Source organism: Stenotrophomonas sp. YJH_SMC_119 (genome assembly GCF_059368315.1).
Genome location: NZ_JCAFRP010000001.1, coordinates 507,854 through 562,119 on the forward strand (window position 1 = coordinate 507,854; position 54,266 = coordinate 562,119).

General features: G+C 64.6%; 57 protein-coding genes (2 of these 57 running past the window's edge). 39 read left to right on the forward strand and 18 right to left on the reverse strand.

All coding sequences use genetic code 11. The features are described from left to right. From AC5P6S_RS02310 to AC5P6S_RS02370, 13 genes are all read left to right on the forward strand, one after another. On the forward strand, positions 1-99 hold the 3' portion of the coding sequence (locus AC5P6S_RS02310) for a DNA topoisomerase III (RefSeq protein ID WP_320524264.1). The gene continues 1,917 nt to the left of window position 1, outside the view; the window shows 99 of its 2,016 coding nt (coding positions 1,918-2,016); its start codon lies off the left edge, out of view; the stop codon is at positions 97-99. Positions 100-875: 776 nt separating this feature from the next. After that, on the forward strand, positions 876-1,112 hold the full coding sequence (locus tag AC5P6S_RS02315) for a hypothetical protein (protein ID WP_033955549.1): 237 nt from the start codon (positions 876-878) through the stop codon (positions 1,110-1,112). Between the two features lie 25 nt (positions 1,113-1,137). Further along, entirely contained in the window at positions 1,138-1,530 is a 393-nt protein-coding gene (locus AC5P6S_RS02320; protein ID WP_003141051.1) for a hypothetical protein, read from the forward strand. Between the two features lie 250 nt (positions 1,531-1,780). Next, a complete protein-coding gene (locus AC5P6S_RS02325) occupies positions 1,781-2,497 on the forward strand; it encodes a DUF5983 family protein (RefSeq protein ID WP_495204450.1) in 717 nt (238 codons plus the stop codon). 290 nt (positions 2,498-2,787) lie between these two features. Further along, entirely contained in the window at positions 2,788-3,585 is a 798-nt protein-coding gene (locus AC5P6S_RS02330) for a GTPase (RefSeq protein ID WP_257671748.1), read from the forward strand. A gap of 65 nt (positions 3,586-3,650) precedes the next feature. Beyond that, positions 3,651-4,016 carry a DUF3085 domain-containing protein gene (locus AC5P6S_RS02335; protein WP_034021446.1) on the forward strand — a complete coding sequence of 122 codons (366 nt, stop codon included), beginning with the start codon at positions 3,651-3,653 and terminating at the stop codon, positions 4,014-4,016. A gap of 344 nt (positions 4,017-4,360) precedes the next feature. Continuing rightward, positions 4,361-4,912, forward strand: a complete 552-nt coding sequence (locus AC5P6S_RS02340) for an STY4534 family ICE replication protein (RefSeq protein ID WP_020308043.1) — start codon at positions 4,361-4,363, stop codon at positions 4,910-4,912. A gap of 55 nt (positions 4,913-4,967) precedes the next feature. Further along, on the forward strand, positions 4,968-5,579 hold the full coding sequence (locus AC5P6S_RS02345; RefSeq protein WP_020308044.1) for a DUF3275 family protein: 612 nt from the start codon (positions 4,968-4,970) through the stop codon (positions 5,577-5,579). An 89-nt stretch (positions 5,580-5,668) separates the two neighbouring features. Continuing rightward, positions 5,669-6,034: a hypothetical protein gene (locus tag AC5P6S_RS02350; protein WP_020308045.1), complete on the forward strand. Its 366-nt coding sequence runs from the start codon at positions 5,669-5,671 to the stop codon at positions 6,032-6,034. A gap of 84 nt (positions 6,035-6,118) precedes the next feature. Beyond that, positions 6,119-6,769, forward strand: a complete 651-nt coding sequence (locus AC5P6S_RS02355; protein WP_058875873.1) for a hypothetical protein — start codon at positions 6,119-6,121, stop codon at positions 6,767-6,769. Positions 6,770-6,834: 65 nt separating this feature from the next. Continuing rightward, positions 6,835-7,944, forward strand: coding sequence for a DUF6094 domain-containing protein (locus AC5P6S_RS02360; RefSeq protein ID WP_320524262.1), 1,110 nt, complete (start codon positions 6,835-6,837; stop codon positions 7,942-7,944). A 102-nt stretch (positions 7,945-8,046) separates the two neighbouring features. After that, the gene (locus AC5P6S_RS02365; RefSeq protein ID WP_019486119.1) at positions 8,047-8,352 is read left to right on the forward strand and encodes a hypothetical protein; all 306 of its coding nucleotides are present in this window, start codon (positions 8,047-8,049) and stop codon (positions 8,350-8,352) included. 99 nt (positions 8,353-8,451) lie between these two features. After that, complete coding sequence (locus tag AC5P6S_RS02370; protein ID WP_176392681.1) at positions 8,452-10,722, forward strand: helicase-related protein; 2,271 nt, start codon at positions 8,452-8,454, stop codon at positions 10,720-10,722. A gap of 93 nt (positions 10,723-10,815) precedes the next feature. On the opposite strand, the gene panE is transcribed toward AC5P6S_RS02370, so the two are convergent. Beyond that, the gene (gene panE, locus AC5P6S_RS02375) at positions 10,816-11,742 is read right to left on the reverse strand and encodes a 2-dehydropantoate 2-reductase (protein WP_257671747.1); all 927 of its coding nucleotides are present in this window, start codon (positions 11,740-11,742) and stop codon (positions 10,816-10,818) included. A 111-nt stretch (positions 11,743-11,853) separates the two neighbouring features. On the opposite strand from panE, the gene AC5P6S_RS02380 reads away from it, so the two are divergent. The 8 genes from AC5P6S_RS02380 to AC5P6S_RS02415 all read left to right on the forward strand — a co-directional run bounded on the left by AC5P6S_RS02380 (position 11,854) and on the right by AC5P6S_RS02415 (position 18,646). Continuing rightward, on the forward strand, positions 11,854-12,450 hold the full coding sequence (locus AC5P6S_RS02380) for a helix-turn-helix domain-containing protein (protein WP_279832196.1): 597 nt from the start codon (positions 11,854-11,856) through the stop codon (positions 12,448-12,450). A gap of 179 nt (positions 12,451-12,629) precedes the next feature. Beyond that, complete coding sequence (gene pilL2 / locus AC5P6S_RS02385) at positions 12,630-13,214, forward strand: PFGI-1 class ICE element type IV pilus protein PilL2 (RefSeq protein WP_320524261.1); 585 nt, start codon at positions 12,630-12,632, stop codon at positions 13,212-13,214. Next, the gene (locus AC5P6S_RS02390; protein WP_279870453.1) at positions 13,211-13,858 is read left to right on the forward strand and encodes a hypothetical protein; all 648 of its coding nucleotides are present in this window, start codon (positions 13,211-13,213) and stop codon (positions 13,856-13,858) included. The genes pilL2 and AC5P6S_RS02390 overlap by 4 nt, the downstream gene beginning before the upstream one ends. Before the next feature lie 71 nt (positions 13,859-13,929). Then, positions 13,930-14,619, forward strand: a complete 690-nt coding sequence (locus AC5P6S_RS02395; RefSeq protein WP_407722247.1) for a TIGR03759 family integrating conjugative element protein — start codon at positions 13,930-13,932, stop codon at positions 14,617-14,619. Further along, positions 14,604-15,182: a lysozyme family protein gene (locus tag AC5P6S_RS02400; protein WP_495204451.1), complete on the forward strand. Its 579-nt coding sequence runs from the start codon at positions 14,604-14,606 to the stop codon at positions 15,180-15,182. Before AC5P6S_RS02395 ends, AC5P6S_RS02400 begins: the two co-directional genes overlap by 16 nt. Beyond that, a complete protein-coding gene (locus AC5P6S_RS02405) occupies positions 15,179-15,730 on the forward strand; it encodes an integrating conjugative element protein (RefSeq protein ID WP_279870451.1) in 552 nt (183 codons plus the stop codon). Before AC5P6S_RS02400 ends, AC5P6S_RS02405 begins: the two co-directional genes overlap by 4 nt. Before the next feature lie 10 nt (positions 15,731-15,740). Then, positions 15,741-17,900 carry a type IV conjugative transfer system coupling protein TraD gene (gene traD, locus AC5P6S_RS02410; protein ID WP_320524260.1) on the forward strand — a complete coding sequence of 720 codons (2,160 nt, stop codon included), beginning with the start codon at positions 15,741-15,743 and terminating at the stop codon, positions 17,898-17,900. After that, positions 17,897-18,646 (forward strand): TIGR03747 family integrating conjugative element membrane protein, encoded by a 750-nt coding sequence (locus tag AC5P6S_RS02415; RefSeq protein WP_320524259.1) that lies wholly within the window; start codon positions 17,897-17,899, stop codon positions 18,644-18,646. The genes traD and AC5P6S_RS02415 overlap by 4 nt, the downstream gene beginning before the upstream one ends. Before the next feature lie 54 nt (positions 18,647-18,700). Here the strand turns inward: AC5P6S_RS02415 and AC5P6S_RS02420 are convergent, their stop codons facing one another. Genes AC5P6S_RS02420 through mads1 form a run of 8 tightly spaced genes read right to left on the reverse strand, consistent with a single transcriptional unit; the run spans position 18,701 to position 33,722 of the window. Then, positions 18,701-20,464 carry an ATP-binding protein gene (locus AC5P6S_RS02420; protein WP_320524258.1) on the reverse strand — a complete coding sequence of 588 codons (1,764 nt, stop codon included), beginning with the start codon at positions 20,462-20,464 and terminating at the stop codon, positions 18,701-18,703. Between the two features lie 35 nt (positions 20,465-20,499). Further along, on the reverse strand, positions 20,500-23,235 hold the full coding sequence (locus AC5P6S_RS02425) for a DEAD/DEAH box helicase (RefSeq protein ID WP_320524257.1): 2,736 nt from the start codon (positions 23,233-23,235) through the stop codon (positions 20,500-20,502). Then, positions 23,235-24,935 carry a site-specific DNA-methyltransferase gene (locus tag AC5P6S_RS02430; RefSeq protein ID WP_222821572.1) on the reverse strand — a complete coding sequence of 567 codons (1,701 nt, stop codon included), beginning with the start codon at positions 24,933-24,935 and terminating at the stop codon, positions 23,235-23,237. The genes AC5P6S_RS02425 and AC5P6S_RS02430 overlap by 1 nt, the downstream gene beginning before the upstream one ends. After that, on the reverse strand, positions 24,916-25,686 hold the full coding sequence (locus AC5P6S_RS02435; RefSeq protein ID WP_222821571.1) for a hypothetical protein: 771 nt from the start codon (positions 25,684-25,686) through the stop codon (positions 24,916-24,918). The genes AC5P6S_RS02430 and AC5P6S_RS02435 overlap by 20 nt, the downstream gene beginning before the upstream one ends. 15 nt (positions 25,687-25,701) lie before the next feature. Beyond that, positions 25,702-27,477, reverse strand: a complete 1,776-nt coding sequence (locus tag AC5P6S_RS02440) for an AIPR family protein (RefSeq protein ID WP_226302232.1) — start codon at positions 27,475-27,477, stop codon at positions 25,702-25,704. 25 nt (positions 27,478-27,502) lie between these two features. Beyond that, a complete protein-coding gene (locus AC5P6S_RS02445; RefSeq protein WP_495204452.1) occupies positions 27,503-30,589 on the reverse strand; it encodes a TrlF family AAA-like ATPase in 3,087 nt (1,028 codons plus the stop codon). Then, positions 30,586-33,468 carry an SNF2-related protein gene (locus AC5P6S_RS02450; RefSeq protein ID WP_320524254.1) on the reverse strand — a complete coding sequence of 961 codons (2,883 nt, stop codon included), beginning with the start codon at positions 33,466-33,468 and terminating at the stop codon, positions 30,586-30,588. Before AC5P6S_RS02450 ends, AC5P6S_RS02445 begins: the two co-directional genes overlap by 4 nt. 53 nt (positions 33,469-33,521) lie before the next feature. Continuing rightward, the gene (mads1, locus tag AC5P6S_RS02455) at positions 33,522-33,722 is read right to left on the reverse strand and encodes a methylation-associated defense system helix-turn-helix domain-containing protein MAD1 (protein WP_009463360.1); all 201 of its coding nucleotides are present in this window, start codon (positions 33,720-33,722) and stop codon (positions 33,522-33,524) included. A gap of 219 nt (positions 33,723-33,941) precedes the next feature. Here mads1 and AC5P6S_RS02460 point away from each other — a divergent pair, with 219 nt between their 5' ends. The 10 genes from AC5P6S_RS02460 to AC5P6S_RS02505 are packed head-to-tail and all read left to right on the forward strand — an operon-like array spanning position 33,942 to position 42,380. Further along, on the forward strand, positions 33,942-34,292 hold the full coding sequence (locus AC5P6S_RS02460) for an integrative conjugative element protein, RAQPRD family (protein ID WP_021446996.1): 351 nt from the start codon (positions 33,942-33,944) through the stop codon (positions 34,290-34,292). After that, positions 34,289-34,522 (forward strand): TIGR03758 family integrating conjugative element protein, encoded by a 234-nt coding sequence (locus AC5P6S_RS02465; RefSeq protein ID WP_009463356.1) that lies wholly within the window; start codon positions 34,289-34,291, stop codon positions 34,520-34,522. Before AC5P6S_RS02460 ends, AC5P6S_RS02465 begins: the two co-directional genes overlap by 4 nt. A gap of 23 nt (positions 34,523-34,545) precedes the next feature. Beyond that, entirely contained in the window at positions 34,546-34,905 is a 360-nt protein-coding gene (locus AC5P6S_RS02470) for a TIGR03745 family integrating conjugative element membrane protein (protein WP_096219574.1), read from the forward strand. Positions 34,906-34,911: 6 nt separating this feature from the next. Beyond that, positions 34,912-35,322, forward strand: a complete 411-nt coding sequence (locus AC5P6S_RS02475) for a TIGR03750 family conjugal transfer protein (protein WP_009463352.1) — start codon at positions 34,912-34,914, stop codon at positions 35,320-35,322. Then, the gene (locus tag AC5P6S_RS02480; RefSeq protein ID WP_320524253.1) at positions 35,319-36,008 is read left to right on the forward strand and encodes a PFL_4703 family integrating conjugative element protein; all 690 of its coding nucleotides are present in this window, start codon (positions 35,319-35,321) and stop codon (positions 36,006-36,008) included. Before AC5P6S_RS02475 ends, AC5P6S_RS02480 begins: the two co-directional genes overlap by 4 nt. Further along, positions 36,005-36,892, forward strand: a complete 888-nt coding sequence (locus AC5P6S_RS02485) for a TIGR03749 family integrating conjugative element protein (protein WP_320524252.1) — start codon at positions 36,005-36,007, stop codon at positions 36,890-36,892. The genes AC5P6S_RS02480 and AC5P6S_RS02485 overlap by 4 nt, the downstream gene beginning before the upstream one ends. Then, positions 36,882-38,300 (forward strand): TIGR03752 family integrating conjugative element protein, encoded by a 1,419-nt coding sequence (locus tag AC5P6S_RS02490; RefSeq protein WP_227364608.1) that lies wholly within the window; start codon positions 36,882-36,884, stop codon positions 38,298-38,300. The genes AC5P6S_RS02485 and AC5P6S_RS02490 overlap by 11 nt, the downstream gene beginning before the upstream one ends. After that, entirely contained in the window at positions 38,281-38,712 is a 432-nt protein-coding gene (locus AC5P6S_RS02495; RefSeq protein WP_104727348.1) for a TIGR03751 family conjugal transfer lipoprotein, read from the forward strand. The genes AC5P6S_RS02490 and AC5P6S_RS02495 overlap by 20 nt, the downstream gene beginning before the upstream one ends. Next, positions 38,712-41,591 (forward strand): conjugative transfer ATPase, encoded by a 2,880-nt coding sequence (locus AC5P6S_RS02500; RefSeq protein WP_282490290.1) that lies wholly within the window; start codon positions 38,712-38,714, stop codon positions 41,589-41,591. Before AC5P6S_RS02495 ends, AC5P6S_RS02500 begins: the two co-directional genes overlap by 1 nt. 12 nt (positions 41,592-41,603) lie before the next feature. Beyond that, on the forward strand, positions 41,604-42,380 hold the full coding sequence (locus tag AC5P6S_RS02505) for a thioredoxin domain-containing protein (RefSeq protein WP_282490289.1): 777 nt from the start codon (positions 41,604-41,606) through the stop codon (positions 42,378-42,380). Between the two features lie 39 nt (positions 42,381-42,419). On the opposite strand, the gene AC5P6S_RS02510 is transcribed toward AC5P6S_RS02505, so the two are convergent. From AC5P6S_RS02510 to AC5P6S_RS02525, 4 genes are all read right to left on the reverse strand, one after another. Beyond that, positions 42,420-42,836 (reverse strand): nuclear transport factor 2 family protein, encoded by a 417-nt coding sequence (locus AC5P6S_RS02510; protein ID WP_320524249.1) that lies wholly within the window; start codon positions 42,834-42,836, stop codon positions 42,420-42,422. A gap of 31 nt (positions 42,837-42,867) precedes the next feature. Beyond that, a complete protein-coding gene (locus tag AC5P6S_RS02515) occupies positions 42,868-43,461 on the reverse strand; it encodes a biotin transporter BioY (protein WP_217980118.1) in 594 nt (197 codons plus the stop codon). A 64-nt stretch (positions 43,462-43,525) separates the two neighbouring features. Beyond that, entirely contained in the window at positions 43,526-43,984 is a 459-nt protein-coding gene (locus AC5P6S_RS02520) for a PaaI family thioesterase (protein ID WP_024889590.1), read from the reverse strand. A 4-nt stretch (positions 43,985-43,988) separates the two neighbouring features. Next, entirely contained in the window at positions 43,989-44,783 is a 795-nt protein-coding gene (locus tag AC5P6S_RS02525) for an enoyl-CoA hydratase/isomerase family protein (protein ID WP_495204453.1), read from the reverse strand. 249 nt (positions 44,784-45,032) lie between these two features. On the opposite strand from AC5P6S_RS02525, the gene AC5P6S_RS02530 reads away from it, so the two are divergent. The 6 genes from AC5P6S_RS02530 to AC5P6S_RS02555 all read left to right on the forward strand — a co-directional run bounded on the left by AC5P6S_RS02530 (position 45,033) and on the right by AC5P6S_RS02555 (position 48,241). Further along, on the forward strand, positions 45,033-45,608 hold the full coding sequence (locus AC5P6S_RS02530; protein WP_495204454.1) for a LysE family translocator: 576 nt from the start codon (positions 45,033-45,035) through the stop codon (positions 45,606-45,608). 4 nt (positions 45,609-45,612) lie between these two features. After that, positions 45,613-46,005: a nuclear transport factor 2 family protein gene (locus tag AC5P6S_RS02535; RefSeq protein ID WP_026353018.1), complete on the forward strand. Its 393-nt coding sequence runs from the start codon at positions 45,613-45,615 to the stop codon at positions 46,003-46,005. Further along, entirely contained in the window at positions 46,002-46,403 is a 402-nt protein-coding gene (locus tag AC5P6S_RS02540; RefSeq protein ID WP_495204455.1) for a cupin domain-containing protein, read from the forward strand. The genes AC5P6S_RS02535 and AC5P6S_RS02540 overlap by 4 nt, the downstream gene beginning before the upstream one ends. Next, positions 46,400-46,699, forward strand: coding sequence for a DUF1330 domain-containing protein (locus AC5P6S_RS02545; RefSeq protein WP_020649401.1), 300 nt, complete (start codon positions 46,400-46,402; stop codon positions 46,697-46,699). Before AC5P6S_RS02540 ends, AC5P6S_RS02545 begins: the two co-directional genes overlap by 4 nt. After that, on the forward strand, positions 46,692-47,654 hold the full coding sequence (locus tag AC5P6S_RS02550; protein WP_495204456.1) for an alpha/beta hydrolase family protein: 963 nt from the start codon (positions 46,692-46,694) through the stop codon (positions 47,652-47,654). Before AC5P6S_RS02545 ends, AC5P6S_RS02550 begins: the two co-directional genes overlap by 8 nt. Positions 47,655-47,845: 191 nt before the next feature. Further along, the gene (locus AC5P6S_RS02555) at positions 47,846-48,241 is read left to right on the forward strand and encodes a VOC family protein (protein ID WP_495204457.1); all 396 of its coding nucleotides are present in this window, start codon (positions 47,846-47,848) and stop codon (positions 48,239-48,241) included. Here the strand turns inward: AC5P6S_RS02555 and AC5P6S_RS02560 are convergent. The 4 genes from AC5P6S_RS02560 to AC5P6S_RS02575 are packed head-to-tail and all read right to left on the reverse strand — an operon-like array spanning position 48,193 to position 50,910. Further along, positions 48,193-48,900: an AraC family transcriptional regulator gene (locus AC5P6S_RS02560; protein ID WP_495204458.1), complete on the reverse strand. Its 708-nt coding sequence runs from the start codon at positions 48,898-48,900 to the stop codon at positions 48,193-48,195. The two genes, AC5P6S_RS02555 and AC5P6S_RS02560, sit on opposite strands and share 49 nt — an antisense overlap. After that, positions 48,897-49,481, reverse strand: coding sequence for a peroxiredoxin (locus tag AC5P6S_RS02565; protein ID WP_495204459.1), 585 nt, complete (start codon positions 49,479-49,481; stop codon positions 48,897-48,899). Before AC5P6S_RS02565 ends, AC5P6S_RS02560 begins: the two co-directional genes overlap by 4 nt. Positions 49,482-49,485: 4 nt before the next feature. Continuing rightward, on the reverse strand, positions 49,486-49,989 hold the full coding sequence (locus AC5P6S_RS02570; protein WP_495204460.1) for a GNAT family N-acetyltransferase: 504 nt from the start codon (positions 49,987-49,989) through the stop codon (positions 49,486-49,488). A gap of 6 nt (positions 49,990-49,995) precedes the next feature. Continuing rightward, a complete protein-coding gene (locus AC5P6S_RS02575) occupies positions 49,996-50,910 on the reverse strand; it encodes a LysR substrate-binding domain-containing protein (RefSeq protein WP_029578117.1) in 915 nt (304 codons plus the stop codon). A gap of 181 nt (positions 50,911-51,091) precedes the next feature. Here AC5P6S_RS02575 and AC5P6S_RS02580 point away from each other — a divergent pair, with 181 nt between their 5' ends. Then, a complete protein-coding gene (locus AC5P6S_RS02580; protein ID WP_282490279.1) occupies positions 51,092-52,069 on the forward strand; it encodes a branched-chain amino acid transaminase in 978 nt (325 codons plus the stop codon). A 65-nt stretch (positions 52,070-52,134) separates the two neighbouring features. Here the strand turns inward: AC5P6S_RS02580 and ptsJ are convergent, their stop codons facing one another. Further along, entirely contained in the window at positions 52,135-53,436 is a 1,302-nt protein-coding gene (ptsJ, locus tag AC5P6S_RS02585; protein ID WP_029578116.1) for a MocR-like B6 salvage transcription factor PtsJ, read from the reverse strand. Positions 53,437-53,506: 70 nt separating this feature from the next. On the opposite strand from ptsJ, the gene AC5P6S_RS02590 reads away from it, so the two are divergent. Then, a protein-coding gene (locus AC5P6S_RS02590; protein ID WP_320524242.1) for a YggS family pyridoxal phosphate-dependent enzyme crosses the window boundary here: on the forward strand, positions 53,507-54,266 show its 5' portion. It continues 44 nt past the right edge of the window; the window shows 760 of its 804 coding nt (coding positions 1-760); the start codon lies at positions 53,507-53,509; the stop codon falls past the right edge of the window.

Genomic DNA, 54,266 nt, shown 5'->3' on the forward strand with positions numbered 1-54,266 from the left:
TCGCGCTACCCGGACTGCAAGGGCACGTTGCCGATCGAGTCCCCGACGGGCCGGCGCAGCGCACCGCGCAAGCGGCGCGCTGCCTCCAAGGTGTCCTGATCCTCGCTTCCCCCTGCCGCGCCGGCCACTTCACTGGCGGCGAGGCAAACGTCCCGCACCGCGCGGGACTCCAAAGCGCGCGTCTCCTTCTGCAACGGTGTGCGCGCCCCGTCTGCCCGCCATCGGGCGACGGGCGAGAAGGTCATTGCTCCACGAATCGCGCCCGCCGCCATTCCCTTGATCGGTGTGCCTTGCCTCCGTCATGAGGGGCTTCCTGACGCCTTGCCGCCGCGCGAGCCGTGAGGAGGCCCCTTGGGCTGAGGGTATTCCGTGCCGGTGCCCGCCGGCGGAACAACGGGCTCCCTTTGTGCGCGTATGCGTGCCAAAGGTTTCCGGCCCCAGCCACGAAACGGGCCGGGTGCGATTGCTGACGCAGCGAACGGCTTTGACGACGGCCCGCGCTGACGCAGCCCACAGGTGGTTTTCCTTCCTCTCCAGCCGAAGGTCCGCGTGGCCTTCGGCGCCCTGGTCCTTGCCTTGTCCCGTGACGCGGGCCTGCCTAAAGCGGGCCGTCCGCGATTCGGTTTTCCCTGCGACGACAGCCATGCTGCGCGCCCATCCTCACGCCATGCGTTGCTGACAGTCGTCAGCGGCATGCCCTGGCAGTCCCGGTCTTCAAGACTGCAACGCGGTTCGCCGCGTTGACCGATCCAGTCCGCCTCGCATCGCCCACCGCGGACGCTCGCCGGCCTGGCGACGATGCACTTTTCTCAACCACCCGAGGGGAACCCATCCCCTGCGGGATGCGTGCTCCCCGACCCACCAAGGAGCACGGCATGTCTGAACCTTCCGCATCTTCCTCTGCAACCGCAGTGCGCAGTGGTGCGCTAGCGCTGGCCTGGACCCGCAAGCGTTTGCCGCTACAGGTGCTGCGCAGCGCGGCCGGCCACTACATCGGCACGCAAGACGACGAAGGCCCGGTATCGCGGGAGTCCGTCGAGTATTTCCCGAACCACCTCGCAGCACAGCGCGCCCTGGATACCCATGCCTGGACACAGCGCGCTCACCCCTGATTCCCACCCTTCAAGGAGTTCTCTCATGAATCTGTCTTTACCCGAAGACGTGCTCGATCAGATGGCGCTGGAACAGGCGCACTTCGACGCTGCACCGCAGGCCTTCTTCGAGGCCTGGAAGCGCGGCGCGCAGATCGCCGGCCACGAGTGGTTCGGCGACGGCACACGCGAAGGTCTGCAGCGTGCCACCACCAAGTGGGACCTGCGGCCCAACATGCTGATGCTCAACGACGCCCTGGGCGTGCTGAGCAGCGGTCAACGCATGTTCCTGTCCGCGATGGTGAGCTTCTACAACTCCCGCGAGGGCGGCGCGATGCTCAAGCGTTGCGGCTTCGAGGGGCTGTCCGACTTCGGCGGCCTCGATCTGGAACGGCGCCAGGTCATCGCTGACCTCACGCTGCACTACAACGGCTGGTGAGCCGCGCCTGGCAACCCACCGTCCATTCATCCCACCCCACGAGGGACATGCGTCCCCGTTCGGGGCCATGTCCCTCCTTCTTTTCGCAGGAGCGGCCATGTCCCGAATCACCATCTTCCACTGACCTGCACCGCCCGCCACCAGGGCGGCCCGACGCCGCGGCCGGCTGACCGGCTGCCACTTCATCCACTCGCTGGGGTTCAATCCCCGGCAGGGGATTGCCTCGGCCATCCTCTGCTGGAGGAATCCCATGTCTCATTCCAAAAACCCCTTCGTCCGAGGCTACGATGGCCTGTCCGTGCAGCGGCTGTTGGCGATTTCCTACGACGACGACTGCCCGCTGAGCTATCTGCCGCTGCACGTCTCGCAGTCGCACCTGCTGGACAGCCAGGTCGAGCGCCATGCCTGCGTCTTCTGCGACGACTTCGCGCTGATCACGGAAGGCCAGAACGTGCCGCCCGAGCTGGACGCGCAGTGTCCCAGCCACGGCATCGCCCGAAGCCTCGTCTACGCCGTCATGGCCGAAGAAGCCGGCCAACCGCTGCACGTCGGCGATACCTACTCCGAGGAAGCCGCGCGCGAGGTGGTGCGGCGCCTGCGCTTCGAGACCGGCTTCTACAGCCGTGCCTGGGAGATCAGTTCAGCGCACATCACCGAGGAGGCCGGCCGCTTCCTCGCCGAACTGGCGGACGTCGCTACGCCGAGCGGCTTTCTGTTCGTCGCCTTCCGCATTCCCTACAGCCTGGCGGTCGGCGTGAAGCTGATCGCCCCCCCCTGGACGGATGCGAACCTGCAGCATGTCGAGGGCATCACTGCCGAAGAGCTGCGGCAGGAGCACCGGGCCAAGGGCGTGCCGGAGTCCCTCGTGGAGGTGTTGCACCTGGCTGCGCGCGCCGACGTGCGGCTGCTGATCTTCGATGCCGACGCGCCCGTGCTGGACGGACTGACGCTCTACGACGACGAGTAACCCGCAACCCATTCGAGCCCCCACGTCGGGGCTCTTCTTTTTCGCGGAACGCGGTGCCGGCGCATTGCCGATTCCCAACGGACGGCCGCAGCCATGTGCCGCACGCTGGCCGCATGTTCGCTGGCGTTGCCGGCAGCATGCCCAGGCAGTCGAGACCTTCGAGACTGTGGCGCGGTTCGCCGTGCTGGTTGCTTCGTTCTCCGGGCGCCCCCGCGTCCATCCACCTCACCCTCAAGGGATCGACCTCCCTTGAGGGAGGGAGTCCCTTGGTTGCCACAAGGAGTCTCCCCATGGATACCCAAGCCATCCGCGCACAGATGCCGACGCTCGTCGTCGGTCATGTGCCTTCCAACGTCCGTTCGTTCAAGTTCAACATCTTCGACGGCCAGCCCAAGGTTTCGACGCTGGGCTTTCACATCGACCCGAAGCCTTTCGAGGGCAAGGTCATCGCCACCACCGACGAGGCCATCATAGTCAAGACGGCACGGGCCGAGTTCGCGGTGCTTGATCGCACCCTCGTGACCGAAGTGCCCGACGAGGGCGCCAAGGTGCAGGTCGAACCCTATGTCAGACGCCGCTTCGACGGTCAGCGGGCGGACACGCCCGAGGAGCAGACCGAGTTCACCGCCGACGGCCAGCCCTACACGGTGAAGCGGTTCGTGCTCGGGTCTGCACCGGCGAAGCTGCCGATTCCCGAGCCGCGCTGCCCGGAGCTGCAGGAGTTGGTCGACCAACTTGAACAGTTGCCCGCTCCCGATGGTTTCCGGCGCATCACCCACATGCTGGTGGATGCCGGTGCGCGGGACATCACCTGGGTCGATCCGCTGCCCGCCGACATCATCCGCACGCCACCGGCCATCGGCTTCACCGTCGACACGATGAAGTTCCAGGGTCGCGTCACCGTGCTGTATGAGCGTGGCCTCGACCTCTACGCGGTGGAGCTGCGCCGCGACGGCGAGCTGGTCGAACGGGTCGATGAGGTGTTCTTCGACACCCTCGGCGAGACGCTGGAACGGCTGATTGACGACGGGAGCTGGAGGCGCATCCGCGTGCAGTGCCTGTCGAGTCGCAAGGCTGTCCGGCACTGACCTCTCAGCAGCTTCCCGCCCTCGCGGCGGGAAGCTTCTTTTCCTGCCCCCTGGAGATCACACCCATGACTGTTCGATTCAAAGGCACGGAGCTGCGGCCCGTGCTCGCCGAAGCGGTGGCGAATCAATGCCGCGTCATCCTGGTCAAGGATCAGGGCGTGTACTTCCTGGCCGAGCGCGGCGAGCGCCGACCCGATGGTCGCCAGAAGACCATCGCCTATGCCGCCGGCTGCAACCCGGATGTCGATGGCTTCGACGACTGGTGGGAACTGGCGCGTGCCGAATTCGGCGGCGATGACTTTGGCGAGTTCTTCGATCCGCAGGAGGGCGTGTTTGCGCGCATCCTGCGCAGCGAGGACGACCTCGACGTGTCCGCTACCACGACACACCTGTCGCTGCAGGCGGTTCCTCCCACGCCCAGCGGTAACTGACCGCCCATCCCTGGCCCCCGCTCCGGGAGCCTCTTTCTTCCCGGCAATGTGGACAGCCGCGAGTGCCGATTGCCGCTCGCCTGCGCGCCATCCCGGCGCCACGCTTCCGGCCATGTTCCGCTGACGTCCGTCAGCGACATGCCCAGGCAGCCACGATCTTCAAGGCTGCGACGCGGTTCCGACCGCGTTGATCACCCCAGTTCGCACCGGCATCCATGCGCGAACGGCCATCGGTTCTCGATGGCGATGCCACCAAGCTGTTCCATCAACCCACGCGGGGGTTCCACACCTTCCCCGCCTTGGGTCGGGTGTGTCTCCGCCTCATTGTTCCCAGGAGATTCACCATGACCACTTCCAACGAAAAATCCTACTTCGATCTGCACATCACCGGCCTCGGGTACCTCAATCGCATCCGCGAAGTGAAGCCCAAGAAAGGCGATGCGTTCCTGGCCTGCGACATCGCAGCCCTGAACGGTCCCAGCGATGACGTCTCGTATGTGCGTTTCGACACGCGCGTATCGGGATCGGAAGCGCAGCACCTGGTGCGCCGCTGCATTCAGGCGGTCGACGCCGAGAAGAAGGTGATGATCGGCTTCCGCCTGGGCGACCTGTGGACCGACACCTTCACCTACTCCAAGGGCAAGCGTGCCGGCGAGCAGGGGGTCAGCCTCAAGGCCCGCCTGCTGTTCGTCAGTTGGATCAAGGTCGACGGCAAGCTCGTCTACAAGGCCGAACCCAAGCCGACCGAGACCGACGAGCGCGAGCCGGAAGTCCCTGTGACGTCCGACGCGCCCGCCGCGCAGCAAGCCTCGGCACCGGAGCCTTCCGAGCCCGTCGCCGATGCTGCCGACGACGCAGCCGATGCCCCCGCATTGGCCGTTGCCGAGTCGTTCTGATCCGCAAGGCCCCATCCCCGGGGCCTTGTCTTCTCTTCGTCAGCAGGAGACCTTCATGATCACCATCCCCGGCCAACTGGCCATCAAGACCATCCACGGCAGGAACGGCGACTTCAACGTCGGCCGCCTGGCGACCTCGATCGGCGAGTTCGTCGTGAAGAACGCCGAACTCGATCAGTACCGCGAGGGCAAGTACGACGGTGATTTCGTCATCGTTGAGATTCGCCCCTCCACGTACAACGCCAACGGCCGCATGGTCATCGAGATCCGCGCCCATCTGGGCGGGATGACGCTGTCCAACATCGACGCCCTGAGCCGCGACGAAGCCCGCCGGCTGAGTCCGCAGGAAGTCGATCCGATCGACGAGGAAGCGCAGGCGCCCGTGCCGGCAACGCCCCCGGCCAAGCCGAAGGCGAAGCCGCGCAGTCCGCGCGATCCCCTGGTCGATACCACGCCGTTCGGCAGCGAACCGGCTACCGTGTCCGCTGCGGCCTCGGCCGAGGCAGACGACGCGGCGCTGTTCGGTGCCTTGTGGCCCCTGGGCGAGACCGTGAAGCTCGATGCGACCGTGGATCGTCGTGTGCTGCGTCAGCAGCGCGACCGTCTCGACAAGCTGGGCTACGAGTTCGCTCCGTTGTCCCAGGACTGGCACCTCAAAGCTGCCTGATCCATCCGCCGCCTTGCGCGGCATTCCGCCACCCGCCGGGGTTCTCCCCCGACGGGGAGGGCTCCGGCCATTTCTTCAAGGAGACCTTCATGGGCTGGACCTTCGTTCGTCAGACGCGCGATCAGTTGATCCGCGAGCTGATCGCTCCGCAGGCGTCCGAACGCGCTTGCTGCGAAGTCATCGACCACACGCTGGACGGCGACGTTCTGTGGACCGTGGTTCGCGTCACCGCCAGGCAGGCGGGCGTCATGGGCCTCGCGGCCGGTGAGTCCGTCTGCTACATCGGCTGCCATCTGCTGGAAAGTTCGGGCGGCGATTGGGGCTACAAGTCCCTCGATGAGTCCGTGCATCCGTACTACTACTCGTGCCCGCTGCGCTATCTCGACATGGCGCCGGTGCAAAGCTCCGAGTGGCGCGAGCGGGTTCACCGCTTCCACGCGGGGCGCGCTGTCTAGCGGCACGCATCTTCCTTCACCCAACCGGGGCGAGCACGGCCCCGCGGGCTGTGGTTGCTCCTTCTTTTCCAAGAGGACATCACCATGCCTGCACCTTCTTCCGCGAAACCGCTGTACCGCATCGACGAATGCCCCGACCTCATGGCCGACGGTTGCGTCGGTGACGAGCAGGGCAATCTCGTCTTTCTCTCGATCTGGGCGCGCGACACCGCCGTTCAGGAGTTCCTCGCCCGCCTGACCCTCAGCCGGGATGAACAGGGGTTGGACCAGTTCCACGTCATCACCGAGCAGGGCACATCCATCCCGGTCTTCGTCGGCAACGCCGAGAACCTGGAAAAGCGCATCACCCGCGCCTATCGGCGAACGCTGTTCGGTTCGCTGACGAATGTGTGGCTGTTCGATCGTCGCTGCGTGAAGCCAGACAAGGCCAACGCCAGCGCGCTGGCGCTGCTGCCCAGGGATTCCGCTCACCGGCTCGACCGGCTGTGGACCCTGGTGCAGGACACCTGCCCGCTGCCACTGCTCGACCACTGGCGCGACACCGTGCTGGAGCTGTTGCAGACACGGCGGATGCTGACCGGTCTTCCCTTGGCCCTCGGGCCGCTGGAAGGCCATCGGCTGGCCCTCGATGTCCCGGCGCTGACGAAGGCGTTGGGCGAGCTGATCCGCAACGGCACCCTCGGCGCCACGCAGTACGAACTGGCCGCGAACGCACCGCTTCGGCGTGTGGCGTGAGCCATCCCCACGGGCATGCGCGCCGCGCGTGCCCGCCTTCCCTCATCCATCACCAGGAGAAATCCATGACACTCATGTTTCCGCGCCTGGCGCGCAATTTCATCCGTAACGGCTACTTCCCCACCGACGAACCGACGCTGGAGCGGGCCTTGTCCGCACTGGCGCCGTCTCCCGGCGCCATGTCCATCCTCGATCCCTGCGCCGGCGAAGGCGTGGCGATCGCCGAAGCCGCTCACGCCCTCGGGCGCGAGCAGGTCCAGGCCTTCGCCGTCGAGTACGACGCCGAGCGCGCCCGCCACGCACGGCAACTGGTCGATCGCTGCATCCAAGGTGACCTGATGGACACGCTGATCTCGCGCCAGTCCTTCGGGCTGCTGTGGCTGAACCCGCCGTATGGCGACCTGAGCAAGGACGTGAACGGCAACATCGGCTATCAGGGCCAGGGCCGTGCGCGGCTGGAGAAGCTCTTCTATCAGCGCGCGCTGCCGCTGCTGCAGTACGGCGGCGTGCTGATCTTCATCGTGCCGTCCTACGTGCTCGATGCCGAGCTGGTCGGATGGCTGACGCGCCACTTCGCCGACCTGCGCATCTACCGTGCGGTGGAAACGCAGTTCAAGCAGGTGGTGATCTTCGGTCGCAGGATTCGTCAACGCGACCAGGCGTCGGAGTCGGCCAAGTCCTTGCGCGGTCTGCTGCTGCAGATCGGACAGGGTGACGCCGAAGCCGAGGAACTGCCGCTCGAATGGCCGTTCCTGCCGTACACCGTCCCTGCCAGCCCGGCCGAGCCGGAGCACTTCTATCGCGTGACGATGGAGCCCGAGCAGTTCGCCGATGAAGTCGGCCGGCTGCAAGGTCTCTGGCCGGCGCTCGATACGCACCTGGGCGCCGCGCAGCAATCGCTGCGTCCGCCCGCGCGGGCCTTGTCGCACTGGCATCTCGCCTTGGCCTTGGCCACAGGCGCGATCTCCGGCGTAGTGAAGTCCAAGAGCGGGCGCGTGCTCGTCGTCAAAGGTGATACCCACAAGGAGAAGACCCTCCAGACGGAATACACCGAACGCGACGACGGCTCCGTGGCCGAGACGCGCATCCTCACCGACAAGTTCGTGCCGGTCATTCGTGCATGGGACTTGACGCTGGGCTCGCCCACGTGGGGCGAAGTGCTGACCATCCGCTGATCCCTGTTCCCTGACGGTTCGCCGTCGCTTTCATCCACCCACCGGGGTCACGTTGCCCCCGATGGGGTGCCGTGGCCCCTTCTTCCAGAAGGAGAAACCACCATGGCACTCGCAATCCTCAACCTCGCATCACAAGCACGCTTTTCGCCCGGGCAAGTGGTCATGACCGCCGGCGTCGACGAGCTGGTCCGACAGGGCCGGCTCAATCCCAGCGCGTACCTGCGCCGCCATCTTCATGGCGACTGGGGCGACCTGGACGACAGCGATCAACGGCAGAACGATGCCGCGCTGAAGTCCGGCGAGGATCGTCTGTTCTCGTCCTACCAGGTCACGCGCGACCTGAAGCTCTGGATCATCACCGAATGGGATCGCAGCGTCACCACGCTGCTGTTGCCCAGCGAATACTGATCCACATCCAGCGGCCTCGCGCCGCTTCTTTCTTCCCACCCAGGGGCATGTCACCGCCCCGTGGGGGAGGTGCATGCCCCATTGCTCTGGAGCATCACCATGTCCCTCGATCTCGAAACCGTTCCCGAAACCGCTGTGCAGCGCGACCTCCTCGAAGCGGCCGCTTCACCCCTCACGCTCAGCCTGCAGGACTTCGTGTCCGAGTTCGGCGACGAGTTGCTCGACTCGCTCAACCGCGCCAATCCTCCGGTCTACACCGGCCAAGTGCGGGTGCATCGGCAATTGATCCTCGCCGCGCTGAAGCGCAAGCTGTTCCCGGCGCAAGCCGATGTGGTCCACGCCGTCACCGAGCTGTTGGTCGACCGCGGCGAACGTGCCGCGATCGTCAATGGCGAGATGGGCTGCGGCAAGACGACGGTGGGTATTGCCACCGCAGCCGTGCTCAACGCCGAAGGCTACCGCCGTACCCTGGTGCTCTCGCCACCCCACCTGGTCTACAAGTGGCGGCGCGAGATTCAGGAGACGGTGGCCGGTGCCAAGGTCTGGGTGCTCAACGGCCCGGACACGCTGGTCAAGCTGCTGAAACTGCGCGAGCAGTTGGGCGTGCCGGCCCAGGGCCAGGAGTTCTTCGTCCTGGGCCGCGTGCGGATGCGGATGGGGTTCCACTGGAAACCTGTCTTCGTTCGGCGGCGCACGCCTCACGGCGACGTGGGGGCCTGCCCGGATTGCGGGCATGTCATCACCGACCTCGACGGCGAGCCGATCAACCCGGTCGAACTCGAAGCCGAGGAGTCCCGCCGCAAGTGCAGCCACTGCCGTGCACCGCTGTGGTCGTTGATCCGTCCCAGAGGCCTGTCCGCCAGCGACCAGTCCTCGACCGTGCTCAAGGCACTGAAGCGCATTCCTACCATAGGCGAAGTCACCGCGCAGAAGCTGATGCAGAAGTTCGGTGACGCCTTCCTCGCGTCGATGCTCGGGGACAACATCCACGAGTTCATCAACCTGATGGATGGCAACGGCGAGCTGGTCTTCTCGGACCGGCAAGCCCATCGCATGGAACGCGCGATGGCCAACATGGAGTTCGGCTTCGGCGAGGGCGGCTACCAGCCGTCCGAGTTCATCAAGAGGCAGCTTCCCCAAGGCACGTTCGACCTGCTCATCGCCGACGAGGCACACGAGTACAAGAACGGCGGCTCCGCACAGGGCCAGGCCATGGGGGTGTTGGCGGCCAAGGCGCGCAAGACGCTGCTGCTCACCGGCACACTGATGGGCGGCTACGGCGACGACCTGTTCCACCTGCTGTTCCGAGCCCTGCCGGGGCGGATGATCGAAGACGGCTACCGGCCGACGAAGAGCGGCAGCATGACGTCGGCCGCGATGGCGTTCATGCGCGATCACGGTGTCTTGAAGGACATCTACTCCGAGAGCACCGGCACGGCGCACAAGACGGCCAAAGGCACCAAGGTATCGGTGCGCACGGTCAAGGCGCCGGGTTTCGGTCCCAAGGGCGTGCTGCGTTGCGTCCTGCCGTTCACGGTCTTCCTCAAGTTGAAGGACATCGGTGGCAACGTGCTGCCGCCCTACGACGAGGAGTTCCGCGAAGTCGCGATGGACACGGCGCAAGCCGCGGCCTACCGCGATCTGGCGGGTCGCCTGACCCAGGAGCTGAAGCAGGCCCTGGCGAAGCGCGACACGACGCTGCTCGGTGTGGTCCTCAACGTGTTGCTGGCCTGGCCGGACTGCTGCTTCCGGTCGGAGACGGTGGTGCATCCGCGCACGCGCAGCACCTTGGCGTTCGTGCCGGCTCAGTTCAACGAGCTGGAGGTGATGCCTAAGGAACGCGAGCTGATCGAGATCTGCAAGCGGGAGAAGGCAGAGGGTCGCAAGACCCTGGTCTATTCGGTCTACACCGGCACGCGCGACACCACGTCGCGCTTGAGGGTGCTGCTGGAGCAGGAAGGCTTCAAGGTGGCGGTACTGCGCGCGAGCGTGGATGCTTCCCGCCGCGAGGACTGGATCGCCGAGCAGTTGGACCGTGGCATCGACGTGCTCATCACCAATCCCGAGCTGGTGAAAACCGGCCTGGACCTGCTGGAGTTCCCGACCATCGTATTCCTCCAGTCCGGCTACAACGTGTATTCGCTGCAGCAGGCCGCCCGGCGCTCATGGCGCATCGGCCAGAAGCAGCCGGTGCGCGTGATCTACCTGGGCTACGCCAACTCCTCGCAGATGACCTGCCTGGGGTTGATGGCCCGGAAGATCATGGTGTCGCAAAGCACGTCGGGCGACGTGCCGGAGTCCGGGCTTGATGTCCTGAATCAGGACGGAGACTCGGTGGAAGTCGCGCTGGCACGACAGTTGGTGTGCTGAACCTCACTGCTTCACTTCAACGGCTCCTCCGGGAGCCGTTCTTTTTTGGTCATCCAGACGGTGACATCGATCCGGGAAGCGGAAGACAGGGCCTCATCCACCGCCATGGGCCATGCGGGTCGCCTCGTAGGCCTGCATGTGTGCAAGGCTCACCCTCAGCAGCGGCGCATCCAGTCGAGCTTCATGCGCACGACGCAGCATGTCCCCAATGATGTGCTCATGCTCGGTGGGGCCACCACGTTGCAGATCGCGCAGCATCGATGCGGTGCCGGTGGACCCGCGCTCGGACAACGTTGTGAACATGCGGGCATAGGCGTCCTGCGATGGGATGTACCCTGAGGCGGCGGCGGTCGCCACGCATTCGCCAAGCATCTGGCGCACCAGCGCTTCGCCATCTTGTGCCTGCACGATTGCGCCAACGGGCGCGCGCATCAGCGTGGTCATGCCGGCATAGGTCGTGAGGAATACGAACTTCTCCCACATCTCCTGCAGGATGTCCTGGCTCAACACCGGTGCGAAGCCGCCGCGCTCCATCAATCCATGCAGCGCCTGCGCCGCGTCCTGCTGGCTGTGGGTGCGTGCGCCGAGGGCGAGGCGCTGCAGCGTATTGAGATGCTGGATTTCTCCGGCCGGGCCGAGCGCAACACCGATATGGCACAGGCCGCCCAGGACGCGCTCGGCGCCGAAGCGCGCATCCAGGTGATCCAGATGCCGCACCCCATTGAGCAGCGGAACGATGCATGTCGAGGGACCGATAGCGGGCGCGATGGCGGCCATCGCGCCCTCAAGATCGTAGGCCTTGCAGGCCAGCAGCACGGCATCGACGGAAGGCGGCGCCTCGACGACTGTTTTGACGGGAAGGGTTAGGTCGCCCAAAGGGCTCTTGATGACGAGCCCGGTCTCGGCGAGCTGTGCGGCGCGTCTCGGCCGAACCAGAAAACGCACGTCCACGCCGGCCGCGGCCAGACGCCCGCCGAAATAGCCTCCGATCCCACCTGCACCCAGCACCAGAAGACGCATAGCCATGCTCCTGTTTGAAGTTGAGAATTTCTACTATAGTAGAAATTCGTGGCGCGATCGATCTCAGCGCCATCGAGATCCCACGCATCCATCCTGACTTGATCGCGGCCCATGCCGAACTCCTCCGCTCCCCAGACCAGGCCGAAAGGTGAGCGCGCCGAAGCGCTCCCGGCCAATCTTCGACGTCTGCGCCTGGAGGCGCAGCTCACCCTCGATCGGCTCGGGGCGTTGTCGGGCGTGAGCCGCGCGATGATCTCCAAGATCGAACGTGGCGCCTCGGTGCCCACTGCCACGGTGCTGGGCAAGCTTGCCGCGGCATTGCAGGTCAGCCTGTCTCAACTCCTGGGGGGATTCCATGCGCGCCAGCCCAGGCTGCATGGCAGGGAGCGCCAGGCGGTCTATCACGACCCCGCTTCCGGCTTCGAACGCCGTTCTCTTTCGCCGCTGTTCGAGGACGGCGCGGTAGATCTGGCCTTCAACGTGTTGCCACCGGGCAAGTCCGTCGAGTTTCCCCCGCACCATGCGGGCGTGGAGGAGTTTCTCGTCGTGCATGAGGGGGCGCTTGCCGTGGTCATCGACGGAAGGCGCTTCGACGTCGCTGCCGGAGATACGTTGTTCTTTCCTTCGGATTGCGTGCATGAATTTCGCAATCAAGGCGGCGAGCCGGCTGTCTTCTATATCGTGATCAACGATCGGACGCGGCGGTAGGCGGCGAGATCGCCCCGGCACGACCATTCGCCGCGGCATGATCCCGACATGCGTCCTGGCGACTGCGCGGTTGCCGGCATTGCTTTCGGCAAATCGGGAGCCGACGGATTCGCTTTGTTTGCTGTGACAAAGGGCCGGCGCGGCGATGGTGATGGCTCGTTGTTTCAGGACACCGATCCATGCGCCCATCCCGCCAGCTCTTCCGTATTGCCGGACGCAGCCATCTGATCCGTTTGCCCGGCTTGCTCCTGGCCGCCATCGCCAGCGGCTGCGCGATGACGAACGCCGTGCCACCGACGCCCGTATCCAAAGTCACCGACATCGCGCCCGAAGCCGTGATGGAGTTCGTGCCGGTGACGCGGTATGGCCGCTACACCCTGGTCGAACTCGCGCCCACAGCGGCCCAGCACGACCTGTTGCTGCAGGTGGTGGATGTGGAGATCCCCGGCACGCTGGGCGCCACCGTCGGGGATGCCCTCCGGCACCTCGTTCTGCGTTCCGGCTACCGGCTGTGCGATGAGCAGTCCGCCGATCTGTTGGCCTTGCCGCTGCCGGCGGCTCACTACCGGCTCGGCCCGGTCCTGCTGCGCGATGCGCTCTTGACACTGGCCGGCCCCGTCTGGGATCTGCAGGTCGACGACGGTGAGCGGAAGGTGTGCTTCATCCGCAGCCTCAGGGAGGCTCATACGCCGCACGAGCCCAAGCCACCGGAAATCAACCGTTCGGCGGAGAGCCCTCCGCTGATCCGGGAGGTTTCGCCATGACCATCCGGGACTCAGCGACGGGCCAGCGCACGACGCTGCTGCGGGTCGCGGCCGCAACCTGGTTGTTGCTCGTCAGCGCGGTGGTGCTGGTGGATCACATGGCCTTGTCCGGGCTGGCTGAACAGACCCAGGCCTTCGCGCCCACCGCGCAGGTGTCCCTGCTCGAATCCCGAGTGGATGGCCTATCGCATCGGGTCGAACAACGCCATACTCAGCCCGCCGCCTTGCCGCAGGCGCGCTACGAGCAGGACACCGCGGCGTTGGACCAGCGGCTGGCGGCGATCGAGCTGGCGCAGGCCCAATACGCCGCCACCGATGCGCTGCACGCATTGGAAACCCGCGTCACGCGACTGGAAGCCCGCCCGGGCTCGCGCCAGCCCAAGCTGCCCGCACCACGGCCATCCCAACCTGTGGCGGCCCAACCCAAGCCTGTTGAGCCTTCATTCCGCCTGATCGGAGTGGAACTGCGTGCGGGAGAACACTTCGTGTCGGTGATGCCTGCCGATGGCACCGGTTTGGCCGATGTCCGCCTGCTGCGCGCCGGAGAGTCGGAGGGTGGCTGGCGACTGGACGGGATCGAGCGCGATGGCGCCGTCTTCCGGCAGGGAGACGAGATCCGCAGGCTGCCCATCCCGCCCCGATAAGGAGGCCCACACCGATGGTCCCGCGCCACTTGACCCCGACGTTGCTGGTTGCATTGCTGGCCGCCTCCGCCATGCAGGCGGCGCTCGCGCAGCCCACCGGCGCAACCACCGCGGCCAGGACGGCGCCGAGCCGTGAAGCTCCTGCGGCCATCGCTCGCAGCGACGAACAGCGGGCGCAGGACTGGGGGCTGCGCACGGATGAATGGACGCGCTATCGCGAGTTGATGCAGGGGCCGCTGGGCGTCTACTCGCCCAGCCTCGACCCGCTCACCGCCCTTGGCATCGAAGCACGTTCCGACGAGGAGCGCCGCCGCTACGCGGAATTGCAGGTTCGGGCCGAAGCCCGGCGGGTCGAGAAGACGCTGGCCTACCAGCGTGCCTACGACGCCGCCTGGCAACGGATCGCGCCGGGCATGGCGAGGGTCAACCTACCCGGGGCCAAGCCGACCGGCGCGGGCACCGCCATCGCATCAGGCACCGACCGAACCGCCATCTTCGTGAAGGACGGCTGTACCGCCTGCGACCAGGCCGTGCAGCGGCTGCAGGCGTCGGGCGTCGAGTTCGATGTCTATGTCGTCGGCAGTCGCGCCGACGACGCGCGCATCCGTGAATGGGCACGCCGGGCCCGTATCGACCCGGCGAAAGTGCGCGCCCGGTACATCACTCTCAACCATGACGGTGGCCGCTGGCTGTCCCTCGGCCTGCAGGGCGAACTGCCCGCCGTCGTGCGCCAGGTCGGCGGCCAATGGCAGCGACAGTAGGCCTCGCGCGTCTCCCGCTCCTGCTGCTGGCTTGCTGGGCACTCGGCCAGGCGAAGGCGGGGGAGGTCCCGCCGCCGGCCTACCAGTTCGCGGCACAGCGCGCGGGCATCCCGGCGGAGGTGCTTTACGCCGTGGCCTTGCAGGAGAGTGGCGCCCAGTACCACGGCCGCCTCGTGCCCTGGCCCTGGACGCTCAACGTGGCCGGGGCAACGCGTCGATTCGCCACCCGTACCGAGGCCTGCGCCGGCCTGCACCAGGCATTGCGTGACGTGCCGCGCACCCGCATCGACGCTGGCCTGGGCCAGATCAATTTGGGCTACCAGCGTCACCGCTACGACCACCCCTGCGAACTGCTCGATCCCTATCGGAACCTGGCGCTGGCCGCGCAGATCCTGCGCGAGCAGCACGCGCCTGGCCAGGACTGGCTGATCACGATCGGCCGCTACCACCGTCCCGCTGGTGGCGCACCCGCTGCGCGCTACCGCCAGAGTGTTGGCCGCCACTTGGCCCGCGTACTGGGCGAGCCAGCGCGGGGCTCGGATACCCGGAGAACCCTGCCATGAAGCCTCGAATCTTCCGTCCCGCTACGCGGTGGCTGATCGGCTTGCTGCCGCTCGTGTCCGTGCCAGCCGCTTTCGCACAATCGCCGCCCTTGATCGTCGTCGAGGATCACGGCGGTGCCTCCGCGTTGCCTTACTACCAAGCCCTAGACCTGCAACCGCGCACCGGAAGCAGGTCATCTCCCAGGATCGAGATGCCACGCCTGCCCGAAGGGCCTTCTGGCGAGGCGGCCATGCTGCCGGTGCGTTCGGCCCATTTGGCCCCTGGCGATGTGGCTCCCCGGGCGATCCAGGCGCCGGGGCTCACGCCGATGTTCCTGGTTGGTGATGACCAGCGCTCCCATGCCTGGCTGCGCCAGCGTGCCCCGGCGCTGCGCGAGCTCGGGGCCGTGGGGTTGGTGGTCCAGGTCGAGTCACCGCAGGCACTGGCAGCGCTGCGTTCCCTGGCGCCCGGGCTGATGCTGGCACCGGCGTCCGGGGACGAACTGGCCGAGCGCCTGGGGCTGCGCCACTACCCGGTGCTGGTGACCGCCACCGGCATCGAACAGTGAGAACTGCCCGATGGCCCAGCCGCACGCCGTCGAAGTCCTGCTGCGGCCAGCAGTGGAGCTATACACCGTTGCCGTATGCGCAGGCGCCGCGGTGGTGTGCGTGGTGGCACCGTGGTCGCTCGCGTTGAATCCGGTACTCGGCCTCGGCAGCGCGCTGGCCTTCCTGGCCTTCGGCGCGGTCCGCCTGCGCGACGCCTGGGCCATCCTGCGCTACCGCCGCCACATCCGTCGTCTGCCACGCTACGTGATGACGAGCCGCGACGTGCCAGTGAGCCAGTACCGCCTGTTCGTTGGGCGTGGCTTCCGCTGGGAACAACGACACACCCATCGGCTAACGCAGACCTACAAGCCCGAGTTCCGGCGCTACGCCGAACCGACGACGTTCTACCGCCTGGCGCGCCGCTTGGAGGAGCGGCTGGAGTTCGCGCCGCCGCCGCTGCCTAGGCTGGCGCGGGCATTGGCCTGGGACAACCCGCTCAACCCGGTCCGGCCTTTGCCGCCAGTGGGTGGCATGCCGCGCCTGCATGGCATCGAGCCGCACGAGACCGACGTCACCCTGCCGCTGGGCGAGCGTGTGGGCCACACCCTGGTGCTCGGTACCACGCGCGTGGGCAAGACGCGCCTGGCCGAACTGTTCATCACGCAGGACATCCGCCGCAAGGTCCATGGCGAGCACGAGGTGGTGATCGTCTTCGATCCCAAGGGCGATGCCGACCTGCTCAAGCGCATGTATGTCGAGGCCCGGCGCGCCGGACGCGAAGGCGAGATGTACGTGTTCCACCTGGGCTGGCCCGACATCTCGGCACGCTACAACGCCGTGGGCCGGTTCGGGCGCATCTCGGAAGTCGCCACCCGCATCGCGGGGCAGCTTTCCGGCGAAGGCAACAGCGCCGCGTTCCGAGAGTTCGCCTGGCGCTTCGTCAACATCATCGCGCGCGCCCTGGTGGAACTGGGGCAGCGCCCGGACTACCTGCTGATCCAGCGCCATGTCGTCAACATCGACGCGCTGTTCATCGAGTACGCCCAGCACTTCTTTGCCCGAACCGAGCCCAAGGCCTGGGAGGTGATCGTCCAGCTCGAAGGACGCCTCAACGACAAGACCATCCCGCGCCATATGGTCGGGCGAGAGAAGCGGGTGGTGGCACTGGAGCAGTACCTGTCGCAGACGCGAACCTATGACGCGGTGCTCGACGGCCTGCGCTCCGCGGTGCGCTACGACCGCACTTACTTCGACAAGATCGTCGCTTCGCTGTTGCCGCTACTGGAGAAGCTCACCACCGGCAAGATCGCGCAACTGCTCGCCCCGAACTATTCCGACCTGTCCGACCCGCGCCCGATCTTCGACTGGATGCAAATCATCAGGAAGCGGGCCGTGGTCTATGTGGGGCTGGATGCGCTGTCCGACGCCGAAGTGGCGGCGGCCGTCGGCAACAGCATGTTCAGCGACCTGGTGTCGGTAGCGGGGCACATCTACAAGCACGGCATCGACGACGGCTTGCCTGGAGCATCGGCCAATGCCAAGGTCGCCATCAATGTCCATGCGGACGAGTTCAACGAACTGATGGGCGATGAGTTCATCCCGCTCATCAACAAGGGTGGCGGTGCGGGCATGCAGGTCACGGCCTATACGCAGACGCTCTCGGACATCGAGGCGCGCATCGGCAATCGCGCCAAGGCCGGCCAGGTCATCGGCAACTTCAACAACCTGTTCATGCTGCGGGTGCGCGAGACCGCCACCGCCGAACTGCTGACGCGACAACTGCCGAAGGTGGAGGTCTACACCACCACGCTGGTCAGCGGCGCCACCGACAGTTCCGACATCCACGGCCCGACCGACTTCACGAGCAACGCGCAGGACCGCATCAGCACGTCGAGCGTGCCGCTCATCGAGCCTGCGCACGTGGTCGGCCTGCCCAAAGGGCAGTGCTTCGCCCTCATCGAAGGCGGTAACCTGTGGAAGGTCCGCATGCCGTTGCCAGCGCCCGATCCGGACGAAGCCATGCCCCGGGACCTGCAACAACTGGCCGGCTACATGCGCCAGCACTACGCCGAGGCGGGCGAATGGTGGGAGGGCAACGGGCTGCTCCGGTTGCACGACGACGACGCGTTGCCAGCGGATCTGGCCGAGGAAGTGAAAGAAGGCACGCCGGATGAAGAGGCGCCATCGTGAAAGAGCCCGCCGCGACCGCCGAGCGACAGCAGGCACGCCAACGCGGATTGGTCGCCAGCGTGGTCACGCTGCCATGGCGCCTGTTCGGCGTGCTGGTCGCCTCGCTGCTGCTGTCCATCGTCATCGAATGCGTTGGTATGCACCTGTTCTGGCCCGACCAGGGCTGGCGCCACGCGCAGGGCATGCTCGACTACGAACTGAACCAGCTCTCCACCCATTTCACCCGGAGCGCCGTCGTGCAGGAGCCGGGACGCACCGCGCGCTGGCTGGTGGAGGGCACCTACGAGTGGGTTTTCGTGAATACGGGCTTGCTGGACTGGATGCGCGACGCCTCGGCGCAGGCCAGCGCACCCAGCCGAGGCGCGCACCGAGACTTCCGCCATTACCTGGCCCAGGTCTATGTCTGGACCAAGGGCTATCTGATTGCTGCCGGCTTCACCGTTCTGACGTTCATCGTCCGCCTGCTGGTCTTGGTGCTGACACTGCCCCTGTTCCTGCTCGCGGCCTTCGTCGGCCTGGTCGACGGACTCGTTCGCCGCGACATCCGCAAGTTCGGCGCCGGGCGGGAATCGGGCTTCGTCTACCACCGGGCGAAGGCGGCCTTGATGCCGCTGGCGGTGCTGCCGTGGGTGACCTACTTGGCGTTGCCGGTGTCATTGCACCCGTTGGTGATCCTGCTGCCGAGCGCGGCGATGCTCGGGGTTGCAACCAATATTGCGGCCAGTAGTTTCAAGAAGTACCTGTGATCTGGGCGCCGCTACGATGGAATATGCTTCGTCGAGTTCATCGAGACATGGGGATCAGTTTGAACATGTCTCCGCTGTACGTAGCAGCCACTCAATCTGCCGCCGCGCGGTGGAGATGACCTGACTAAAAATCCGAGCCTCGACATTTGGCTCACGATTGTCCGTCGGAAAATCCGAAGAGCGACTGCCGCCGACGAGCAGAACCTGAATCGGGGAACCCAGATACTTCGCCAGTTCGTGCCGGTAACCAATCGCCTGCACATAATCTTCGTGCTTCAGCGCGTGGCTCGGCCGCTTAAACTCGATCAGCAGGTACTGTCCACCGAGGTTCTCGTTGAGAAGCAGATCGGGGCGTTTGTCGGCTTTGTCGCCTGTGTAGGTCTTGCCGAGGACATCTTCCACTTGTCGCCGCAACGTACTGTTTGAGCTGAATAGCGAGTATTCGGCGCCAAATACCCACAAGTTTCGCTCCAGTGCCTTGTGCAAGACGGCTTCCGTCGTGGCGGCATCACGGGCAAGGCCGTCCAGTTGATCAAGGAAGACCTGACGAGCCGTCGCTTGCTGTACGAGGAATGCCATCTCCGCCAAGCCAAATTCATCCAGGCGCTCAGCTACCCCTGCGACATCGCCCGGCGTTGCCTCCGCGATATGCTCCAGAAGAATACGGTAGTCGGAACGCTCCATCGCTTCCAACAGCACGTTTACCACCGGTTCGACTTTGCTCTCCGGCTCACCGTAATACTTGTCGAGAATCTTCTTGATCGCACGATCGGCAAATGCACGTTTGTGCTCTGGCAGAGCCGACAAGCGCGTGAGGATCGCTCTCTGCAGGCGAGCCTGCGCCAACTGAATTTCGCGCCGGTACTGCTGCTCATAGGCTTCTCGCAAGATAGGCTGGACGTAGCCTTCAACTTCTTTCAGAAGCTCGCTGTTCTCGACCGCCGCATCCCAGCCCGCCGTGATGTGGTCGCGCAGTCCATCTGCTTCGATCTCGCCGTAGAGCTTTCGCAGCAGCTTGGATGGAAAGTCATCTCGTTGATCCAGGCCGAAGAACCCAGGCCGTCCAACAGCCTTGCCATCCACACGCAAAGTGATACCTGGCTGACGCAACCCGGACTTGCCGTCGCTGATAGAGAAACGCAGCTTTACCTTGCCGGCACCTGGGAGTTCCTCTTCCTGCTCCGAGTAGCTACCGGATACATCATCGACGTCGAGCCGCTTGCCGTCGATCGTGATGGCAAAGTCATCCTGTCGCCCGTAGTCCTGCAAAAGGATCTGGCGCAGCCGATTGGCATCCGGATAAGCCAGGCCCTGATGCAGATCGCTCAGCGTAATGGTCGTGCCATGCAGTTCCGGCCTACAAGGATCGCTCTGCAGGCCAATATTCAACTGTTCAATGTCTTCGACTTGGGACAGATCGTCCAGCCGCAAGGTGATACGGCACAACCGACCACGCGCCCGGGTTTCAAGCGTCATCACCGCTGCGGCCATGAGCCCGGCGAACTTGCCGATGCCCTTACGCCCCTTGACCAAACGGTTCTTTCCGGCCGTACGCTCCCCGCGTCGGGAGCGCCGATCAGATGCGATCGACAGATAGTGGCGGCGCAGCTCTTCCTCGGTCATGCCAGTGCCGTCATCCTGGATGACAAGAGGTTCTCCACTCAGAGGCTTCGGGAGGAGGATCGTTACCTGCTCTGCGTCGGCATCCCATGCGTTGTCCACGAGTTCCTTCAACGCTCGCTCGGACGAGGGATACTCCTGACTCAACAATGTGGCGAGGCGGGAATCTACCTGGAAGCGCAGATGAGCACGACTCATATCGGAATCTCCGTGGGTGAGCGACGGTAGCTGGACTACGCCTTGACCTCGTAGCGCAGGTAATCCGCGAGCCGTTTCGACTCGCTGACTTCGTCATGGGGCACCAGCAGGCACTTCCAGGGTTTGGTGCCTACGCTCGCCGCGTGATCGGACGCGTGCTTGCACCAGCGCATGGCGGCAGCGGCCTTGGCCTGAACCTCCTGCGTGTTGATGTCGGCGCGCGCCTTCGTCTCCACCATGAAGATGGTCGCGTCCGTCTCGGCCACGAAGTCGGGGATGTACTCTGGCTGCTCGGTGCCAAGCTTGTAGTAGATCTGGAACTGCCCCTTCGCGGGCTTGAACCACTTCGTCGCGTCGCGCTCCAGGATGACGGCGAAGCGCCGTTCGGTATCCGAGTCGAACTTCTGCAGCGGGTACAGACAACGCGCAAAGCCACCGAAGAGCATTTGCTTGATGCGACTGGTCTCGGTCACGGTCTCCCGGAAGTGGTGAGCCGTTTGGCCCGCCGTAGCGGTGTAGTTGCACGGCTTGAGTTCGGTGAAGCCGCGACTGACCTGCACTTCGTACTCCGTCGCCTCCTCCCAGAAGTGGGCCATCATCTGCGCGTGGATCTCCCGTGCGATCAGGCGGCGGTCTCGATCGAGGACACTGATGGCCTCATCCTCGGACAGATAGCTGCGCAGGTGCTGCACCATCTGGCCCGCGAGGTCGTAGAGCAGGTCGGCGTGGGTGAAGTAGTCGATGTCGTCGAAGTCCACCAGCGCGTGGACGATGTAGTCCTCTGGGCGCTGCTCCTTGAGCCCGACCTCGGCGGCCAGGGTGAACTGCTCGTTGGTGCGCAGCATCTGCCCGACGATCTCGCGCTCACCCGGCTGGAGATGGAGCTGGCTCACATCCAGCTTGAAGGCGTGGAAGCCCGTTGTGACTTCGCCAGTCGGCACCACCGCGATGCGCGGGATGTCGATGGTCTGCTGCACCACGATCTCGGTGGTCTTTGCCACCACGGCGGACAAATCAAGAGCGGAGGCCGATGCATCCACGCCCGCCAGCAATTCGCCCTGCAGCGGCTTCAACCGTTCCGCCACCTCTGCGAGGATTTCCTTCTGCACTTCGGGTTTCAGCAGCGCGCTGCTGGTGGGCACCAGATCGCGCTTGACCTCGTACTTGCCGATGACGTCCATGACCACGCGCGCGGCCTGCTTCTCCGCCTCCGTGGTGAACACCGGTTGGGCCACGGAGACTTTCGCTCCACTGTCAGTGGCTGAAGCCCCCGTGACCACGACCGGGGCTTCCGTAAGACCGAGGCGCGCCGCCGCCCCGGACTGGACCTGCACGCTGACCTTCTTATCGTCGGTGCTCGGCGCATCGAGGATGACCTGCTTCAGGCGAATCGGCGAGTCGCCGCGGTTGGCCTCGTCAATGATCTCCTGGAACTTGTCGTGTGCGACGATGTTCAAGCGATCCACCGCCGCGACGCCCGTGCGCTTGCCGTAGGGCAGACGCAGGCCACGTCCGATGGATTGTTCGATCAACGTGCGGGCATTGGCGGCGCGCAGCGGCACGATGGTGTAGAGGTTGGTCACGTCCCAACCCTCTTTGAGCATGTTGACGTGAATCACGATCTCGGTCGGTTCGTCCACGCTCTCCACGGCCAACAGGCGGGTGATCATCTCTTCTTCTTCCGCGCCGGTACGGCTGGAATCGACCTGAATCACCTTGCCCTGATAGCGCCCCTCATAGAAGGCTTCCGACTCCAGCAGCGCCAAGAGTTGCCCTGCGTGCGTGGTATCGCGAGCGATGACGAGCATGAAGGGCTTGACCGGCTTGACGCCGTTCTCGCGGGCATAGGTGAGCAGCTCGACCTTGGTCGTCTCGTGCAGGCGCACACCGTCTTCCAGCTTGGTCTTCTCGATCTCCTCGGGCGTGTGCGCCTTGGCGTCGAAGTTGCGCTGGGTGACCACGGCAGGCTCTTTGACGAAGCCGTCCTCCATTGCCCGCGCCAGCGGATAGTCCATCACCACGTTCTTGAACGGCACCGGTCCTTTGCTGGACTCCACGAATGGCGTCGCCGTCACCTCCAGGCCGAACAGCGGCCTCAGCTCATTGATGGCACGCACACCCGCGCTGGCGCGGTAGCGATGCGACTCGTCCATCAGCAGCACGAGGTCGGGCAGGTTCGCGAGATGGTTGAAGTAGCTGTCGCCCAGCACTTCCTTCATCCGCTTAATGCGCGGCTCCTTGCCGCCGCGCACCTCGGAGTTGATTTTGGAGATGTTGAAGATGTTGATGCGCACGTCGTGGGCGAAGCCCTGTGGCTGATCATCCACCGCCGCGCCGGTCTGGTCGTAGTTGTCGCCGGTGATGATCAGCGGCGGTTGCTGCGCGAACTCGGCAATCCCCTTGAACACGTACTTCGGCGTGTTGCGCGTGAAGTCCGTGATGAGTTTGTTGTAGATCGTCAGGTTGGGCGCGAGCACGAAGAAGTTGTTGATGCCGTGAGCCAGATGCAGGTAGGCGATGAAGGCTCCCATGAGGCGCGTCTTTCCCACGCCTGTTGCCAGTGCAAAGCACAGTGACGGAAATTCGCGCTCGAAGTCCTCCAGCGTGGGGAATTCGGCCTTCAGCGAGGAAAGAATGGATGCAACATCTCGCTCGTGGCCCAACAGGTCGGGCGAGGCTTCGAGCGCGCGAACCAGCCGCTTAAGAGATTCCTCCTGCGGCGCGCGAAGAGAAAGACGACCGGTGACGGCGTGCAGGACGCGGCTGTTCATTATTCATTCTCCCCAAACAGACCGCCCTGTCCAGCGGGTACTTTCCTGCTCTTGGTTTTCTTGTAGACCTCGGCGGTGGCCGAAGCCGCAACGGGATCGGGCTTCGCCATCGGCAGGTTCGCCACGTTGAGGCTGTAGTCGTCATGGCCCCATTCGCAGCGCGCCAGCACCATCTTTGGAATCTTTTTCAGCGTTAGGTTCGGCCAGCGTTCCGCAGCTTGCGCTGCTGTCACCCCCCGGAAGGCGGAGCAGCACACGAGCAGGCTACGGTCGGCTCCCACTTCTTCGGACAGCGCCTGCAACTGGTCGGCGGATAGGCTCTGCGTGGTGACATAAATGAAGTCACGCTCGCTGGAGTGGCCGTGTTGCCACCACTGCACCTCGGAGGGCGCGTAAGTGAACCCCTCCAGCTTGGCGAGCGCTTCCGCCAACTGGGCAGCGTTGTATGCAGGATTGATGACCGGGTTGCCCCAGCGGTCGTTGACGATCAGGCTGGGCGCGAGGCTGTAATAGCGAAAGCCACCGCCACCTGACCATCCGACACTTTCGGAGACTCCGCCCTTGTCTTTGTCATCGATTACCTTCTTCAAGCGGGGAATGATGTGCGTGTGGCAGTGCTCGCCTAGTTCAACCATGATCCAGCGGCGGCCCATCTTGTGTGCCACTGCGCCGGTCGTACCGGAACCGGCAAAGGAGTCGAGGACAAGATCCCCAGGATCGGTTGCCAGAGTAATGATTCGGTTTAGCAGTCGCTCGGGCTTGGGCGTGGAAAAAACCATATCAGCGCCGAACAACGCAATACTCTCCTTCTTGGCTTCGTCTGTATGGCCAGCCTCGGTGTGCGGCCACCAGTTGTGGGGGGTCATTCCATCCCGGACCTCACTTAGGAAAAGCTTCAGTGCCGGAACTGAGTTTTCTCCGTGTAATCCCCACCAAAGCCTTTTTTCCTTGACGTGAATTTCGTGCGTCTCCTTTTCGTATTTCCACGCCTTTACCTTGTTTTTGACTATTTCACCTGTAAATGGATTACGAATGTCATAGACCAGGTTTTTTCGCTGAGTTACGGATGCTTGATTCAAATAATCCACAGCCTTCCACGGTCCGCGAGGGTCGTTATCTGGATTGGAGTAGCGTGCGGCTGCTTCGGTGGAACGTGGTAGGAGTCGATTGCTAAACGATGGGGACTTCCTATAAACCAGCACGTGATCCGTGATTGATGCAACCCCCTTAAAGTTGTTGCTTACGCTGTACTTTTTTTGCCAAGTAACATGACGAACGAAGTTAGACCTGCCAAAAACCTCGTCGCATAGTACTTTCAGATAATGAGCCTCGTTGTCATCAATCGTGATCCACAACGAGCCGTCATCGGACATCAAGCGTCGGATGATCTCGAGTCGATCCCGCATTAAGCCCAGCCAGATTGAGTGTTCGAGGCCATCGTCGTAGTGCTCGAACGCGCTGCCCGTGTTGTATGGCGGATCGATGAACACGCACTTCACCTTCCCCGAGAACTCTTGCTCGAGAGCCTTCAAAGCCAGCAGGTTATCCCCAAAGATCAGCCTGTTATCGAAGATGTCGTTCTCTGTCACGCGATGCTGGGCGTGGTACGACTTCTGTGGATCTTCAAGAAGAATGCGCGGCTCTAATTTTGGTCTTTGCTCCTTGCCAATCCAAGTGAGCTCAAGTTTTTGTTTTGTCATACCTGTTATCCGTAGGTTCTTTGGCTGCCAATTGCCCGATGGTATCAAGCATTTCTTTCGCATCGAGGCCGTCAGTAATGTCAAGCACCCGAAACTCGGCCTTTCCTTGCTTTAGTTCCTGGCCCGCTTCATTTCTTCCCTTCTCCTCCAGTATCCCGCTTGTTGCCCCGCCAACAAAATAGAGTTGAAGATCGCCGCTTCTGATTAACTCGGGGGCGGTTGTTCTCTGATAGCCGTTTGTCTTCTTATTCTCTTCGAAGCTGGATAGGTGAAAAATTGGCCTAAGGTAAAAAGGCTTCGCTGTTTCCGTTGAGCCTTTGGCGGAAGAAATGTATGGCCCGAGAATTTGCCACCTGCTTATCATCGCTGCCAGCGATAAATATATGCAAACCGATGACCTGATCTCAACAAGGTATTCGCGGCCTTGCGTGGATAGCTTTATGTCGTATTGGTCGTGATCCTGAAAATCGTCCGTCCTGATGTCGTCATATCTGACAACATCAATTTTGAGGCAGTGTTTTTTGAAGTACCCCTCTAGCAGGCGTGCGCAAACGATGTCGGCGAGTGTTCCGAGATAGTTTTGGCTATTCACCTCATCGATACTTCTTCGTCGTCCTGATGGAGCATCTCGATGAACCTTTTCTGCCTTTCTGGCAGACTGAGCTTGCGCAAGCGTATCAGCGTCTTTATCAAGTTCGAGCATTGCTCGAAGGATGATGTGGCCGTTTATGTCTAGCTTTTCGAACTTCATTAAGCCCCTCGGTCGCTATTGAAGTTGTGGTGCTAGGTTCGACAGGTAGTCGAAGAGGCGCTTGCGCGGATAAGCATCCGCCGCAGAATTGATATTGCGCAGAGTGGGCAGCGTCGGGTCGGCAGTCAGCGCGAAGTGCGTTTCCATCAGATCAGCCATGAACGACGCGACGCTGCCCTGATTGCGGAAGTAGGCCAGTGGCCCCTCGCCCAGTAGGCGTTGCCGCCCGAGGTCGAAGGTTTGCTGCCGCAGCTGATCAAGCGGCTGGCTGATCAAGCCGGGAATCGTTGCGGCGTCGATGACGGCGGCCGCGCTGATGCGTTGGCGCAGCCGCTTCATCATCACGCACGTGATGACGTGAATGGCGTGGCGGTAGATCAGCTTTTCCTGGCTGCGCGCCGCCGCCTTCTGCTCGTAGTCCACCACCAACGTCCGGATGGCCCGGTGGCAGAGCACCGCGTTGACCAGGGCCACGCCGGTCAGGGTGGCCGGGAACAATGCCTGGTACTCGGCGGATTCCGGATTGGCCAGTCGCGCCGGTTCGCTCTTGAGCCAGACGGCGTAGCGCGGATCGTCCTGCCGCGAGGCGAGCACGCGCAGCGCCTCGTCGAGCGAGATGGCCTGGGGGCCGGTCGCCGAGGCTTCCGGACGGTAGTGGTAGGCGAAGCCGAGGTGCGCGATCTCCTGCCGCAGCCGCTCCTGGTTTTCGTCCAGCGAGGCGAAGTTCGCCGTCTGCACCGGGTTCTGGTGGTTGCGCGCCTTGGTGACGCGCTTGCCGAACGGGCCGTCCGCCGGGGCCTTGATCAAGGTGAGCATCACCTTGGCATCGTCGATGTTGCTGCTCGGGTGCTGGGCCACGAACTCGGCGGCGGACGCGACCGTCTGCGCACCATTGATGATGGACAGACCGCGAACCTTGAACTTCCGGAACCCATTGCTCGGGTTCTTCCCCTTCAGCTCAATCTCGTCGCAGACCGCTGTCACGCCGTTGTTGAGGTAGAAGAAGCTGCCCGGGTCGTCGCGCAGGGTCGCCTTGATTGCCTTGTTGACGTCGGATCGGCTGCTGCCTAGAAAGTAGCGGATGTTGCGCTCGTACAGCGCCTTACCCTTGTCCTTGTGCAGCGCGACCAGGTCGATCAAGCGGGCGATGCCGTAGTACGTTGTGCGCGGGGTCTCCACCTTGGCGTGCTTCTGCAAGGCGATGTCGGTATGAACCGGCGGGTATGCCTGCTCCGCCAGAAGGTCGCGGGTGATGTCGGCTGCCGCGTAGTAGTCGACCTGCTTGTCGAGCCGCTCCTCGTCGAGGTCATCGTCGTCCAGCAGCACTTGCAGCGCATCGATGGCCGATTGCGACACGCCGTCCCCGGTGTAGGGCACGACCAGTTTGATGCGGCTGCACGCATCGAGCGCGCCTTCAATCTCGGTCTTGCGGTTCTGGACGTTCCCATTGAACCCGTTGAAATCCTGCTTCAGCAGCAGCCGGATGCCGGTGCAGAACGATTGGGCTTCATCCTGCTTGAACTGCTCGGATTCCTTTAGCTTGGTTTGCAGGAGGTAGAGCGTTTCCGTGGGGGCGTGGTAGTGGATTGCATCCAGCCCCTTGTCGTTGAAATCGTCCACTACGGAGGCAGCAGCGTCCTTCGGCGTAATGTTGAGTAGCTTGTGCAGCGCAAAAGCGCTGAAGGCGCGCGAGAGCTGCTTGGCCGCCTGATCCTCCGGCTTCGCCGCGCCCAAAAGGGGCGGAAGGAACGGAACGAAGCGTTCCGCCAGAACCTTCTTCAGGATGGTCATGTACTGAGGTTCGAGTGCCGACATGTCAATGGTATTTCCCGTATCGGTTCTCGAACGCGGGCTTCGTACCTTCCAGTATGGTCACGACGACTTCGTTCAACCCTGTGTTCTCGATGGCTCCCGATTCATAGCTGATGGTGGAGTCCAACGCTCGGTCGAACCTCGCATGGATGATTTGCTCTGCATCGCAAACAACCGCCAGGTTGGGGTTGTGCGTAACCATGATGATCTGCCTCTGCTTTTTGGCTTCGGAGAGAACGGGAACGAGCAGACGGAACACCGTCTCGTTGTCAAGATTCTCTTCCGGCTGATCGAGAATGATGGGGGTCTTTCCCTTGTCCACCAGCAAGTAGAAGATCAGCAGAAGCGCGCCACGTTGGCCAGGAGACAGTTGCTCGATCTGTGTGTCCTGGAAGAGCAGCGAGTACCGAGGCTCAAGGAAGTTCAAGCCAAAAATGAGGTCATAGACTGCCGTGGCAGGCTGCCCCTTCTTCAGCAAGCTGAATATTCCGGCATCTGAACCGGATGCCTTCGCAGCGGCCAACACCTTTTCGTGCAAGGAAGCAATGAAGCCTAGCGCCCCGTCCTTGGTGTTCAGGTCATGGCCATCGAACAGTCTTCTGATGGTCGCCAGCGCGTCGTCCTGCCCGCGAAAGTCACCCGAGGTTTGCTTGATCAGCGCAAACAATTGGTCGGCGATAGCATCAGCGGATGCCGCCAGCGTTGCCTGAAACTGCAGCCTGTAGTCCTCGCGTATCAGGACGTTCTTCTGAATCAGGTCCTGCACCGGCTTGAACAATTCCGCGCGCGCACGCCGCTGTGCATCAAGAGTGTCGAAGATTTCCCCGGACAGCTGCAAACGCCTCGCTTCCAAATCCTTCAGCTGCTGCGGAAGTTCCTTGATCTGCTCGATCCTGGTTTCCAATCCGACCTTGGTCTCAGGCTCGGTGATTGAGCCGATGAGTTCGTCGCGCTTTGCGTTCCATTCCGCAAGCTGGCGCTGATAGGCCTCATACTGCTGTTGCGGAGCGTTCAACTTTGCTGTGAGACCTTGCTGAGTTGCGGTGACGGCATTGAGGGCTTCCGCCAGCTTTTCGGCCTCGTTTTTTATCTCGCTTTGCTTCGTTGCCAAATCGGTCGATTTCTGGTCCAGAACGGCGGTCTTGATTTCGATGGCAGCGAGGTCGGTCCAGGCGAAGCCGAGAAGTTTGATATCGTCGGAGACGGCCTTTTCGGCTTGATCGAAAGATCGTTGAAGCAACCTCAACTGCTCGCGAATATTCCCTATGGCCTTTTGGCGTTTGGCCAGTTCCGTGGTCTCGCCAGCAATCTCTTGGCTGCGCTTTCTGGCGGCTTCGGCCTGTTGAGTTGCTGCAGCCAAGCCTTCAGCCGCTTGCTTTTGCGCGGGGCTCATTGCTTCGGTCGGCGCCGCGACCTCCGCAGGCTTCAGCTTGTCGTGTTCCTCGATCTGTTTCCCCTTCAGCAAGAGCAGATCGGTGAGTTTCTTCAACTCAATGGGTTGAAGCTGCTCCTCGATGCGAACGATGTCTGCGTTGGTCGATGCCAGCTCCTTACGGTACTCACCCAATCGATTCCTGAGCGATTGCTCCTGTTGTTCGGTCAACTGATCAAAGTCGAGTGCGCCAAGCCGCATTTCTTCACTCGCATGGGAGAAGATCACTGACCTCAGCTCCTTCTCAAATGCGTTCGACTTGCCCGATACGTGCTCATTGCAAAGCTCTTCGAAGTAGCCCTGCGGGATGTAGCGAACAAGCTCCGCCTTCTCCTCTGATGGCGACTCATTCAACGGCCTGGACTCGGTGCTTTCGTCTCGCCAGGTCAGCGTTCCGGTGAAGTGCCGCGCGGGCTCGCCGGTCTTGCCCCAAAAGCGATCCTTCTTCAAAAAGCTGAAGTGCTTGGATTGTTTGGAGTTGCCGAGCGTCGCGATGACATCCGCCAAAGCGCTCTTGCCGCTTCCCTTGTTCCCAATGACGGCGACAAGATCGGGATTCAGGGGGATGTCACAGCCGTGCAGCCACTGCCCGACGCCAGCTTTGTCCACTGTTTTGCTAATCTCGATAGACTCGATGTAAAAAGTCTTGTTGGACTCGACTTCTTGAACCTTGGGCGGCCTGTCACCAATGAAGGAGCGCTTCGCCGGCTCAAGAATAGCTTGCTTGAGGCCGTGGAACGTTGGGTCGGCCTTGATCCACGTTCTTTTCCCTGAAGGGAAGTCGCCGTAGCCCCGCTTGTCATCATTCCCGGCGGCGCCAACAAAGCAATGAGCGTCACTGCCTGCCACCACGAGCCTGGGGATACCCTTCAACCCGTGCTTGAAATTGTCGATCCAGGCGTGGTTGGTCGATGTCTTCTCGCACAGGAAAGCTGTTCTCAGGTCCAAATTCCTGGACTCGAATATAGGTGACGATTCAAAGAGCCCGAGGAAATAGGAGTAGTGCTGTTCCCATTTAACCTCGGTAAGCCCGTCGCTGGTGTCGTATGGCATGAACCCAATCGCGAACTCATTCGGAACACTTGCAATCGCGTTCTTGTAGCTCTCCGTTTTTACTTCAGCCAACTTGTACCCAGCCAACAGCGCATCCGCGTAGTCGCTTTCGACAATTTCCTTCTTGTGCCCCTTCTTTGCCAGCATATCGGCGGCAGTCGTGCGAGCGAGATCTACAAGTGCGTCCTTGGATACGGAGCGATCAAGGCGCTCGATCTTGAGGTTGGCAAGAAAATCCTTCAGATATTGATCGGCGATCTCGTCTGAGAATATGACGTGCGCGTTCAACCGCTTTTCGGTGGGCGCTGACAGCCGCAACTCAATCCCGGGAAAGACCTTCTTTGTGAGCTTTGGCGCGTCCGCGTCAGAGAGTCGTTGCTTCAGCGCGAACCAGCCATCGAATGTCCAGTAGTCCATGATCGCGAACACAGCAGGTTCTGCCTTGTTCATGGCCTCGATCATTTCATCGACCAGCTTCTTGCTCGCCGCAGAGGAGAGGTCGTTTTCGAACCTCTCTCCCGACCAATGGAATGATGCGGGCGTATGGACATGCAGGTCCCACTGCCTCCAAACTGCACCCCGAGAAATCTCTCTTTTTGTCATCATTTCAGTTCCCACTCGATGGTGAACAGCATGTGCTCCTCCACTTGCTGTTGAAGCTGCAATTCCAACTGGCCGATGAGCCCGTTGCGCTGTGCTTCCACTTCGTCCTGCCGGGAGAACAGATCGCGGCGGAGCTTGCTCCGCTTGCCCTCAAGCTCCCGTTGCTTCTTCTGCCAGGACAGCTTTTCTTCCAACGTCGGCGCGGTGGCGGCAGTGCTGCGCACCTCCTTGATTTGCCGGTCGATCTCTTTGATTTCCTGCTCAAGGCCCAACTTCAGGTCGTCAGCCCACGCATCCAGCTTCTGTACTTCTTGCTCGAAGTAACCGAGATTGCGCTGATTGATCTCGCGCAGCAGCTCGGCCTTGCGGGCTTCGACGTCGGACGCCAGTGCGGAGTCGGCCGCGCTGCTGAGCAGGCTGGGCGGCTGGGCAACGGCGGGCAGGCGCAGTAACTTCCTGGGATCGTCTTCCAGCAAAGTGATGCCATCCGACGTGATGGCCGTTACCAGCAGGTGCTGCTCCTGGTTGCCCAACGCATCGACTTCGATCAGCTTCAGTGTGAGCCATCCCGCTTTGCCGCGATAAGGCTCCAGGGTGCTCACCCTGGTACCGTATGCGTCGTAGTCGAACACGAGCTTCGCAGCTTCAAGCGTACGGGCCTTGGCCTTCTCGGTGACCCATGAAGCCAGCGGGTGATGGATTCGGTACAGGTGTGCGTCGCCGGAGCGACGGGGCAACTCATAACGTCCCAGTACGATTCCAGCGCGTGCACTGGCATCAAAGCCGTCCGGCACACGCTGCAGGAGGAAGCCGTGGTCATCGAAGCTGGCAAATTCGCCCAGTTCCGCGCAGCTCAGCTCCATCAGCATCCGCTCGAATCTGCTCCGGGCGCTGTGGCTATCTTCCGCGCGGACACGGAGCTTGGCTTGCACTTCCTCATCGAAATTCTCCAAGAGGAGCTGGCGCGTCTTGACCATGGCGTCGCTGATCTCTCCCGAAAGGTCAAGTCGGAGTTGCTCGAAACTGGATTTAATCTCCTCGGGCTCTCGGCAGTTTTGGTAGATATCAGCGATGCGTCGCTCGAAATCGACACCCGAACCGATTGCGCCCAACACTTCGTCGCTGGCGCCAAACACGCCCTCGAAAAGTTGGAACTTCTGCGCCAGCAATTCGTAGACGCGTTTGTCCGCCTCGTTGCTGAGATCAACGAAGTTCACCACCACCACGTCGTGCTTCTGTCCGTAACGGTGGCAGCGCCCGATGCGCTGCTCAATGCGCTGAGGGTTCCACGGCAGGTCGTAATTGATGACGAGCGAACAGAACTGAAGGTTGATGCCTTCGGCGCCGGCTTCGGTGGCAATCATGACCTTGCCGCGCTCCTTGAAGTGCTCAACCAGTGCCGCACGAGTGTCGGCAGTCTTGGAGCCGGTGATGTGGTCAGTGCCTTCGTGGCGTTTGAGCCAGTCCTTGTAGATCGCCTGCGCACGCTGGTCGCTGTTCGTGCCGTTGAAGAGCACGATGCCGTCGCCGTAGGGCGTGTCAGCCAGCAAGCTGAGGAGGTACTCCTGTGTGCGCTTGGACTCGGTGAAGATGATGGCCTTTCTGGCCGCGCCCAACCGGTCCAGCTCGGCAAAGGCGCGATCCAGCGCAGTGAGCAGCGCCTTGCCTTTGGCGTTGTCGCGGATGCTGGTTGCCAGCGCCTTGAAGTGGCGAAGTTCTTCGATTTCCTGCGCGATGGCATTCCGCTCTGAGCGGCTCGGCGTCGTAGAAGCGGCTTCCTGCTCGCTCCACTCATCAGCTGTTTCGTCCAGCGACTCGTAGTCCTCGTCGAGTTCTTGGGCCAGATCGGGAATCTCGGCAATTTCGTCAAGCACTCCCTGAAGCCGTTTGGCCATCGTCTCCAGAGCGCCTGCGATGGCGTGCGAGCTGGACGCGAGCAACTTCCATAGCACCAGTGAAATCAGCTGGCGCTGACCCTCAGGCATGGCCTTCAGGTTGGGGCGACGCAAGTAATCAGCGACGAGTCTGGATAGTTCCTGCTCTTCGTTTGACGGCGTGAATTCCTGGATGATGGCCTTGCGCGCCGTATACGACACATAGGGCTGAACCTGTTTGCGCAGAGTGCGCTTGCAGATGGGGGCCAGTCGGTCACGCAAGGCGTTGAAGGCCTGTTCCCGGCCAGTAAATTGGGAGCGAAAGCTGTCAAGGTCTCCGAACACGCGATCATCGATGAAGCTGACCAGCCCATAGAGTTCGAGCAACGAGTTCTGCAACGGCGTTGCGGTCAGAAGCACCTTGGAGTGAACGTGCGACAACGCCTCCTTGAGTGTTTTGGCAATGACGTTGCTGGTTTTGTAGACGTTGCGCAGGCGATGCGCTTCGTCTAGGACGACCAAGTCCCAGTCAATGCTCTTGACATCGTCAGCCTTGGACTTGGCGAACTGGTAGGAGCAGATGACCGGACCGGAGGCGAACAGGAAAGGGTTCTGTCGATCCTGCTTGCGGATTGCGTTGTAGCTTTTGGCTTCGAGAATCAATCCTTGCAGGCCGAACTTGTCTTGCAGTTCCTGGTGCCACTGCTTGCGCAGGTTGGCCGGGACGATGATGAGAATCTTGCGGCGTCGCTCGGCCCAGCGCTGAGAGATGACCAACCCTGCTTCAATGGTCTTGCCGAGCCCCACTTCGTCAGCGAGGAGCACACCGCGCGAAAGGGGATTGCGGCAGGCGAAGAGGGCGGCATCCACCTGATGTGGATTGAGATCAACCTGCGAGTCGACCAGTGTTGAGGCCAGCGATTCCACGGAATCGCCCGCCGCACGGCGCGTGAGCAGCCACGCAACGTACTGACGTTGATGCGGTGTCAAGAGCTGTGTTGTCGTCAACTGCGGTCTCCCCCTTATGTCTCAGGCGTAGTCGGCTGCTAGCCTTTCCAGACTCAGTCCGTCTCCGGTTTCATCTTGCTAATGCTGCTAGCAATCCAGCGATCCAGCTCGGATCGCCGGAAACGCCACGTCCCTCCCAACTTGAACGCCGGGATCTCTCCCCTTTGAGCCAGGCGATAGACCGTCCGCTTACCGGCTTTTAGGTATGCCGCGACTTCTTCAAGCGTCAGGATTTCGCTTTCGGCGTCAGTCATCTGAAAACCGTCTCGGTTGATCTTTCATAGCCTTCGCTTGCCAAGTTTGCTCAATTCTACCAACGAACCCCGGCCGATGACCAATCATCGGCGGCTGCATCCAGCCCCGAATGAGCAGCTATCGGATGGAATCCGGTCGAACCGCATTTCGCATTCACGGCGGCACCGAAGCCGGCGACGGAACAGCATCTGGCCATCCGCATTCACGGGAATGGCTCGATGGCGCAACCCAACCGTTACACGCTCGCATGGTCGCTGCTGGCCATGTTGCTTGCGGCCGGGCAACCCGCCACCGCGTCAGACGATGCCATCGAACGCGAGCAGCTTGCGGCTTTGGTTCGCCAGATCGATCTGATTGACCGCCAGGCCGAGCACGCCGTCCTTACCGCTCAGCAGCAGCGCGCCCGCTACCACTTCGACCATGCCCGCCTGCGCGAGGATCTTCAGCGCGTCCGGGCGGGCATCCAGGACTACCTGACGCCGCCGCGCGCCCAGCCGCGCGATCCGGTCGAGCTGTCTGGTGACTACCGCCAGTCCAGCCCGCCCTCCGACCAGGAGGCACCCCAATGAACGCCGCCCAGGTCAGCGCCTTCCAGGCCAATGGCGGCTTCGCCCCCGCCGCCGTGGCCACGGTGGTGCTCGGCCTGGTGTTCGCCGTCCTGCTCCTGTGGGGCGTGTGGGCGATGCGTACCGCCTACACCGGGTGGGCTGAGCAGCGCCTGTCCCAGCGCCAGTTCCTGGGTGTCGTTGTGCGATTCGTCGCGATGTACCTGGTGCTGACCTATTTCCTCCTGTCCTGACCACCACGAAAGGCCCTACCGCCATGAAGACCCCTCCGATTCCCCATCGCGTTGCCACCACCATCCTCGCGCCATTGATGCTGATGGGCTTGCCATTGGCGGCCCGGGCGCAGGGCCTGCCGACCATCGAGGACCCCTCGCGCGGCCAGGGCAGCGGCATCATGCAGACGCTGCAGAACTACGGCTACGACATCGTGCTGCTGATCGCGCTCCTCGTGGTCGCCTCGATGTTCGTCGGTGTGTGCTACCACGCCTATACGCGCTACTCGGAAATCCATACTGGCCGCGCCACCTGGGGCCAGTTCGGTCTCACCGTGGCCGTGGGTGCGATCTTGCTGGTGGTCGGTATCTGGCTGCTGACCAAGGCCACCGGCGTGCTCTGAGCGGCGATGGCTGCCTTGAACGATATCGCGCGCGACGGGCTGGTCACCTTCCTGCCGCACAGGCTGAACCGGCAGCCCGTGGTGGTGAGGGGCCTGACCGCCGACGAACTCTGGATCTGCGCCGGCCTGTCCGCGGTGGCGGGGTTCATCGCCGGCGTGCCGCTGGCCTGGGCCACGCACAGCGTCGCCATGGTGCCGACCCTGATCGTGGCCGGCGTGGCGGCTGGCGTGTTCGGTGGTGGCGGCTTCCTGCGCAGGCAGAAGCGCGGCCGCCCGGACACCTGGCTGTACCGGCAACTGCAGTGGCGCCTGGCGCTGCGCCATCCGCTGGCAGCGTCCTGGCTCGGTGGGCACCGTCTCATCACGCGCTCGGGGTACTGGACCACCCGGCGCTCACGCGGAGCAGCCGCCTCATGAGCCGTTTCAGGAACGAAGTCCATCACCTGCAGGCCCATGTGCGCACGCTGCGCCTGGGCGCCGGTGCGTTGTTCGTGGTGGCGCTGCTGCTCGGTTTCGGCTGGTGGAGTGCGCCGAGGCAACTGACGATCCACGTGCCCCCCGATCTGCGCTCGGGCAGCACCCGCGCCTGGTGGGATGTGCCGCCCGAGAATGTCTATGCGTTCGCCTTCTACGTCTGGCAGCAGGTCCAGCGCTGGCCGACGGATGGTGAGCAGGACTACCCGCGCAACCTCCACGCGCTGGCGGCCTATTTCACACCGGCCTGCCAGGCCTTCCTGCGCCAGGACTACGAGCACCGGCGCAGCAGTGGCGAATTGCGCCAGCGGGTGCGTGGCATCTACGAGATTCCGGGGCGCGGCTTTGGCGACAACCCCACGATGCGGGTAAAGACGGTTTCCAGCCGCGACTGGATCGTCACGCTCGATGTCAGCGCGGACGAATACTACGGCGCCGAGCAGGTCAAGCGGGCCCTGGTGCGCTATCCGCTGAAAGTGGTGCGGCTGGACGTCGATCCCCAGCACAACCCCTTCGGCCTTGCGCTGGACTGCTATGACGGCGCGCCGCAGCGGATTGAGGCACCGTCGCCGGCAGTGCCTCCGTCCGGCACGCCCGGCGGCGGCCTTTCGCAGGGAGGCAACCCATGAAACACCACGTCTTCACCATCGTGGCGAGCCTGGCCCTCGGCTTCGGCCTGGTGCCGGACAGCCATGCCATCGAGATCCTGCGCTGGCAGCGGCTACCGCTGGCCGTCCCGCTGGTCGTCGGCCAGGAGCGCGTGGTCTTCATCGACCGCAACGTGCGTGTCGGCCTGCCCCCGAGCCTGGGCGAGCGGCTGCGCGTGCAGAGCGCGGGTGGAGCCATCTACCTGCGCGCCAGCGAGGCCATCGCGCCGACGCGGCTGCAACTGCAGGACGTGGAATCCGGCGCCATCGTGCTGGTCGACATCGCAGCCACGGACGCCCGGGAAGGCGAGCAGCCGCTGGAGCCTGTACGCATCGTCCTGCAGGACGCCGCTGCGGAGGCCGGCGGTGACACTGCCGCCGGTCCAACCCAAGCAGTGCGACCCGCGAGGAGTCGGCAAACGCCGATAACCGTTGTCCTGACGCGCTACGCGGCGCAGAACCTTTACGCGCCGCTGCGCACCGTCGAGCCCGTGGCCGGCATCGGGCGCGTGCCGCTGCGGCGCCCGCTCGCGCTGGACACACTGCTGCCAACGCTGCCGCTGAAGGCGCGGGCGCTGGCGGCCTGGCGACTCGAAGACCAGTGGGTCACCGCCGTGCGCCTGATCAACACCTCACCTCACCGTATCGATCTCGATCCAAGGGTGCTGCAAGGCGACTTCGTGGCCGCGACCTTCCAGCATCCCGACCTGGGGCCGGCGGGCGCTTCGACCGACACCACGGTGGTCTATCTGGTCACGCGCGGCCGTGGCCTGGCCGAGTCCTTGATGCCGGTGCTCAGCCCCATCGATGCTGGCACGAACTTGCCGCCGGCCGCCGCTGCGGGGAGGACGTCCGATGAGGAGTAATCCCCTGTTGAAGTGGCTGCTGATTCCGATGGCATTGTTGCTGGTATTCGTCGGCGCCAGGCTGTTCTCGGGCAGCGACGCTGCACCCGGCAAGCCGGATGTCCCGGGGCAGCTCACTCCCGAAGAAATGAAGGCGCTCGGCATCGCGGGCGACACCCCGCGCGATACCGTCGCCACCCTGGTTGCGCAGGTCAAGCAGCTCCGCACCGAGCTGCAGACCGCGCTGAGCGACAACCGCCAGCACAAGGCGGAGAACGAGCGCCTGCGTACCCGCGAGGGTGCGATCGACCAGCGCATCCAGAACGCCCTCGACAGCGAACGCCGCCGCCTGGAACAGGAGCGAACCCAGGCCGCCAGCGACCGGCAGCAGACGCAAGGGCTGATGCAGGACTTGCAGCGCCGCCTGGACGGGTTGTCCGGCAAGGGCGATGTCGCCGACCTGCCGATCGGCCTTGGACTGGACGGGCATGACGGCGGACCGCTCAAGGATGGCGGCATGCGCTGGATCGAACCGGATGACGCCCGGCCCGATCCGAAGGGCGGTTCGAGCAGCCTGCGCTTGCCCGCTTTTCCCTCCAGCTTCGGCCCGGCCTCGCCGGAGCTGTCGGCTGCGGCGGAGGCCGTCAGCGACAGGACTGCGCAAGCCGTTGGCGGCACCGCCCAGGCGGTCTATACGGTGCCCGCCAATGCCACGCTGATGGGCTCGGTCGCCATGACCGCGCTGATCGGTCGCATTCCCATCGACGGCACCGTCAACGACCCGTTTCCCTTCAAGGTGCTGATCGGGGCCGACAACCTGGCGGCCAACGGCATCGAGATTCCCGACGTGGCCGGTGCGGTGGTCAGCGGCACGGCCTCGGGCGACTGGACGCTCTCGTGCGTGCGTGGGCAGGTCCGCTCCATCACCTTCGTATTCAGCGACGGCACCATCCGCACGGTGCCGGAGGACGACGGCAAGCGCAGTCGAAGCCAGAACAGCACCAGTCTGCTGGATGGCCTGGGCTGGATCAGCGATCCCTACGGCATCCCGTGCGTCTCGGGCGAGCGCCGCAGCAATGCCCAGCAGTACCTGGGATCGCAGGCGTTGATCACCGCGGCCGGCGCAGGCGCCGCCTCGCTCATCAAGTCCGACAACGGCAGCGTGGCCGTGGTCGCCAACAACAGCGGTTCGCTGGGCACGGTCGGCATTTCGGGCAACGAGGCCATGGGCCGCATCCTGGCCGGTGGCGTGCGCGACATGGCCGACTGGGTCAACAAGCTCTACGGCCAGGCCTTCGCGGCGGTCTACGTGCAGCCCGGCGCCAGGGTGGCCGTGCACCTGGAGCAGCCGATCGCCATCGACCACGACGCCAAGGGGCGCCGGGTGAATCACCTCATGGGAGAAGCGCATGCATCGGACCTGGATTGACCGCCCCCTTGTCCTCCTCGCCGCCGCCGTTCTCGCGGGTTGTGCCACCAGCTCGGAAAAGCTGCTGCCCCGGGGCGAGCACACCATGCAGGACGTCTGGCAGCACGAGACTGGCGGCTACAGCGGCGGCCAGGCCGGCCGCCTGCTGCTCGACGCACGCCAGGACCTGCGCCGCCCGCTGACCGACGCTGACACCCTCGCGGCGCCCGCCCGGAACGCGGCCTACACCCGCACGGCAGCGAACGAGATCCAGCGACAATTCCATCGACTGCCGAACCCCGATCTGGTGATGTACGTCTTTCCGCACCTGGCCGGCACCGACCCGGTACCGGTGCCCGGCTACAGCACCGTCTTCCCGCTCTACCAGCGCGTGCAGTACGCGATGCCCGGCGAGCGGTTGGAGGACTACTGATGGGCTGGCGACTGCCGTGGCCGCGTCGTCCGGCCCCCAGGCCAGTCCAGGCCGACATCGAGCCGGACGCCTGGACGCGGCATGTCGACCGCCTCGCTGCGCACGGCATCGACGCACCTGGCGCCGCCCTTGGGTCGAATCATCGGCGACCCGCGACGCGGGCCGACCACGCGGCGCTCTACGACGTGGCGCCGTCCTTCGCCGACCTGCTGCCCTGGGTCGAGTACCTGCCGGCCACGAAGAGCATGCTGCTCGAAGATGGCCAATCGGTGGCGGCGTTCTTCGAGTTGCAGCCGATCGGTACCGAAGGGCGCGAGACCGCCTGGCTTTGGCAGGCCCGCGATGCCTTGGAGAATGCGCTGCAGGACTCCTTCGACGAACTGGACGAGAACCCGTGGGTGGTGCAGCTCTACGCGCAGGACGAAGCCGATTGGGACCACTACCTGCGCACGCTGGGGGCGTACCTGCATCCACGCGCGCAGGGCAGCGCGTTCAGCGAGTTCTATCTGCGCTTCTTCGGGCACCATCTGCGCGCGATCGCGAAGCCGGGCGGCCTGTTCGAGGACACCACGGTCACACGCCTGCCGTGGCGCGGCCAGACCCGGCGCGTGCGCATGGTGGTTTATCGGCGCACCCCGGACGCCGCATCGGCCCGGCGGGGGCAATCGCCCGAGCAGGCCCTGGCGACGATTTGCGACCGCCTGGTCGGCGGCCTGGCGAATGCCGGCGTCAAGGCCCGGCGCCTTGGCGCGGCGGACATTCACGACTGGCTGCTGCGCTGGTTCAACCCGAATCCCGGCGCGCTGGGCAGCACGGCCGAAGACCGGGAACGCTTCTACGCGCTCGCCCGCTACCCGGAGGAACGGGAAGAAGGTGAGATCGAACTGGCCAGCGGTGACTTCGCACAACGCCTGTTCTTCGGTCAGCCGCGCTCGGATGTCGCCCGCGGCCTGTGGTTCTTCGACGGCATGCCGCACCGGGCTATCGTCATGGACCGCTTGCGCTCGCCGCCCGCGACCGGACACGTGACCGGCGAGACGCGCAAGGGCGGCGATGCGATGAACGCGCTGTTCGACCAGATGCCTGAGGACACGGTGATGTGCCTGACTCTGGTCGCCACGCCGCAGGATGTGCTGGAGGCGCACCTCAACCACCTGGCCCGCAAGGCGGTTGGCGAGACGCTCGCCAGCGAACAGGCGCGCCAGGACGTGCTGCAGGCCCGCGGCCTCATCGGCAGCGCGCACAAGCTGTACCGGGGCACGCTGGCGTTCTACCTGCGCGGCCGCGACATGGCGCAGCTCGACGCCCGCGGCCTGCAACTGGTCAATGTCATGCTCAATGCGGGCTTGCAACCGGTGCGCGAAGAGGACGAGGTGGCCCCGCTCAACACCTACCTGCGCTGGCTGCCCTGTCTGTTCGACCCGGCGGCGGACAAGCGACAGTGGTACACGCAACTGATGTTCGCGCAGCACGCGGCCAATCTGGCGCCGGTGTGGGGGCGCAGCCAGGGCACCGGCCATCCGGGCATCACCTTCTTCAACCGGGGCGGCGGCACGATCACCTTCGATCCACTGAACCGGCTCGACCGGCAGATGAACGCCCACCTGTTCCTCTTCGGCCCCACCGGCTCCGGCAAGAGCGCCACGCTGAACAACATCCTCAACCAGGTCACGGCGATCTACCGGCCCAGGCTGTTCATCGTCGAGGCCGGCAACAGCTTTGGCCTGTTCGGTGACTTCGCCGCTCGGCTGGGCCTGAGCGTGCATCGCGTGAAGCTGGCACCCGGCGCGGGCGTGAGCCTGGCGCCATTCGCCGATGCCTGGCGCCTGGTCGATACACCGGGCCAGGTGCAGACGCTGGATGCCGACGCTCTGGACGAGGACGGCGACACCCATCCGGCCGACGACGGGGATGACCAGCGCGACGTGCTCGGCGAACTCGAAATCACCGCCCGGCTGATGATCACCGGCGGCGAGGACAAGGAGGAAGCGCGCATGACGCGCGCCGACCGCAGCCTGATTCGCCAGTGCATCCTGGACGCCGCCCAGCGCTGCGTGGCACAGGCGCGCACGGTGCTGACCCGCGACGTGCGCGACGCGCTGCGCGAACGCGCCCGCGACGCCAACCTGCCGGATGCCCGGCGCGCGCGGCTGCTGGAGATGGCCGATGCGATGGACATGCTCTGCCAGGGCGCAGACGGCGAGATGTTCGACCGTCCGGGCACGCCCTGGCCCGAGGCGGACATCACCATCGTGGATCTGGCCACCTTCGCGCGCGAGGGCTACAACGCGCAGCTCTCCATCGCCTACATCTCGCTGATCAACACGGTGAACAACATCGCCGAGCGCGACCAGTTCCTGGGCCGGCCGATCATCAACGTCACCGACGAGGGCCACATCATCACCAAGAACCCGCTGCTCGCGCCCTACGTGGTCAAGATCACCAAGATGTGGCGCAAGCTCGGTGCGTGGTACTGGCTGGCGACGCAGAACATCGATGACCTGCCCAAGGCCGCCGAGCCCATGCTCAACATGATCGAGTGGTGGATCTGCCTGTCGATGCCGCCCGACGAGGTGGAGAAGATCGCCAGGTTCCGCGAACTTTCACCCGCGCAGAAGGCGCTGATGCTGTCCGCGCGCAAGGAGGCGGGCAAGTTCAGCGAGGGCGTCATCCTGTCCAAGTCGATGGAAGTGCTGTTCCGCGCCGTGCCGCCCAGCCTCTATCTGGCCCTTGCGCAGACCGAACCGGAAGAGAAGGCCGAGCGCTACCAGCTCATGCGCCAGTACGGCATCGGCGAACTGGATGCCGCCTTCAAGGTGGCCGAAAAGATCGACCAGGCGCGTGGCATCGCATCGCCGCCGCTGTTCCTGCCGAAATGACCGGAGCGCGTCATGTCCTCGAAGCAAACCACCTTGCCGAGCCGATCCCAGGCCATTCGCAAGCGCGCCGGGCGCCTGCCACGGCTGCCCTGGGTGGTCGCCAGCATCCTTGTAGCCGGCCTGCTGGGCTGGCTCCTGCACCGCACGCCCGGTGCGCCGGCACCACGCACGGGGCCTGAGGCCGCGCAGGCGCATCCGGCCGGCCCACCCTGGCGTCACGGCCCAGCCGATGCGCGCTTCACGCTGACGCTGTACGCCGACCTGGAGTGTCCCTTCTGCAAGGCCTACTACCCGGCCCTGATGGCCTGGATTGATGCCCATCCCGAGGCCAGCCTGCGGTGGCATCACCTGCCGCTGGCGATGCACGATCCCGAGGCGAGTCGGCTGGCCCGCGTGGCCGAGTGCGCAGGTGAGGCGCAAGGTCACGAGGCGTTCTTCGATGCGATCGCATGGCTCTACCAAAACACCCGGGGCGATGGCCAGGGGCTGCCCACCGATCATGCCTGGCCAGGTCTGACGACCGCCATGCGGACCTGCCTGGACAGCGACCGCCCCGCAGCCATCGTTCGCGCACAGGCCGACGAGGCCCTGCGCAGCGGCATCAACGCCACGCCTACCGTACGGCTGGAAGACAGCCTGACGGGAAGATCACTGCTGCTGCATGGGCCGGTCGAGGGCGATGCGCTGCTGTCGGCTCTGGACTTGGTCGCGTCAGAAGAAACTGTTGGACCCAAGGCATCCGAATCACCGAAAAGCGATGCCACTCTGACCGAGAGTCGAGCGAGATAGCATGATTGTCAAGGCGGCAACACTTCCCGCCCTGCCGGTTCATTCGCTGTCCTGCGGCTCGATAGCTGCGGCAATTCTTGCCAGTAGCTCGGAGCGGTCGAAATACACTTCGTTGCGGCGAATCTTGCCCGCATGGTCCAGTTGCACCAGGCATACGCCGACCACGGTCAACACCTCGCCGCCGACCGGGATGTCCGCGCGCCATTTGTTGAGGAAGCCATCCTGCATGGGGATGCCCTCGACCTGCGTCCAGACCCACGCCGGATTGCGTGCCAACAGGCGCTCGAAATAGCCCAGCAACGCGGGCTTTCCCCGCAGCCCTTGGGGTACGGCAGGGTCGAGATAGAAGGCATCCTCGGAATAGAAGGCAGCCAGCCGCTGAGGATCGTTGCCGGTCCAGGCGGGCAGCCACGCCAGCGCAAAGCGCCGCGCCTGCTCCGCATCGAGGGCGTTCATCGTGATGTACCGGGCCGACCCGGAACGCGCGTCATCGGTGCGCCGCCTTGCGGGTACCGCTGTCGATGGCCTTGAGCAGCGCTGCACCAAGCACCGACTTGAGCACGCCGCCGAGGACGAAGGGGGCCACGCCCACGGCGATCGCTTTCTGCACGCCAACCATCGCGGCCAGCCAGGCGCCGCCGAGCAGCAGGCACAGGGCGTTGCCGATCAGCATCGCCGCGAAGGCCAACACGACGCGCCCGCCATGCCAGCCGCGTTCGACCAGCCAGCCGGTCAGCGCGCCGGCCACGGGAAAAGCCAGCAGGTAGCCACCCGTCGGTCCCAGGAAGCGCGCCAGACCTCCCGTGCCGCCGGCGAACACCGGCAAGCCGAGCGCGCCCTGGGCCAGCCAGACGAGGATCGTCAGGCCACCCAGGCGCCAGCCGTACAGTGCGCCGACCAGCGTGACGGCCAGCGTCTGCATGGTCATTGGCACCGGCACCATAGGCACGCTGACGTGGGACGACGCGGTGAGCACGAGGGTGCCGAACAGCACCGCCAGCACCTTGGTCGCGTTGGACTGTCCGCGCAGCCAGCGGGTTGTGTCGAGGGTCCCGAGGGTTTGGGTCGAGGTTGGGGTCATGGGTTCTCCTTCATGAATGGCGGCACTGGCCGCCGAGCGCATCCTTGCGCGGACACCGGAAACGTCATCGATCCTGCTTGCCCTGCAGACAGATCAGGGTTTGCTGGCCGAGCGCCACCTGGGCCCGTCCCTGCTCGGTGACGCCGAAGACTTCGAGTTGGCAGATGGTCAGGGTGCGTCCGGAGCGCACCACCGTGCCGACCGCTTCGAGGTAGTCGCCCTGCGCGGGGGCGAGCAGGTTGATCTTGAACTCGACGGTCAGCACGGAGCTGTCCGGTGGAAACAGCGTGAAGCCCGCGTAGCCACCGGCCGAGTCGGCGATGGCGCTGGTGCCGCCGGCATGGAAGTAGCCATGCTGCTGGGTGAGGGTTTCGCGGAACGGCAACCGGATGCTGACCCGCCCGCGCGCAACCTCGTGCAGTTCGGCGCCCAGGTGGTGCATCAGGCCCTGGCGGGCGAAGCTGTCGCGGACGATTCGCTCGACCTGGGGATCGAGCGGCAAGGATGGGGCGGCTTGGGTCATCGTTCTAAGGTTTCTTTGCAGTGGAGAGGGGGTTGAATCGAGGTGGCCGCTTCTCCAGGAATGCACGCATGCCTTCCTCGTGGTCGGGCAGCGAAAGGGTGTGGTGGAAGGCGGCCCGCTCGCGGCGCAGTCCTTCGTCCATGGGCAGGCTGGCGCTGGCACGCGCGGCCTGCTTGATCAGGACCAGCACCTCGCCCGACAGGGACGCCATGTCGGCGGCGAGCCGGCGGCCCTCTTCGAGCAGGTGATCGGGGGGCACGATGCGCGAGACCAGCCCGCTGCCTTCGGCCTCGCGGGCGTCCATGCGGCGCCCGGTCAGCAGCAGGTCCAGCGCCTTGGCCATGCCGAGCAGGCGCGGCAGGCGCTGGGTGCCGCCCGCGCCGGGCATGGTGCCGACGCGAACCTCCGGGTGGCCGAACACGGCGTTCTCGGCCGCCAGCACGATGTCGCACATCTCGACCAGTTCGCAGCCGCCGCCGAGCGCGAAGCCCTGCACAAGCGCCACCACGGGCTTGGGGAACGTGCCCAGCGGCGCGCAGCAACCGGCGAAGTCAGTGGCCCGCGCCTGCTCCGCGCTGATGCCCAGCATTTCCTTGAGATCGGCACCGGCCGCGAAGTGTTCGCCTTCGGAGCGCAGCAGGACCACCCGCACGGCGGCGTCGGCCGCCAGCCTGTCGAGGTGCGCGGCCATCGCATCGGTCAGTGAGCGGCACAGGGCGTTGCGGGCTGCCGGCCGGTCGATGACCAACTCGGCATAGCCGTCGGGGTGCGACGCGCATCGAATGAAATCGGAAGACATGGGTTCTCCTGCGAGGAACCGCCCGAAGTGCCGGGCCGTCATCGATTCGGCAGCGCCGGGCAGTACCTGCGAAGTCTGCTGCGCGATGACGCTTGCGGCCAAGCGCGAATATCTCAGGAGGGACTGAAAATTTCTCGCTGGAGCCGACGCCATGCCCGGCCCAGAATCAATTCGCGGACGGGCCTCGTCTTTCCCTCAACGCCCCGGTACTCCCCGTCCCAGCGAACTCCCATGGAACATACCGCCCTCGTGGCGCTGATCGTCTACGCCTTCGTCATGTCGATCACGCCCGGTCCCAACAACGTGATGCTGATGTCCTCGGGCCTGCTCTTCGGCCTGGGCCGAACCTGGCCGCACCTGCTGGGCATCCCCGCGGGCGTGATGGTGCAGCTCGGGATCACCGGCGCCGGCCTCGGTGCGGTGTTTGCCCTCGAACCTCGCCTGCAGGTCGCATTGAAGGTCGTGGGCAGCCTCTACCTGCTCTGGCTGGCCGCGCGCCTGTGGCGCGCGGCCGAACTGGAGGAGACCGAAGCCGGCCGGCCCATCGGCTTCATGCAGGCGTTGGCCTTCCAGTTCGTCAATCCGAAGGCCTGGCTGATCTCGGTGACGGTGGTGTCCACCTTCCTGCCGCCGGGCGAAGGCTACGCACTGCGCCTGCTGGTGGTCAGCCTGGTGTTCGCCGCCATCGGACTGCCCTGCATGCTGGTCTGGGCCGCCTTCGGCGCCGGCCTGCGGCCCTGGCTGCGCGACCGCGCCGTCGCTCGCGTGGTCAATCGTGCGATGGCGACCCTGGCCGCCCTGACCGTTCTTCTCTTCTGGATGTGATGCCATGACGACACTCTCTCATGATCAACTCCGGGCCCATGCGCTGGCCTGGATCGACGACTGGAACCGGCGCGACGTGCCGGCGGTGCTGGCCGCCTACGCCGACGATGCACTGTTCGTGAGCGCGCTGGCCCAGCCCTATACCGGTGGCACGCGGGTACAAGGCAAGGACGCGCTGCGCCGCTACTGGCTGGCCGCGCTCGCTGACAGGCCGGACCTGCGGTTCGAACTCATCTCGGCCATCTGCGATGTCGAGGCGCAGACCGTCGTCGTCCATTACGTGGCGCAGGCCTGCGGCAAGCGCACGCGCATGTGCGAGATCATGCGCTTCGAGAACGGGCGGCAGGTCCATGGCGAGGCTCTGCACGGCGTCCCCGCCGAGGAGGACACGCCATGACGGCACTGCTGCGCGCCGTCCGGACGGACGACGGCAACCGCTATGACTGGGGTGGGGTCTGCCTGGGCTGGCGACTGCTGGAACTGCAACACATGCAGGTGCGGCAGGAATGGATGCCCGCAGACGGCGCTGAGGCACCCCACTGGCACGCCAGGGCGCACCAGTTCTTCTACGTGCTTAGTGGCCACCTGCGCCTGAGCACGCCCGACCAGGACGTGCTATTGGACGCCGGTCAAGGTGTGCATGTCCCGGCCGGCACTCGCCACATCGCCGCCAATGGTGGCGACGGGGACGTGCAGTTTCTGGTGTTCTCCAGCCCCAGCACGCAGGGCGACCGCGTCGAATCGACCTCGGCCGCCGAACCGGATCGCCATCGCGACTCGGAGTCTGCGTCATGACCGTTTTCGCCATTGCCCAACTCACCATCCACGACCGGACCGCCTACGACCGCTACCAGGCGCGCTTCATGGAGGTGTTCCGCCACCACCGGGGACGTCTGCTGGCCGCGGACGAGCAGCCTCGCACCATCGAAGGCACTTGGCCGCACCAGAAGCTCGTGCTCATGTCCTTTCCTGACGAAGCCGCCTTCCATGACTGGGCGGAATCGGCCGAGTACCAACGCATTGCCCAGGATCGCAAGGCCGGCGCACAGGCCGTGGTGCTGCTGGTCCAGGGTCTCGCTGTGAATGGCTGAGCCCATCGACATTCGCGCCGCCGACGGCTATGCCCTGGGTGGATTCGCCTGGCGCCGTCCCTGCGATCCACGACGCCCGAATCCGGTCGCGGTCATCAACGCGGCCACCTCGGTGCGCTGCCGGTACTACGCGCGCTTTGCCGACTGGCTCCACAGCCACGGATGGGACGTGGTGACCTACGACTACCGTGGCATCGGCGAATCGCGACACCGTGGGCTGCGTCGGCTGCAGGCCGACTGGATCGACTGGGGGCAGCACGATTTCGAGGGTGTGCTGCAGTACCTCGCCTGGCGATTCCCCGGCCAGCCGATCGACGTGGTTGGCCACTCTGCCGGGGGCTTCGTGATCGGGCTGGCCGAGTCCGCTCACCGCGTGCGGCGCATCTTCACCATGGGGGCGCAGTACGCCTACTGGCGCGACTATGCGCCCGCCGCGCGCCGCGCCATGTTCCTGCGCTGGCACGTGGCCATGCCGCTGTTGGCGCGGGTGCTTGGCTACGTGCCGGCCAAGCGCCTGGGATGGATGGAGGACACGCCCAAGGGCGTGGCGCTGGACTGGGCGCGCATGGGTCCGCGCTTCGAGGGCACGGTACGCCGCGGCCGGGAAACACTGGAAGGCGAGCCCGAAGCCGAAATGCTGGCACGGCGCTTCGGCCAGGTGCGCGCACCGATCCTGGCGCTGGGCATCGAGGACGATCCATTCGGCACGGTACCGGCGCTGGACCGCCTGCTGGATTACTACACCGGCAGCGAGCGCCATCACCTGCGCTTGGCTCCCGCGGCCATCGGGCAGGCCGAAATCGGCCATTTTGCCTTCTTCCACGAGCGCTTCCGCGAGGCGCTGTGGCCCCTGGCGCTGGACTGGTTGCGCACCGGCGAGCCACCGCCCCGCCCCCTCGGCGCACTGAAGCATCGACCTGCGGACAATCCTCGGGCAGCGAGAGGTACGGCATGACTGTGGATGAGGCCCATTCACCACGACTGAAGCGGAAGCGCTGGCCGATCAAGATCACATCAGTAGCGATTCTGCGGCTTGACTGAACGTGATCGTGGGGTGCTCACTGACATGCACCTGTCGCGATCATTCAATACAGGGGATGAAGCCTGGCCCAGAATCCATTTCTCCATCTAACTTGGAGAGCTGAGATGATTTTCAGATACACGATTCTCTACGTCGAAGACGTGGCCGCCTCGCTGGCCTTTTACGAACGTGCTTTTGCCATGGAGCGGGGTTTTCTGCACGAGTCGGGGGACTATGGTGAACTCGTCACGGGGGCAACCAAGCTGGCTTTTTCTTCCGTCAAATTGATGCGAACTCTGGGCAAGACACCCGGCAAGCCCGCACCCGAAACCCCGGTATTCGAGATCGCCTTTGAAACGGAAGACGTATATGCGGCCTATACGCGTGCCGTAGCCGCCGGCGCACAACCTGTGCAGGAGATTAGAAGTGAACCTTGGGGGCAGACGACGTGTTACGTCACCGATATCAACGGTTATCTGGTGGAGATTTGTTCGCCCGCCCAGTTGCCCAGCCCGGGTTGACGCAGGCGCTCAAGGACGTCGGCTTGCCTGCGCAACTGCGCCGGAGAATGGGCGAACCAGCGGACAAGTTCGCGGGTCATGTGGGCTTGGTCGCTGAAGCCACATATGCTGGCTATTTCGGCAAGAGGTTCACCCGACGAAAGCAGTCCGGTTGCCCGGCGCGCTCGTCCCAAGAGCCGCCAGTAGTCCGGCGGTGGGAGTCTTCTGCCCAGAAAGACTCTTTGCATCGTTCGGATGGAAATGCCAATGCTGCGGCAGGCGGCGCCAACCGTTGCACCCGGAAAACTGAGCGCCAGGATGGCCTCGTCCAGATGCGTCCAGGCTTCGCACTGCTCGTCGAGAATTTCCCCGATTCGATCATGGTCTGCGGCAATCGCCTGCATGGCAGGCGCGCTCACGCCCGCGCCCGGGCGCAACCTATAGCCTGTGATCGTGGTGCCGGGGAGCAGATCGACCAGCCGAGGCCGAACATCAAACCCGGTTGACACGATCTGAACCAAGCCATCCGCATGGCGGATGCACAGTACGTCTCGGCATCCGTCGGGCAGCACCAGATAGCGCTCGGCCCTGTTCACCGGGTGAACCCAGCGGTGGAAGCTGGCAATGTCTTGCATGTCGGGAAATTCACTCCAGGAACCGCCGAACGATCCGATATTCATGGTTTGCCGGATTGATTGGCATGATGGCCTTTGAGCCACTCGATGACATCGTCGGCATTCCGGTCCGGCGGGAACACCGGATAGAACACATGCTCGATCACGCCATCGTGCGCAATCAGGGTCAGCCGCTTGAGCAGCGTCAGGCCTTGCACCTCGAAGACCGGCAGACCGAGCGCGGTTGCGAATGAAAGGCGATGGTCGGACAGCAAGGGAAAAGGCAGGTGCAGGCGCGCCACCGCCTCGCATTGGTACGCGGTGTCCTGCGTGGACACGCCGAGCAACTGGGCGACGCCCAAGGACTTCAGTTCGGCGAAATGATCCCTGAAGGCACAGGATTGCGGGGTGCAGCCCCGTGCTCCTGGAATCTCGTCCCAGCCTGGAGGCAGTGCGACATTCGGCCGGCCCGTCATCGGGAAGAGATAAAGCACCGTGCGTCCGCGCAGGCGCGAAGGATCGATACGGCCACCATCCGTCGATGCCAGTTCAAGCGTGGGCAGGCGCATGCCCGCGAGGTGGCGGGCGCCGCCATCATCCTCCGGCTGCGGAAGACGCGACCAATCGACCTGTTGCAGGTTGTTCATGGCTTTACCACCGCTCGTTACCGGCCAGCCAAAGCACGTAGCTCTTCCAGCCGGCGGGTTCGGCGAAGCGCGCGTAGGCCCGGATGGCATCGGGGTTGTCCTCGGGGACCAGCCAGCGCAGATGGATCCAGGCGCGTGATCGCCCGGTATCGGCGATGGCCGTGATGAGCCGCTGCGCGAGTCGTTTCCCGCGCGCGGCGGGCAAGACGTACAGGTCGTCGAGCTGGCCCGAACGCCCTCCGGAGATCGCCTCGGGCAGATCGAAGAACACCGCGAAGGCGACGAGTTCGGCGCCGAGAAAGCCACCCAGCACTTCCGCGATCGGATCGGCGATCAAGGCATCGGCCCGGGTCAGTGCATTCGCCCCCGCGCCTTGCCCGTGGCGCATTTCGTCGCCATAGGCGGCCAGCAGGGAGGCAAGCGCAACGGCTTCATGGGCAACGAGCCGTCGAAGCGTCACATCGTCATCCGGCGGTGCTTTCTGGTCTTTCGGATATGCGGTACTCATACGTGTCTATGCTGTCCGCGCTTCTGGGTTCCGAGTTCCGCTTTCCGACTGACATTGCTCGCGCAGCCAGCCGCGCAGGTTATCCAGCCGTCGATCCTCGGATAGCGCCTCGGGATAGACGAGCCAAAAGCCGACACCCGCGCTCACGGGGTGGTCGAAGACCGAGGCCAGGCGTCCGAGCCGGACGGCACTCTCGGCCAGTTCGCAGACGGCGATCGACACGCCAGCCCCATCGGCGGCCGCCTGCATCGTCAGGCCGCCCGAATCCACGCGGGTCACGACAGCCGGCTCGAACGGCCCGCCGGGCAGGCTGTCCATCCAGCGCTGCCAAGTGAGGCAATGCCGCGAAACGAACAGGTTGGCGCGCGCGACCTGCTTGAGGCGTTCCCGGCGCGAGCCGGTGGCAAAGCCCGGGCGCGCGTACAGATCGATGGTGGCCTCGAACAACAGGTCGGCCTGCAGGCCGGCCCACTGGCCGTCGCCATACCAGATGCCGGCATCGGCCACGCCGGCGGCCAGATCCACGTCGTCCTGCGTGGTGGAGATGTCCAGCGAGAAGCCGCGCCGCTCGAACGGATACAGGCTCAGGCGGGGCGACAGCCAGTTGGTCGCGAAGGTCGGCAGCATGTTCACGCGCAGGGGCCCGTCGCGCCGCTCCTCGCGCAAGCTGCTCACGCCCTCGGCGATCAGGGCGAAACCCTCGTTGAGGCTAGGTGCCAGCCGGCGGCCGGCGCTGGTCAATTCCAGCCGCGTACCGATGCGGCGCAGCAGTTCGACGCCGAGCATGTCCTCCAGCGTGCGCAACTGGTGGCTGACCGCCGAGGGGGTGACCGCCAGTTCCAGGGCCGCGTCCTTGATCGAGAGATGGCGCGCCGCAGCCTCGAAGGCGCGCAAGGCATTCAACGGGACAGGGATGCGCATGGGGGATTCACCCTCCTGGAAGTCATTGGTCGTTCATGGACTCATTAAACCGGAAATCGTCGTCTCCACGCTCGCCGACACGAGGACCAAAACTCAGCATCGTCTGAGATTTGCTCACTCGTGCCGACGGCGAACCGGCCGCACACTGACGCCATCGACAACCTGTACAGCGGTGCGCACCATGCTCAATTCCCTTGACGATCGCGATGGCCTGATCTGGCTCGATGGCGAGCTGCTGCCCTGGCGCGAGGCGCGCCTGCACGTGCTCACGCATGCGCTGCATATGGGCGGGGCCGTCTTCGAGGGCATGCGCGCCTATGGCGGCCATGTCTTCCTCAATGCGCCTCACCTGGAACGCTTCCAGCAGTCCGCCGCGCTGCTGGACTACCACCTGCCGTGGTCGCAAGGCGAACTGACACAGGCCATCGAGGCGGTGCTGTGGGCCAACCAGCTCGACGACGCCTACATCCGCCCGGTGGCCTGGCGCGGCGCGGAGAGTGTTTCCATCGCTTCGCCGCGCGCCCGCATCCACGTGGCGATCGCGGCCTGGGACTGGCCCACGGCGGCGTCCCAGGGCCGCGCCGAGGAAGGCATCCGGCTGCAGCTGGCGAGTTGGCGGCGTCCCCGTCCTGACACCGCACCCACCGCGGCCAAGTGCTCGGGGCTGTACATGATCGGTACCCTTGCGCGCCATGCCGCCGCAGCGGCGGGCTGCGACGACGCACTGCTGCTCGACAGCGAAGGCCGGGTCGCCGAGACCACGGCAACCAACCTGTTGATGGTCCATGACGGGGTGCTGGTGACCCCATTGCCGACCTGCTTCCTCGACGGCATCACCAAGCGGCACGTGATGGGACTGGCGCGCCAGCGCGGGCTGCGGGTCGAGGAGCGGACCGTGACGCTGGACGAACTTCGCGCCGCCTCCGAGGTATTCACCGCCGGCACCTCGGTCGAACTGCAGCCGGTGGTGGCGCTGGTCGAGGATGCGGCGACCACCGAATGGTCCGTGGGGCCGGTGACGCGACAACTGATCCGGGACTTTCGCGCGTCCGTGACCGAGGCGAGCCAGGTCGGCCGGACGCTGCGGGAACGGGAGACCGGCTTGTTGGAACGGCGCCCGTGGCCCGCTCGCGTCGCCTCCGCCTTGCAGGCGCCGTAGCGCGCCATGGACCGGTACGCAGACGGACCCGCGAGAGGACAGGCACGATGCCATGCAGACTGGCTTCATACACGCCCCAGACAGTCGCGCAGTTGCGCGGCAAAGCGCGCCGCGTCCCCGGGTTCGAGCGTCGAGACCGTGACTCGCAGCGCGGGGGCCGCGGGCGCGATCGCGAAGGCATCGCCGGTTCGCACGGCCCAGCCGCAGCGTGCGAGGCTTTGCGCGGTGCGGTGAACGTCACGGTCTTCCGGCAACGGAATCCACACATTGAACCCGTCGCAGGGCTGCCTGGCGGCGATGCCCACGGCGCCGAGTGCATCGATCAGGGCCTTGCGACGCATGGCGTAGGCGGTCTTGGCCGCATGCAGGCGCGCCGTGGCCGCGTCGGATCCGAGCAGGCCGCGCACGGCCGCCTGCAGCAGGTGGCTGACCCAGGTCGTGCCGGGAGCCAGTCGCATGCCGAGCCTTGCGGCGGTCCCCGCATCGGTAGCGATGAAGGCCAGCCGCAGGTCCGGGCCGAAGCCCTTGGACACGGAGCGCACCAGCGCCCGCCGCGTGGTGGCCGCGGGCGCGATAGAGAAGTACGGCGTCTCGGCCAGCAAGGCGAAGTGGTCGTCCTCGATCACCAGCACGTGCGGATGGCGGGCGAGCACGCGGCGCAGTTCGCGGGCGCGCTGCTCGCTCAGGCCGCAGCCGGTGGGGTTTTGCGCCCTTGGTGTGCACAGCACCGCCTGGGCGCCATTGGCCAGCGCCGCTTCCAGCGCCTGCGGGCGCATGCCGTGCGCATCCATGGCCACGGGCACCGCTGCCAGGCCCGTGCTGTGCAGGATGTTGAGGCTGCCGAGGAAGCACGGGTCCTCCACCGCCACCTTGTCGCCGGCGACGAGGTAGGCAGCCAACAGACGCTCGATCGCATCGACCGCACCATGCGCCAGCACCAGACCGTCACCCTCCCGGAGATCCGCTCCGAACCACTGCCGCGCCAGCCGTTCGAGTGCTGGGTCGAGTACAGGCTGGCCATACAGCGCGGGCCGGTAGCCGCTGGCTGCCAGCGCCTGCAATGGATCGGGCAGCCAGGCCGGGTCCGGATTGCCGCTGGCCAGATCCGCCAGCGCCGAGCCGGGCTGCAGGCCCTCCTGCTCACCGAGACGCGCCGCTGGCCGGATCACCGTTCCGTTGCGCCCCAGCGTCTCGGCAATGCCTGCGGCCACCAGCTTCCGGTACGCGGCGGCGACCGTGTTGCGGTTGACGCCCAGTTGATCGGCCATCTCGCGCACGGACGGCAGTGTCTGGCCCGCGGCAAGCTGGCCCGCATGTGCCTCGCGGCGAATGCGCTCAAAGATGTCCGATGCGGTCTTTTCTGCCATTCCCGTTTGTCCCGTGACAATGTATATTTTGTCCTATGACAATGTTAGCAGCACGGAGAACCCCTTGTCCATGAACGCGCAGACGCATCCCTGGCCCACCGCACACAGCGTCGAGGACTTTCGGCGCAATCTGGCGGCGGTGCATCGGCGCATCGCCGATGCCTGCTCCCGCGCGGGACGCGATCCGTCCGATGTGCGCCTGCTGCCGGTCAGCAAGACCGTGCCGGAGGAGCGCATCCGTCTGGCTTACGCCGCCGGCTGCCGCGACCTGGGTGAGAACAAGGTGCAGGAGGCGCAGCGCAAGGCCGAAGCGATGGTGGATCTCGCCGACCTGCGCTGGTCGGTCATCGGCCACCTGCAGACCAACAAGGCCAAGGTCGTGGCACGCTTCGCCAGCGAGTTCCAGGCCCTGGACAGCCTGCGTGTGGCGGAGGCGCTGGACCGTCGCCTGCAAGCCGAAGGGCGCGCACTGGATGTGTTCGTGCAGGTCAACACCTCGGGCGAGGCCAGCAAGTTCGGCTTGCCGCCTTCCGAGGTGGCCGGCTTCGTCCGGGCGCTGCCGGGCTTCTCCGCCCTGCGCGTGCGAGGCCTGATGACACTGGCGCTGCTGTCGGCCGATCCGGCGCGGGTCCGTCCCTGCTTCGTGCTGTTGCGCGAACTGCGTGATCGGCTGCGCCAGGAGGCGCCGGCGGGCATCGGCATGGACGAACTGTCGATGGGGATGTCCGGCGACTTCGAGCTGGCCATTGAGGAAGGCGCCACCGTCGTGCGCGTCGGCCAGGCCATCTTTGGCGCTCGCGCGACGCCGGACAGCGATTACTGGCCCGACG

Excerpts from the sequence above, each read along its gene's own strand:
- AC5P6S_RS02505 (WP_282490289.1), top strand. The coding sequence starts at position 41,604 with ATGTCCTCGAAGCAAACCACCTTGCCGAGCCGATCCCAGGCCATTCGC.
- AC5P6S_RS02365 (WP_019486119.1), top strand. The coding sequence starts at position 8,047 with ATGGCACTCGCAATCCTCAACCTCGCATCACAAGCACGCTTTTCGCCC.
- AC5P6S_RS02500 (WP_282490290.1), top strand. The coding sequence starts at position 38,712 with ATGGGCTGGCGACTGCCGTGGCCGCGTCGTCCGGCCCCCAGGCCAGTC.
- AC5P6S_RS02560 (WP_495204458.1), bottom strand. The coding sequence starts at position 48,900 with ATGAATATCGGATCGTTCGGCGGTTCCTGGAGTGAATTTCCCGACATG.
- AC5P6S_RS02435 (WP_222821571.1), bottom strand. The coding sequence starts at position 25,686 with ATGAAGTTCGAAAAGCTAGACATAAACGGCCACATCATCCTTCGAGCA.
- AC5P6S_RS02545 (WP_020649401.1), top strand. The coding sequence starts at position 46,400 with ATGACCGTTTTCGCCATTGCCCAACTCACCATCCACGACCGGACCGCC.
- AC5P6S_RS02420 (WP_320524258.1), bottom strand. The coding sequence starts at position 20,464 with ATGAGTCGTGCTCATCTGCGCTTCCAGGTAGATTCCCGCCTCGCCACA.
- AC5P6S_RS02360 (WP_320524262.1), top strand. The coding sequence starts at position 6,835 with ATGACACTCATGTTTCCGCGCCTGGCGCGCAATTTCATCCGTAACGGC.
- AC5P6S_RS02535 (WP_026353018.1), top strand. The coding sequence starts at position 45,613 with ATGACGACACTCTCTCATGATCAACTCCGGGCCCATGCGCTGGCCTGG.
- AC5P6S_RS02335 (WP_034021446.1), top strand. The coding sequence starts at position 3,651 with ATGACTGTTCGATTCAAAGGCACGGAGCTGCGGCCCGTGCTCGCCGAA.
- AC5P6S_RS02495 (WP_104727348.1), top strand. The coding sequence starts at position 38,281 with ATGCATCGGACCTGGATTGACCGCCCCCTTGTCCTCCTCGCCGCCGCC.
- AC5P6S_RS02355 (WP_058875873.1), top strand. The coding sequence starts at position 6,119 with ATGCCTGCACCTTCTTCCGCGAAACCGCTGTACCGCATCGACGAATGC.
- AC5P6S_RS02320 (WP_003141051.1), top strand. The coding sequence starts at position 1,138 with ATGAATCTGTCTTTACCCGAAGACGTGCTCGATCAGATGGCGCTGGAA.
- AC5P6S_RS02330 (WP_257671748.1), top strand. The coding sequence starts at position 2,788 with ATGGATACCCAAGCCATCCGCGCACAGATGCCGACGCTCGTCGTCGGT.
- AC5P6S_RS02465 (WP_009463356.1), top strand. The coding sequence starts at position 34,289 with ATGAACGCCGCCCAGGTCAGCGCCTTCCAGGCCAATGGCGGCTTCGCC.
- AC5P6S_RS02510 (WP_320524249.1), bottom strand. The coding sequence starts at position 42,836 with ATGAACGCCCTCGATGCGGAGCAGGCGCGGCGCTTTGCGCTGGCGTGG.
- AC5P6S_RS02575 (WP_029578117.1), bottom strand. The coding sequence starts at position 50,910 with ATGCGCATCCCTGTCCCGTTGAATGCCTTGCGCGCCTTCGAGGCTGCG.
- AC5P6S_RS02325 (WP_495204450.1), top strand. The coding sequence starts at position 1,781 with ATGTCTCATTCCAAAAACCCCTTCGTCCGAGGCTACGATGGCCTGTCC.
- AC5P6S_RS02570 (WP_495204460.1), bottom strand. The coding sequence starts at position 49,989 with ATGAGTACCGCATATCCGAAAGACCAGAAAGCACCGCCGGATGACGAT.
- AC5P6S_RS02470 (WP_096219574.1), top strand. The coding sequence starts at position 34,546 with ATGAAGACCCCTCCGATTCCCCATCGCGTTGCCACCACCATCCTCGCG.
- AC5P6S_RS02475 (WP_009463352.1), top strand. The coding sequence starts at position 34,912 with ATGGCTGCCTTGAACGATATCGCGCGCGACGGGCTGGTCACCTTCCTG.
- AC5P6S_RS02480 (WP_320524253.1), top strand. The coding sequence starts at position 35,319 with ATGAGCCGTTTCAGGAACGAAGTCCATCACCTGCAGGCCCATGTGCGC.
- panE (WP_257671747.1), bottom strand. The coding sequence starts at position 11,742 with ATGCGTCTTCTGGTGCTGGGTGCAGGTGGGATCGGAGGCTATTTCGGC.
- traD (WP_320524260.1), top strand. The coding sequence starts at position 15,741 with ATGGCCCAGCCGCACGCCGTCGAAGTCCTGCTGCGGCCAGCAGTGGAG.
- mads1 (WP_009463360.1), bottom strand. The coding sequence starts at position 33,722 with ATGACTGACGCCGAAAGCGAAATCCTGACGCTTGAAGAAGTCGCGGCA.
- AC5P6S_RS02445 (WP_495204452.1), bottom strand. The coding sequence starts at position 30,589 with ATGATGACAAAAAGAGAGATTTCTCGGGGTGCAGTTTGGAGGCAGTGG.
- AC5P6S_RS02580 (WP_282490279.1), top strand. The coding sequence starts at position 51,092 with ATGCTCAATTCCCTTGACGATCGCGATGGCCTGATCTGGCTCGATGGC.
- AC5P6S_RS02485 (WP_320524252.1), top strand. The coding sequence starts at position 36,005 with ATGAAACACCACGTCTTCACCATCGTGGCGAGCCTGGCCCTCGGCTTC.
- AC5P6S_RS02345 (WP_020308044.1), top strand. The coding sequence starts at position 4,968 with ATGATCACCATCCCCGGCCAACTGGCCATCAAGACCATCCACGGCAGG.
- AC5P6S_RS02380 (WP_279832196.1), top strand. The coding sequence starts at position 11,854 with ATGCCGAACTCCTCCGCTCCCCAGACCAGGCCGAAAGGTGAGCGCGCC.
- AC5P6S_RS02490 (WP_227364608.1), top strand. The coding sequence starts at position 36,882 with ATGAGGAGTAATCCCCTGTTGAAGTGGCTGCTGATTCCGATGGCATTG.
- AC5P6S_RS02395 (WP_407722247.1), top strand. The coding sequence starts at position 13,930 with ATGCAGGCGGCGCTCGCGCAGCCCACCGGCGCAACCACCGCGGCCAGG.
- AC5P6S_RS02525 (WP_495204453.1), bottom strand. The coding sequence starts at position 44,783 with ATGTCTTCCGATTTCATTCGATGCGCGTCGCACCCCGACGGCTATGCC.
- AC5P6S_RS02440 (WP_226302232.1), bottom strand. The coding sequence starts at position 27,477 with ATGACCATCCTGAAGAAGGTTCTGGCGGAACGCTTCGTTCCGTTCCTT.
- AC5P6S_RS02555 (WP_495204457.1), top strand. The coding sequence starts at position 47,846 with ATGATTTTCAGATACACGATTCTCTACGTCGAAGACGTGGCCGCCTCG.
- AC5P6S_RS02515 (WP_217980118.1), bottom strand. The coding sequence starts at position 43,461 with ATGACCCCAACCTCGACCCAAACCCTCGGGACCCTCGACACAACCCGC.
- AC5P6S_RS02540 (WP_495204455.1), top strand. The coding sequence starts at position 46,002 with ATGACGGCACTGCTGCGCGCCGTCCGGACGGACGACGGCAACCGCTAT.
- AC5P6S_RS02315 (WP_033955549.1), top strand. The coding sequence starts at position 876 with ATGTCTGAACCTTCCGCATCTTCCTCTGCAACCGCAGTGCGCAGTGGT.
- AC5P6S_RS02520 (WP_024889590.1), bottom strand. The coding sequence starts at position 43,984 with ATGACCCAAGCCGCCCCATCCTTGCCGCTCGATCCCCAGGTCGAGCGA.
- ptsJ (WP_029578116.1), bottom strand. The coding sequence starts at position 53,436 with ATGGCAGAAAAGACCGCATCGGACATCTTTGAGCGCATTCGCCGCGAG.
- AC5P6S_RS02550 (WP_495204456.1), top strand. The coding sequence starts at position 46,692 with ATGGCTGAGCCCATCGACATTCGCGCCGCCGACGGCTATGCCCTGGGT.
- AC5P6S_RS02370 (WP_176392681.1), top strand. The coding sequence starts at position 8,452 with ATGTCCCTCGATCTCGAAACCGTTCCCGAAACCGCTGTGCAGCGCGAC.
- AC5P6S_RS02425 (WP_320524257.1), bottom strand. The coding sequence starts at position 23,235 with ATGAACAGCCGCGTCCTGCACGCCGTCACCGGTCGTCTTTCTCTTCGC.
- AC5P6S_RS02405 (WP_279870451.1), top strand. The coding sequence starts at position 15,179 with ATGAAGCCTCGAATCTTCCGTCCCGCTACGCGGTGGCTGATCGGCTTG.
- AC5P6S_RS02430 (WP_222821572.1), bottom strand. The coding sequence starts at position 24,935 with ATGACAAAACAAAAACTTGAGCTCACTTGGATTGGCAAGGAGCAAAGA.
- pilL2 (WP_320524261.1), top strand. The coding sequence starts at position 12,630 with ATGCGCCCATCCCGCCAGCTCTTCCGTATTGCCGGACGCAGCCATCTG.
- AC5P6S_RS02565 (WP_495204459.1), bottom strand. The coding sequence starts at position 49,481 with ATGAACAACCTGCAACAGGTCGATTGGTCGCGTCTTCCGCAGCCGGAG.
- AC5P6S_RS02350 (WP_020308045.1), top strand. The coding sequence starts at position 5,669 with ATGGGCTGGACCTTCGTTCGTCAGACGCGCGATCAGTTGATCCGCGAG.
- AC5P6S_RS02460 (WP_021446996.1), top strand. The coding sequence starts at position 33,942 with ATGGCGCAACCCAACCGTTACACGCTCGCATGGTCGCTGCTGGCCATG.
- AC5P6S_RS02400 (WP_495204451.1), top strand. The coding sequence starts at position 14,604 with ATGGCAGCGACAGTAGGCCTCGCGCGTCTCCCGCTCCTGCTGCTGGCT.
- AC5P6S_RS02390 (WP_279870453.1), top strand. The coding sequence starts at position 13,211 with ATGACCATCCGGGACTCAGCGACGGGCCAGCGCACGACGCTGCTGCGG.
- AC5P6S_RS02340 (WP_020308043.1), top strand. The coding sequence starts at position 4,361 with ATGACCACTTCCAACGAAAAATCCTACTTCGATCTGCACATCACCGGC.